The sequence below is a fragment of the Dickeya sp. MK7 genome, from assembly GCF_000406305.1.
Classification (GTDB): domain Bacteria; phylum Pseudomonadota; class Gammaproteobacteria; order Enterobacterales; family Enterobacteriaceae; genus Dickeya; species Dickeya fangzhongdai.
Genome location: NZ_CM001984.1, coordinates 941,721 through 982,419, shown reverse-complemented (window position 1 = coordinate 982,419; position 40,699 = coordinate 941,721). Strand labels below are relative to the sequence as shown.

General features: G+C 53.8%; 36 protein-coding genes and 2 pseudogenes. 14 read left to right on the top strand and 24 right to left on the bottom strand.

Annotated elements, in window-relative coordinates:
- Positions 1 to 126: 126 nt before the first annotated feature.
- From DXXMK7_RS04440 to DXXMK7_RS21630, 3 genes are all read right to left on the bottom strand, one after another.
- Positions 127 to 1,251: a site-specific integrase gene (locus DXXMK7_RS04440; RefSeq protein ID WP_038918036.1), complete on the bottom strand. Its 1,125-nt coding sequence runs from the start codon at positions 1,249 to 1,251 to the stop codon at positions 127 to 129.
- A gap of 117 nt (positions 1,252 to 1,368) precedes the next feature.
- The gene (locus DXXMK7_RS04435) at positions 1,369 to 1,593 is read right to left on the bottom strand and encodes a DUF1778 domain-containing protein (RefSeq protein ID WP_038918035.1); all 225 of its coding nucleotides are present in this window, start codon (positions 1,591 to 1,593) and stop codon (positions 1,369 to 1,371) included.
- A gap of 325 nt (positions 1,594 to 1,918) precedes the next feature.
- A complete protein-coding gene (locus tag DXXMK7_RS21630; protein ID WP_071605161.1) occupies positions 1,919 to 2,161 on the bottom strand; it encodes a helix-turn-helix transcriptional regulator in 243 nt (80 codons plus the stop codon).
- A gap of 89 nt (positions 2,162 to 2,250) precedes the next feature.
- On the opposite strand from DXXMK7_RS21630, the gene DXXMK7_RS21625 reads away from it, so the two are divergent.
- Positions 2,251 to 2,400 carry a transposase gene (locus tag DXXMK7_RS21625; RefSeq protein ID WP_071605160.1) on the top strand — a complete coding sequence of 50 codons (150 nt, stop codon included), beginning with the start codon at positions 2,251 to 2,253 and terminating at the stop codon, positions 2,398 to 2,400.
- On the opposite strand, the gene DXXMK7_RS04430 is transcribed toward DXXMK7_RS21625, so the two are convergent.
- From DXXMK7_RS04430 to DXXMK7_RS04405, 6 genes and pseudogenes are all read right to left on the bottom strand, one after another.
- Positions 2,384 to 3,526: a Fic family protein gene (locus DXXMK7_RS04430; RefSeq protein ID WP_038918034.1), complete on the bottom strand. Its 1,143-nt coding sequence runs from the start codon at positions 3,524 to 3,526 to the stop codon at positions 2,384 to 2,386. The two genes, DXXMK7_RS21625 and DXXMK7_RS04430, sit on opposite strands and share 17 nt — an antisense overlap.
- Positions 3,527 to 3,763: 237 nt before the next feature.
- Positions 3,764 to 4,131, bottom strand: a pseudogene (locus tag DXXMK7_RS04425) (GNAT family N-acetyltransferase); the annotation flags it as partial.
- 238 nt (positions 4,132 to 4,369) lie between these two features.
- The gene (locus tag DXXMK7_RS04420) at positions 4,370 to 5,176 is read right to left on the bottom strand and encodes an oxidoreductase (RefSeq protein ID WP_038918031.1); all 807 of its coding nucleotides are present in this window, start codon (positions 5,174 to 5,176) and stop codon (positions 4,370 to 4,372) included.
- A 45-nt stretch (positions 5,177 to 5,221) separates the two neighbouring features.
- Positions 5,222 to 8,284 carry an efflux RND transporter permease subunit gene (locus tag DXXMK7_RS04415; RefSeq protein ID WP_038918030.1) on the bottom strand — a complete coding sequence of 1,021 codons (3,063 nt, stop codon included), beginning with the start codon at positions 8,282 to 8,284 and terminating at the stop codon, positions 5,222 to 5,224.
- Positions 8,281 to 9,393: an efflux RND transporter periplasmic adaptor subunit gene (locus DXXMK7_RS04410; protein WP_038918029.1), complete on the bottom strand. Its 1,113-nt coding sequence runs from the start codon at positions 9,391 to 9,393 to the stop codon at positions 8,281 to 8,283. The genes DXXMK7_RS04415 and DXXMK7_RS04410 overlap by 4 nt, the downstream gene beginning before the upstream one ends.
- Before the next feature lie 94 nt (positions 9,394 to 9,487).
- On the bottom strand, positions 9,488 to 10,105 hold the full coding sequence (locus tag DXXMK7_RS04405) for a TetR/AcrR family transcriptional regulator (RefSeq protein ID WP_038920824.1): 618 nt from the start codon (positions 10,103 to 10,105) through the stop codon (positions 9,488 to 9,490).
- A 124-nt stretch (positions 10,106 to 10,229) separates the two neighbouring features.
- Here DXXMK7_RS04405 and DXXMK7_RS04400 point away from each other — a divergent pair, with 124 nt between their 5' ends.
- The 7 genes and pseudogenes from DXXMK7_RS04400 to DXXMK7_RS04375 all read left to right on the top strand — a co-directional run bounded on the left by DXXMK7_RS04400 (position 10,230) and on the right by DXXMK7_RS04375 (position 18,305).
- Entirely contained in the window at positions 10,230 to 11,711 is a 1,482-nt protein-coding gene (locus DXXMK7_RS04400; RefSeq protein WP_038918028.1) for an efflux transporter outer membrane subunit, read from the top strand.
- Between the two features lie 32 nt (positions 11,712 to 11,743).
- Positions 11,744 to 13,153: an MATE family efflux transporter gene (locus tag DXXMK7_RS04395; RefSeq protein ID WP_038918027.1), complete on the top strand. Its 1,410-nt coding sequence runs from the start codon at positions 11,744 to 11,746 to the stop codon at positions 13,151 to 13,153.
- 102 nt (positions 13,154 to 13,255) lie between these two features.
- Positions 13,256 to 13,556: pseudogene (locus DXXMK7_RS04390) on the top strand (transposase); the annotation flags it as partial.
- A 217-nt stretch (positions 13,557 to 13,773) separates the two neighbouring features.
- Positions 13,774 to 14,877, top strand: a complete 1,104-nt coding sequence (locus DXXMK7_RS04385; protein ID WP_231348844.1) for a hypothetical protein — start codon at positions 13,774 to 13,776, stop codon at positions 14,875 to 14,877.
- A 658-nt stretch (positions 14,878 to 15,535) separates the two neighbouring features.
- The gene (locus DXXMK7_RS04380) at positions 15,536 to 16,672 is read left to right on the top strand and encodes a linear amide C-N hydrolase (protein ID WP_038918025.1); all 1,137 of its coding nucleotides are present in this window, start codon (positions 15,536 to 15,538) and stop codon (positions 16,670 to 16,672) included.
- 245 nt (positions 16,673 to 16,917) lie between these two features.
- Positions 16,918 to 17,586 (top strand): glycoside hydrolase domain-containing protein, encoded by a 669-nt coding sequence (locus DXXMK7_RS21615; protein WP_071605159.1) that lies wholly within the window; start codon positions 16,918 to 16,920, stop codon positions 17,584 to 17,586.
- Positions 17,587 to 17,660: 74 nt separating this feature from the next.
- Positions 17,661 to 18,305, top strand: coding sequence for a hypothetical protein (locus tag DXXMK7_RS04375; RefSeq protein WP_049842533.1), 645 nt, complete (start codon positions 17,661 to 17,663; stop codon positions 18,303 to 18,305).
- A gap of 174 nt (positions 18,306 to 18,479) precedes the next feature.
- On the opposite strand, the gene DXXMK7_RS22795 is transcribed toward DXXMK7_RS04375, so the two are convergent.
- On the bottom strand, positions 18,480 to 18,629 hold the full coding sequence (locus tag DXXMK7_RS22795; protein ID WP_162942909.1) for a hypothetical protein: 150 nt from the start codon (positions 18,627 to 18,629) through the stop codon (positions 18,480 to 18,482).
- A gap of 9 nt (positions 18,630 to 18,638) precedes the next feature.
- Positions 18,639 to 19,493 carry a hypothetical protein gene (locus DXXMK7_RS04370; protein WP_038918023.1) on the bottom strand — a complete coding sequence of 285 codons (855 nt, stop codon included), beginning with the start codon at positions 19,491 to 19,493 and terminating at the stop codon, positions 18,639 to 18,641.
- 475 nt (positions 19,494 to 19,968) lie between these two features.
- Between DXXMK7_RS04370 and DXXMK7_RS04365 the strand changes: the two genes are divergently transcribed.
- The 6 genes from DXXMK7_RS04365 to DXXMK7_RS04340 all read left to right on the top strand — a co-directional run bounded on the left by DXXMK7_RS04365 (position 19,969) and on the right by DXXMK7_RS04340 (position 24,749).
- Positions 19,969 to 20,358, top strand: coding sequence for a hypothetical protein (locus tag DXXMK7_RS04365; RefSeq protein WP_038918022.1), 390 nt, complete (start codon positions 19,969 to 19,971; stop codon positions 20,356 to 20,358).
- Positions 20,359 to 20,377: 19 nt separating this feature from the next.
- Positions 20,378 to 20,770 (top strand): hypothetical protein, encoded by a 393-nt coding sequence (locus DXXMK7_RS04360; RefSeq protein ID WP_038918021.1) that lies wholly within the window; start codon positions 20,378 to 20,380, stop codon positions 20,768 to 20,770.
- Between the two features lies 1 nt (position 20,771).
- Positions 20,772 to 21,848, top strand: a complete 1,077-nt coding sequence (locus DXXMK7_RS04355; RefSeq protein ID WP_038918020.1) for a hypothetical protein — start codon at positions 20,772 to 20,774, stop codon at positions 21,846 to 21,848.
- 18 nt (positions 21,849 to 21,866) lie between these two features.
- Positions 21,867 to 22,979 (top strand): HBL/NHE enterotoxin family protein, encoded by a 1,113-nt coding sequence (locus DXXMK7_RS04350; RefSeq protein ID WP_038918019.1) that lies wholly within the window; start codon positions 21,867 to 21,869, stop codon positions 22,977 to 22,979.
- Between the two features lie 67 nt (positions 22,980 to 23,046).
- Complete coding sequence (locus DXXMK7_RS04345) at positions 23,047 to 24,099, top strand: hypothetical protein (RefSeq protein ID WP_049842532.1); 1,053 nt, start codon at positions 23,047 to 23,049, stop codon at positions 24,097 to 24,099.
- A gap of 122 nt (positions 24,100 to 24,221) precedes the next feature.
- Positions 24,222 to 24,749, top strand: a complete 528-nt coding sequence (locus DXXMK7_RS04340) for a GTPase (protein ID WP_038918018.1) — start codon at positions 24,222 to 24,224, stop codon at positions 24,747 to 24,749.
- 173 nt (positions 24,750 to 24,922) lie between these two features.
- On the opposite strand, the gene DXXMK7_RS04335 is transcribed toward DXXMK7_RS04340, so the two are convergent.
- From DXXMK7_RS04335 to DXXMK7_RS22790, 13 genes are all read right to left on the bottom strand, one after another.
- Positions 24,923 to 26,209 carry an efflux RND transporter periplasmic adaptor subunit gene (locus DXXMK7_RS04335; RefSeq protein ID WP_038918016.1) on the bottom strand — a complete coding sequence of 429 codons (1,287 nt, stop codon included), beginning with the start codon at positions 26,207 to 26,209 and terminating at the stop codon, positions 24,923 to 24,925.
- Positions 26,202 to 27,668 (bottom strand): TolC family protein, encoded by a 1,467-nt coding sequence (locus DXXMK7_RS04330; RefSeq protein WP_038918015.1) that lies wholly within the window; start codon positions 27,666 to 27,668, stop codon positions 26,202 to 26,204. The genes DXXMK7_RS04335 and DXXMK7_RS04330 overlap by 8 nt, the downstream gene beginning before the upstream one ends.
- Positions 27,661 to 28,947: an ABC transporter permease gene (locus DXXMK7_RS04325; RefSeq protein ID WP_038918014.1), complete on the bottom strand. Its 1,287-nt coding sequence runs from the start codon at positions 28,945 to 28,947 to the stop codon at positions 27,661 to 27,663. The genes DXXMK7_RS04330 and DXXMK7_RS04325 overlap by 8 nt, the downstream gene beginning before the upstream one ends.
- A gap of 202 nt (positions 28,948 to 29,149) precedes the next feature.
- Positions 29,150 to 29,557, bottom strand: coding sequence for a hypothetical protein (locus DXXMK7_RS04320; protein WP_038918013.1), 408 nt, complete (start codon positions 29,555 to 29,557; stop codon positions 29,150 to 29,152).
- A 149-nt stretch (positions 29,558 to 29,706) separates the two neighbouring features.
- Positions 29,707 to 30,432, bottom strand: a complete 726-nt coding sequence (locus tag DXXMK7_RS04315; RefSeq protein ID WP_049842531.1) for an ABC transporter ATP-binding protein — start codon at positions 30,430 to 30,432, stop codon at positions 29,707 to 29,709.
- Between the two features lie 537 nt (positions 30,433 to 30,969).
- The gene (locus tag DXXMK7_RS04310) at positions 30,970 to 31,446 is read right to left on the bottom strand and encodes a GyrI-like domain-containing protein (RefSeq protein ID WP_038918012.1); all 477 of its coding nucleotides are present in this window, start codon (positions 31,444 to 31,446) and stop codon (positions 30,970 to 30,972) included.
- 219 nt (positions 31,447 to 31,665) lie between these two features.
- Positions 31,666 to 32,652 (bottom strand): tripartite tricarboxylate transporter substrate binding protein, encoded by a 987-nt coding sequence (locus DXXMK7_RS04305; protein ID WP_038918011.1) that lies wholly within the window; start codon positions 32,650 to 32,652, stop codon positions 31,666 to 31,668.
- A 50-nt stretch (positions 32,653 to 32,702) separates the two neighbouring features.
- The gene (locus tag DXXMK7_RS04300; RefSeq protein ID WP_072093963.1) at positions 32,703 to 33,689 is read right to left on the bottom strand and encodes a tripartite tricarboxylate transporter substrate binding protein; all 987 of its coding nucleotides are present in this window, start codon (positions 33,687 to 33,689) and stop codon (positions 32,703 to 32,705) included.
- 31 nt (positions 33,690 to 33,720) lie between these two features.
- On the bottom strand, positions 33,721 to 35,802 hold the full coding sequence (locus tag DXXMK7_RS04295) for a biotin/lipoyl-binding protein (RefSeq protein WP_038918009.1): 2,082 nt from the start codon (positions 35,800 to 35,802) through the stop codon (positions 33,721 to 33,723).
- Between the two features lie 2 nt (positions 35,803 to 35,804).
- Positions 35,805 to 37,169: an efflux RND transporter periplasmic adaptor subunit gene (locus tag DXXMK7_RS04290; protein ID WP_049842530.1), complete on the bottom strand. Its 1,365-nt coding sequence runs from the start codon at positions 37,167 to 37,169 to the stop codon at positions 35,805 to 35,807.
- Positions 37,162 to 38,103, bottom strand: a complete 942-nt coding sequence (locus DXXMK7_RS04285; RefSeq protein ID WP_049842529.1) for an efflux RND transporter periplasmic adaptor subunit — start codon at positions 38,101 to 38,103, stop codon at positions 37,162 to 37,164. The genes DXXMK7_RS04290 and DXXMK7_RS04285 overlap by 8 nt, the downstream gene beginning before the upstream one ends.
- Positions 38,100 to 39,626: a TolC family protein gene (locus DXXMK7_RS04280; protein WP_071605158.1), complete on the bottom strand. Its 1,527-nt coding sequence runs from the start codon at positions 39,624 to 39,626 to the stop codon at positions 38,100 to 38,102. The genes DXXMK7_RS04285 and DXXMK7_RS04280 overlap by 4 nt, the downstream gene beginning before the upstream one ends.
- 12 nt (positions 39,627 to 39,638) lie before the next feature.
- A partial coding sequence (locus DXXMK7_RS22790) for a cadherin-like domain-containing protein (protein WP_193745937.1) occupies positions 39,639 to 40,699 on the bottom strand: 1,061 nt, incomplete at its 5' end.

Here is a 40,699-nt window from a genome sequence, read left to right as displayed (position 1 = left end):
CACACCGGATTATCAGTGTGATATGTAAAACACGTCGTCTGGATAGACAGTCTGATTAGTCGAGATCCCGACATAAAAAATGACGATATTTAGCTCAACATCGTCATATAAAAGTTATCTACATTGCTAAAGTGGGCTGATAAGAACCCTATCAACTGAATTGACTGAGATAGCGCCGGGTGGCGGAAGTCTCTTACCGTTTTTCGCTGCTATAGCCTGAAATCGAAGTAATTCCACAGAGGCAATTTTCAGGGCATCATCATGCGTTGAAGCCGTCACAGACAGGTTATCAAGATCGGAGAATTTCAATGTAACCGTTGTATCATCGACATCAATATCCGCTGGGTAAGGAACAAAGATGGATGCTAGTTTTTTAGCCTGTTTCTTATGTGCATCCAGTTTGCTCACGAGGTGTGTTGCACGAAGGTGGGTATAGCGTTTCAACATATTCATTGATTTATGACCTGATATCGCAGCCACTTCCATAACATTTAACGTTCCCAGTTCAAAGAATCGGCTGATTGCCTCATGTCTGAGATCGTGAAAATGTAGATCGTCGATAGCCAGAGCCTTCAAAGCCACACGCCATGCGCTTTTAAAGCCACTCGACGTGTAGCTAAAGATATAGCCATTCTCATGATGTGGCCGTTCACCTAGACCACACAGAATTTGCCGTGCTTTTGATGATAATGGGACGTCTCGCGATGTCCCATTTTTCGTCAAAGGCAAATGGGCAACGCCGAGGCGAAGATCGGTATATTCCCATCTCAACGACAAAATTTCGCCTTGCCGCATTCCCGTTTCCAATGCGATCTGAAAAATAGCCAATAATTCAGGATTTTTATCTTTGAAGTATCTGGTTAGCTGTCGTTCTTCCTGAGTGGTTAACCTTCGGGTACGGCCTGACGATACGGTAGGCTTGCGAACATTTTCAACAGGGTTTATAGAGCATGTGCCCCACTCAACTTTTGCCAGATTATAAAGCGCCGATAACAATGCTAATTCCAGTCGCACAGTATTCGCACTTATCGGCTTTTGCGTTCTGGCGTTAAATTCCGATAATCTATTATCTCTATATTCTGCAATGTCTATGGATGAAATTTCATCCATATTTCTGTTAGCCAAACGCGAACGCTTGATAACATTGATTCGATAGAACTCCTGCAATTGTCCTCGTTTATGTCGCGAAACCGTGGAAAAATACTTATCCAGCGCTTTACTTAACAGTATCTTTTTTATACGTTTTTTCACTACTATTGTCTTCCCTATTGGTCAAAGGGAAAGACAATACAACAAATTAGAGAGCGCATTTAGGTCTCTGCTCGCATGAACCTTCCAATACAGAGTGGGGTGGCTCAGGGGCTGAGATCATTTTTCCTGTTCCCACGGTGCGAGTGTTTGCATGGTTTTGCGTAGCGCGGCGTTTGGCGCAGGAGCTTGATCCAAGCGAGCAAGGAATTCCTGATAAGCATCGGGATCTGCCATGATGATACGTTGATCGATCAACGCTTCCTCAGTAACGGCTTGTTCATCTGGCTCGGTACGTAAATTTAATGCCACACGTTTATCAGAAACGTCTTTCTCTGTCGGCATAATGTTATCCTCCGCGGTTCCCTCTGGAGAGTAATTGTACAGTTTGCATAAGGCTTATATCATTACGATTTACATAGCATAGGGAACCGAACCGAAGGAACGAACCGGGTATTTCTTTATCGAATATGGCCCATCATTCTGATCTATCTATGAAAACACGGGTCAACCTGCGGGTCTTGACAACAGACACGGTTAAAATTTATGCTACATTTCAACTTAATAGAAAGCTGAATGATTCCGAGTCCGGCACCACTTATTCAGAAAAACCAGCCTACAGGCTGGTTTTTTGCTTTTGGGGAACCAGGTTCGATTCTCTACGAAGGGATTATTGCGTCTCCCCTTCCCCATGATTCTGGCTCATATCCTGATAGCGTGACGGCCAGATATCCTCCGGCTGCTTTTCCAATGCACCAGCAATTAATCTCTCACCTTTCGGCCAATGTCTTATCAATGCGTTAGCGAGTGTTGAAGACGCTAATCCAGATGCTCTTGATACCGCCGCCAGCGTTGTGCCTCGCTTTCTTAACCCGGCAATGATGTCTGCCGGATGCCAATCGTGCTTATCCATTTATCTAACTGTAAGTATCCCACTAAACCGGACCATTCACTTTTAGCGATCTTCCGACATACTGATTATGTCCCTCTGAGGAGATCGCTATGCGTAAAGCTCGATTCATTGCACACCCGGTCATCGCTGTTTTGAAGTCCACCGAAGCAGGACGTACCATAAAAGATGTCTGCCGCGAAGCGCGGATATCTAAAAGTAATAATTCTACAATTAATGCCTACTTCACAAATCAGGAATAAACCCTTCTTCCCGCAGCACCTTAATCACCCCACGAATCAGATATGAGTTAGAAAACTTCGCCGTATAGGAACGAGCGCCTTCTTCCACTGGCTGGAGCAGTCCCCGATCGATCAACTTACCGAGCTGATAAGTCACCTGCGCCGGTTTTAGGTCAGGTAAAGCGGTACGGAGATCACCCGCTTTTATCGTCCCTAGCTCGACAGCGCGTTTCAGAACTTTAGATTCCAGCGAGTTTATCAGCCCTCTTTCAGATGAGAAGTCGAGCGCCGGATACAGTATTTTTGTACTCAAAAAAGCATGGTTTGTCAGTTGATCGACTTTCTTCAACTCAGATGAAATACCCGAAAGTACATACAAACACCATTCTTCTAAACCCTGCTCAGTTCCTTTATCCGCTAATGAAAGCATGGCGTAATAACGCTCGCGATCATTACAAAATACCGCTGTCGGATTAAGAACCCGTCCACCTGCCTGCACATTAAAACCATACTTGATCAATAACGCATAGGTCAGCAGTCTGACCGTTCTGCCATTCCCGTTGCCAAATGGGTGTATCCAGCCAAAACGATGGTGCACCAACGCAATCTTCATCAGATCATATTTTGGTTTATCAGCACGGTTAATAAAGGCGGTCAGTTCTGCCATATAGTCAGGAACATGGATATGATCCGGCGGTAAATGGTCAGACTGAGCAATGCTGACGTTATGTTGTCGATAGGCACCAGGAGTTTTATCACCTTCCTGTTGCAACCCGACAACCGCCAGACTATGTAGCTCGCGGATAAAATATTCCGTTATGTCATCACCATTATTTAGATGCTCGTCGATGAATTCCATCGCAGCTTCAATATTGTTGATTTCTTTCAGTTGATCCGTCGAGTTATGTGTTCCTTCAACTTTGCTTTCAACATAGTCGGCAAGCGTGGTGTGGTTTCCTTCAATCCTCGCAGAGCCCAGACTTTCCAGCATGTGGAAAACGGCCTTCAACTGCGCAAACAGGATAGGGTGAACATCCGTTTCCAGCCTCAGATGCCGGAGTAACTCCAGTTCCGTCAGCGCGTCGACTAAAGGGGAGTCAAAACTGGGGTTCAGAAGCGAGAGTTCAAAGTGATTAAATTGAGCCATGATATGTAGTTATCTCAAACCGAGCATGACGACATCTCGAAATGATAGCAAAAATATCAATATAATCCATAAATTATAAATTACATCATTTATGATTATCTCAAAAACCACGGATTCAACATATCAAATCTACGTTTAAAAGATGTTCAATATGGAGAGAAACAGGCCGTTGCCTGTGCAAATATCCCACTAAAACAAACCATTCATTTTTTAAGATTCACGAGCACAACATCAATTTCAAATTGATAAACTCCCCAGCAAATCCCCCAACGTTACCATCAATATGATCGGATCCATCGGTGAAGGCTCAAACCCCACTCGCAGATAAAATTCCCGTGCCTCATCAGACAACGCATGGAGCAGCATCCCGCGAATGCCGATAGTCTCAGCAACCTGAATTACCCGCAGCCCGGCATCGCGCACCAGCGCCCGACCAATGCCCTGACCATACAATGATGTATCTACCGCCAGACGCCCCAGCACCACCACCGGGATCGGATCGGGCATGTTGCGGCGAAAGCGTCCGGGAGCGGCATTCGTTGCTACAGCACGGAGGCCAATGAGTAATACGCCAGTACCTTAGCGTCATCGCAGCAAACGAATGAACCGAAGGAACGAACTGGGCGTTTTTTATCGTATGTATCCCATCATTCTGACCTATCTATGAAAACACGAGTCACGCCATGATTCTTGACAGCAAAGCAGGCGGGACCAAACGGTTTCGGTCCCCCCTCCTCCAATGGCCCGACAACATCTGTTCCTGTCACGACGATGCGTACCGTGTTTCCCGTACTCATGGCGTATCTCTCTAAGGTGCTGATGGTTTGAGGACTAACTGGATTTTCAACTGAGCCCGAAGGTTTTGCGTAAACTGGCGTCGACAGGCCCGGCAGGCATAAAGCGGCGCAATTTGCGTAATAGAGAGGCTTGCCCCGACGGTGTACGGCGCATCTGCCACGGCCCCAGAGCAGCATCAACAATCGTGGTTGCCACCCCCTCAGGATCGGGAGCACTTTTGACGCTGTTGACAATGGCTTGTGATGCCTGCCCCCGCTCGCGATCGTAGCTGTCGATTTTGGCGCTGGCCTGCGGCGCATTGATATCCAGATTGGTTCGGGTGAAGGACGGTTCCACCAGCGTGACGCGGATACCAAACTGGCGTACTTCGTGATCCAAACTTTCCATAAGTCCTTCCACCGCGTGTTTGGAGGCGGAGTACAACCCCATGTACGGCGCCGGGAGGAAACCGAGCACCGAACTGACATTGACGATCCTCCCGCTACCCTGTGCCCGCATATGCGGCAACACCGCCTGTACCGTACGCAAAAGACTGAACACGTTGGTATCGAACAGCGCGGCGGCCTCCGCTATCGATGTCTCTTCCACTGCGCCGACTAAGCTCGTTCCTGCGTTATTGATAAGCACATCAATGCGTTGAGTTCGCTCAACGATAGACTGAATGCCGCGCTGTACGGCTTCATCGTCACGCACATCCATTTCGATAAACTCCACACCGGACAAGGTATTCGCCGTATTGATGTTGCGCACAGTGCCGAAGACGACACAGCCCTGGCTGGCAAATTTCTGTGCTACGGCACGTCCTATGCCTGATGACACCCCGGTAACCACCACAACCTTTTGTTTTGACATAGCAAGTCCTCTCAAATCAGATAATAGGAGTGAATTTATGGATCATTAGTGACGGACCGCCTTGATCCTGAACCAGATGGAATACATGGCCGGCAGGAACACCAGTGTGAGGATCGTTCCGGCCAGGGTGCCGCCAATCAGCGTGTAGGCCAGCGTTCCCCAGAACACCGAATGGGTGAGCGGGATAAACGCCAGAATTGCCGCCAGCGCCGTCAGGATTACCGGTCGAGCCCGCTGCACGGTGGCTTCGACGACTGCACGGAACGGATCCAAACCAGCCTGTTCGTTGTGGTGAATTTGTCCAATCAGTATCAGCGTGTTGCGCATCAGGATCCCCGACAACGCGATAAGACCAACCAGTGCGTTGATGCCGAATGGTTGCTGGAACAGGATCAGCGTCGGCACCACGCCGATCAACCCCAGCGGGCTGGTCAGGAACACCATCACCATCGCCGAGAGTGAGCGCACCTGTAAGACGATGATGAGCAGAGTGATAGCCAGCATGATGGGGAAGATCGGCAACATGGCAGCCGTTGCCTTACCTGACTCTTCAATCGACCCTGCTTCTATGATGTGGTAGCCACTCGGCAGCTTTTCGATGATGGGCTGAAGCCGGCGGGTTATCTCGGTTGATACATCCGGCGGCTGTAAACCGTCGGCGATGTCGCCCCGGACGGTGATGGTCGGCATGCGGTCGCGCCGACGCATAATCGACTCTTCCATACGCACATCAACCGTGCCCACTTGAGATAGCGGGATGCGCTGCCCGTTAGCGCCTGCCAGCGTGAAGTCGCCAATTTGAGCCGGGTCGAGTCGGGTATTTCCAGCCGAGCGCGCCACAACCTGCACGGTGCGGATATCCTCTCGTACCGAGGTGACAGGCACGCCGGTCAGCAAGAATTGCAGTTGCTGCGCCACCGCGCTGGAGGTCAGCCCGACAGCCTGCAATCGATCCTGCTGCAAGGTGAAGTGCAGCGTAGGCGTGCGTGTGCCCCAGTCGACGTTGACGGTGCGCATCATCGGGCTGGCATCCATGACCTGCTGCACCTCAGCGGCGATGTGGCGTAATTGGTCAGGATTCGGCCCCGTAACCCGATAAGCCACCGGGAACGGTGAATAGGGCCCGAATACCAATTGGGTGACGCGTAAGCGGGCTTCAGGGGCCAGGCCATCGGCGATAGCCTGACGCAGCCGGTATTTCAACGCTTCGCGTTCATTCTGGTTGTCGGTGCGCACCACAATTTTGGCAAACGACGGATCAGGTAACTCAGGTCCCATTGAGAAATAGAAGCGTGGCGCTCCCTGGCCGATGTAGGTGGTGACGATCCTGGCCTCCTTTTGTTTGGCCAGCCAGGCTTCCACTTTCGCCGCGCTGGCGCTGGTTTGGGTGATCGCCGTGCCGTAAGGCATCTGTACCTCGACCAACACTTCCGGGCGATCAGAGATCGGGAAGAACTGTTTCTTGACCACAGACATACCGAGTATGGCCAGGGTGAACAGGCCTACGACTGAACCGGCAACCAGCCACTTGCGGGTGATGACGCGTCCCAGCAGTTGACGGAAACGGTTATAGCGCGGCGTATCGTAGAGTGCCTCATGGCCGCCTTCGACCTTCCTGAAATCGGGCAGTAGTTTGACGCCGAGATAAGGCGTGAACACCACCGCGACCACCCATGAGGCAATGAGCGCGATGCCGACGATCCAGAACATGTTGCTGGTGTACTCACCCGCAGTAGATCGGGCGAAACCATTCGGCATGAAGCCGACGGCCGTGACCAGCGTGCCGGAGAGCATGGGTGCCGCGGTATGGCTCCAGGCATAAGCAGAAGCGGCGATGCGACTGTAGCCTTCTTCCATCTTCACCACCATCATTTCAATAGCGATGATGGCGTCATCCACCAACAGTCCCAGCGCCAGAATCAGCGAGCCCAGGGTGATGCGGTCGAAGTTCTTGCCTGTCGCCAGCATCACCACAAACACCACAGCCAGCGTCAACGGCACGGCGGCAGCAACCACAACCCCCACACGCCAGCCCATGCTGAGGAAACTCACCAGCATCACCACCAGCAGTGCGGCGAAGAATTTCATCATGAACTCATCGACCGCAGAGCTGATGTTTACCGCCTGATCGGTCACTTTGGTCAGGCTCATGCCTAAAGGTAAGCCAGCGTTGATCGTTTTGACCTCGCCATCCAGCGCCTTGCCCAGATCGAGCCCGTTCCAGCCGTCGCGCATGATGATGCCGAGCAGCAGGGCCGGTTCGCCTCCGCTGCGCACCATGAAGGTAGCCGGGTCTTCATAGCCACGCTTGACGGTGGCGATATCCGACAGTTTCAGGGTTCGACCTTGCGTCACCACCGGCGTATCACGGATTTTCCGTAATTCATCGAACGCGCCGTCCAGACGAATAAACACCTCCGGACCGTTGGTCTCAATGGAACCAGCAGGGGTCAGGGCGTTCTGGTTATTGAGCGCGGCGAACACGTCCTGCGGGCTGATTCCCAGCGTTGCAAGCCGCTCATGCGAGAACTCAACATAGATGCGTTCCGATTGCTCGCCGATAATATTGACCTTTTTTACGCCGGGAACATGCAGCAGCCGCTGGCGCAGCGTCTCCGCGTCGCGCACCAACAGCCGCTGTGGTTCGCCTTTCGCCTTGAGTGCAAACAGGGCGAACGTCACATCGGAATACTCGTCGTTCACAAACGGCCCGATTACGCCGGGCGGCAGGTTACGCACCTCGTCACCGACCTTTTTACGGGCCTGATAGAACTCTTCCTGCACGTCGGACGGCGGCGTGCGGTCCTGCAATGTCAGCGTGGTGAAGGCAAGACCGGGGCGGGTGTACGTCTCGGTACGGTCATACCAGCGCAGTTCCTGCATGCGCTTCTCGATCTTTTCAGCGACCTGATCCTGCATCTCCTGTGCGGTAGCGCCGGGCCAGGCCGTGATGATCGTCATCACCTTGATCGTAAATGCCGGGTCTTCGGCACGGCCCAGTTTGAAGAAGGAGATCCCCCCCGCCAGCGAGATCAACAGAATCAGGAACAGGGTGATGGCGCGTTCGCGTACAGCGAACGCCGACAGGTTGAAACGGCTTTCGCTCACGGGCGACCTCCAGCAACAGTCGTAGCGGCAACCTCAGCGACCCGCACCGCTTCACCTTCGCGCAGCAGATGTGCGCCGAGCGCAACTATCCGTTCACCCTGCTGTATCTGCCCAGTGAGTCGGATGTCGTCGTCCCCCATGTGCTGGACGGCTACCGGACGCCAGGTTACCGTCGCCGGTTCACCACGAATGACCCATACGCCCGGCCCTTTGCCGGCGTCAAATAAGGAACCTATCGGCACCTGCAAGCTATCTTGTGTGGAGGCCTGTTCTTCTGGTACCTGGATCGTAACCGTTGTTCCCAACGGGGCGTCGGCCAGTTCACCTTGCAGTACATAGCGCGCTTCGAATGTGCGCGTCAGCTTGTCTGCCGTGTTGGAGAGTTGTCGCAGGGTGGCCGGACTGCCGTTGCCTGCTTTGCCGAAACGTGTCGCCAGCCCGGTTGATCCGAGCGAGGGGCGCAACGTTTCCGGTAACTGAATAACCGCTTCACGCTGCCCAGCCTGAGCCAGGCGAACCACAGTCTGCCCGGCATTGACCACCTGGCCCGGCTCGGCCAGCGTGTCCATGACGATGCCATCACCATCGGCGATCAGGACGGCATAGCGGCTGGCATTGCGGGCAACGTCGGCCTGCGCTTGTGCCGCACTGAGCTGGGCTTTGGCCGCATCTGCCGCCGCTTTCACCTGGTCATAGGCTGATGCCGATATCGCCCCGGTTCCGCGCAGGCCGCGATAACGGGCTTCATCTTCGGCAGTTTGCAGCGCTCGCGCACGGGCGGCGGCTACCGCCTCCTGCTGCGCACGCGCGGCGAGATCCAGATCGACAGGGTCAAGACGCATGAGCGGCTGACCACGTTTGACCGCTTGCCCCGTATCCACCAGCCGCTCCAGCACTTTGCCGGAGACACGAAATCCCAGCTCACTCTCTATCCGGGCAGCCACAGTCCCCGTGAAAGATCGTGATTCAATCCCCGCTCCCCGGACGATTGCGGCGCGCACCAGCGGTGCTTCAGTACGTGGATCGGATGGTGCTTTTTCACCGCAAGCGGCCAGGGCGAGCGGCAATGTGCAGATGACTGCAAATGAAAGGAAGCGGCGACGAGCCATAGTAGAGTCCCCTTGGCTGATTAATCAGGAGACTCATCTTTAATCACGTGACCAATTTAGTCAATAGTCACTTAATGGCATCGTAACCGCTGTACTATGGCGATAAGCTGCGGAGTATCAGGCTGGACAATTGCGCCGGCGCCTCATCGGTGTGGTCAAAACTATGCTGCAAAATCAGTGGATTAAGGTAAGGTCGCATGACGAGATAAATCGCTGCTGTCGTTTCATCAAGAGGGGTCTTGCGTTCAAAATCCCCGCTCTTCCGACCTTCCAGCAAGATGTCCTGCAGTAATATCTGGATGCGTTCCTCATAGGCGCGTGCTGCCTGCCAGCGTTCGGTTGCGGCCGAAGCTGCAATTTCATAAAGCTTTCGATCCTTGAAGAACAAACGAAGGCTCGCTTCAACGATGGCCTTAAACATCCGCCGCAACTTCTCCGGCGGCCGCCCGGCTTCCTCAACAGCAGCCCGCACTTCAGCTTCGATCTCTCGCAGGCAGTTGGCGCAAATCATCTCACCAATCACCTGCTTAGATGAGAAGAACTTATAAATATAGGCCTTGGAAAAACCGATGGCTTTGGCGAGGTCAGAAACGGTGGTCTTTTCATAGCCATACCGGCTGAAGTGTTCGGTCGCTGCGCTAACTATTTGATCTCGAACATCATGGTCAGCCGGGCCCCGGTTCGAAACGGGATAAGGGTTTTCTTTACTCATGGTCTGCAATTTACCCCTGACGTAATACATAGGGGGCAGTTTACCCCCCTGACCTACCCGTTGACAACGAGTGACTATTTTGTAATATGGTCACAACTCAGCACTGTGCCTACATGGGAAAAATATGTTACCCAAGCCTCCTTTTATCGTACTTACCGTGGCTGGTCTGTTAGCCGGTTGCGCCGTCGGCCCTGATTACAACCGGCCCGATACGCCAATGCAGGAAAAATACTTTGGTCAGGCGGCAGTCAATCAACGACATGCTGCCACCCGTGCTGAGCTTCTTACATGGTGGGAGGGATTCGGCGATCCGCAATTAACCCGATTTGTCACCCTCGCGCTGGAACAGAATCTCGATCTCGCGCAGGCATCCGCACGGGTGCTGCAGGCTCGTGCCGGTCTTGGTGCGGCGAATGCCGCACTACTGCCTTCCGGCAATATTTCCGGTCAGGCGAGCAAAGCTTACCAGTCTGTCGAAACCCCGTTGGGGAAAGTATTGAATTCGACACCTCATTTTGACCGCTACGGCAATGCTTACGAGGCCAATCTCGGCGCCAGTTGGGAACTGGATGTGTTCGGCGGTTTGCGCCGTGGACGAGAAGCCGCACTCGCTGAGTATCAGGCATCTGAAGCGGGGGCGGTAGCAACGCGTCTGGCGGTAGCCGCACAGACCGCCGACATCTACATCACCATTCGGGGATTGCAGGCTCGTCTGAACGTTGCCCGTCGGCAAGTACAGACGGAACAGGAACTGCTCTCGACCGTTAATCGCTTGTATGACCAGGGGCTGGCGGCGGAACTTCAGGTGAGGCAAACCGAAGGCGTACTGGCGCAGGTGCAGGCATCGGTACCCGTTTTACAAACGGCGCTGGATGCGGCCATGAACGCACTGGATGTGATGCTGGGTTCTGTACCCGGTACGCACCGGGCAGCGCTGGCTGACGCGGGATCCATTCCAGCCGCTCCGCAAATCGCCGCGACCGGATCGCCGGGCGAGCTGCTTCGGCGCCGGCCAGACCTGATCGTGGCTGAACGTCGCTTAGCCGCATCCAACGCGCGTATTGGCGTCGCCGTTGCCGAATATTACCCCAAATTTTCCCTGAGTGGGCTGCTTGGCAGCGCGACGACGGTATCCAGCGGCAACCTGTTTACCGGTGGCGCCAGCCAATCGTCCGGTGTGATAGGCCTGCGCTGGCGGCTATTCGACTTTGGCCGCATCAACGCACAGATCAACCAGGCCAAAGGCCAGGAAGCCGAGATGCTGGCAGCCTATCGGCTGGCGGTACTACGGGCCGCTGAAGATGTGGAAAACGCCTTCTCGGCGCTGGTTAACCATGAAGAGCAGGCCCGTGTGCTTATGCGAGGAGTTGACTCATTGAGCCGGGCGCGGGATGCCGCGTTTACGGCTTATCGGCATGGCACCCTTAGCCTGATAGAGGTGCTGCAAGCCGACGAAAATATGCTGCGGGCTTCCGATGCGCAACTGCAGGCACAAACCGAATCCGCACGCGCGGCGGTAGCGGCTTTCAAAGCGCTCGGCGGCGGCTGGCAACCCGGTGAAACGGGAACGGTCGCGCCCGGTCAGCGCGGCCATAACGGCGTTTAAATTTTATACATAACACTGAGTGTCGGGCCTGAATGATGACTAAGTTATTACCGAACGTAAACCGAAGCCATGAGCCGACCGCAAGACAATTGACCACGGATATGCTGGCCGGACCCATCCTGCCGGTCATGCTTCGTCTGGCGTTGCCGACGGTTGCGGTTATGGTGGTGCAGACGCTGGTAGGCGTGATAGAAACCTACTTCGTGAGTTCGCTTGGAGCTGATGTTCTGGCCGGGGTGGCTGTTGTATTTCCCGTGCTGATGCTGATGCAAATGATGGCGAACGGCGGCATTGGCGGCGGATTATCATCGGCGGTGTCGCGGGCATCCGGCGCGGGTCAATGGCAGGATGCTCAGGCGCTGGTGTGGCATGGCGTTATTATTGCTGGTGTTATGGGAGCCGCCTTTGCCGCCCTTGTCCTCATTGGCGGTAATACCTTGTATCACTTGATGGGCGTTAAAGGGCCAGCGCTTGCGGCGGCGGTTACCTATTCGAGCGTTGTCTTTGCAGGGGCGCCGCTGATCTGGGTGGTTGCGTTGTTGTCAGCCGCGCTACGTGGAGCGGGCGATACTAAGACTCCTGCACGTATCACCCTGTTGGGGGCCGCGATCCTACTGCCTTTGTCACCGGCCTTGATTTTAGGGTGGGGGCCAATACCATCATTTGGCGTCGCCGGGGCTGGTATGGCGATTCTGGTCTATTACCTCTTCGCCACCCTATTGCTGGTAAAGCACATGCGGTCAGCTAAAAGCGTTATCAGGCTATCAACGGCGCCGCTGCGCTCACGGTTGTTCAAGGATATTCTTGGCGTTGGTCTGCTATCCGCTATCGGTACCGTGCAAATCAATTTGACCGTTGCCGTAGTGACCGCCGCGGTAGGTCGGTTTGGACCTGATGCTATTGCCGGGTATGGCATCGCCTCAAGGCTGGATTATCTACAAATCCCTCTGCTGTTTGGTCTTGGTACGGCCATCATGACCATGGTCGGCGTCAATCTTGGAGCGAAGCAAGTGCGACGCGCGCAACGCATTGCCTGGGTTGGCGCAGCCGTCGCGTTTACGTTTACGGAGCTAATCGGACTTGGCGTGGCGGCCTATCCACACCTCTGGCTCACTCTTTTTAGCGCAGATCAGCCCATCGTGACGGCGGGAACCCGCTACCTACAGAACGTAGCGCCGTTCTATGGCGCTATAGGCATCGGCATGGCACTCTATTTCGCCGGTCAAGGTGCGAAACGCGTGCTCTGGCCCGTATTAGCCGGAACCGCACGCATGGCTATCGCGGCTTTGGTGGGATGGCTGGCTGTTACACAGTTTGATGCTGACTTGTCATCGCTTTTCAAGATCGTCGCGCTGAGTGCTTTTGTTTATGGTGCCATAACTGTAGCAGCCAGCTTAGGCATTGGACGGTCAAACCGTTTGGCCATATCGACTGGGGCTTGATTTGGCAAAGTAACATCAAGCTTATCGGGGTAGCCTAATACATCGCCACGGGTTTACAGACACCTCAAAGTCATTTGAAATGACTTAAAAAAAGAGGTGCCTATGAGCGGTAAACGTTATCCCGAAGAGTTTAAAATCGGAGCGCTGAAACAGGTTGTTGGTCTCGGCCATTCTGTTTATAGCGTGGCAACACGCTTTCATATCACCACCCATAGCCTTTACGCCTGGGTAAAGAAGTACGGCTCGGGCTCTTCCACCAATAACGTTCAGTCAGATGCTCAGGCTGAGATCCGACGGCTCCAGAAGGAACTAAAGCAATTTACTGACGGGGCTAATTAAGCAGTTTTGGCTTGAGTCCGGTTGCGTATATGGCTACCGCACGATCCACCTCGAACTTCAAAAATAAGGTAAATACATCTAATGATTTGGCTATTAGAAATAGTAACCTCATTGAAACAAATTTTACCTTTATTAAAGTAATTCCATCTCATCTAATAGAAAAACAATGATATCATCAATATGTTATTATATGTAATAAACCATCATCCATCTATCCGATTTTTAATAAATTACGCAATAACTTCTTCTTGATAATGATTTTTCGATAGGAGAAAACCATCTTGAAATTACTAATAAAAATATGCATCCTTATATTAATATCGGGCTGCACAAATCTAGTAAATAATAAAGCAAACAAGCCGGTAGCTATCTCGCGCAGTACTGATGCTATAGCGGTGGCATCAAGAATATCTCTTCCCGTGATGTCTAAGGTAGTAGCAGGAAATCGTTTTTACTATGTCCGGCTGCGGATTGGAGACGGCCCGGAAACTAATGTTATCCTTGATACAGGTTCTATCGGGCTTCGGGCTATATCTACGGTAGTACCCCATAGGAATCAGTTTGGCCGAACTATTGTTTACAGCTATGAGAGCGGCAACGAATTACACGGTAGTGTTTCAAATGAGCGCATTACCGCAGGTGAACATCAACTTGGAACCATACCGATTCAAGTTGTCGATCAACTAAGATGTAGTGCGCAGGTGCCGAATTGCACGGTAGCCAAGCTTGCCCCTTCCACCCCATTTGCACAAGGCATTGACGGCCGTAGTAGCCAAGAATTTGGTGGCATCATGGGTATTCGGCTCTATTCACATGATCGATTGATACCCAATCCTTTAAGAGCCGCGGGCTTTAAGGGGTGGATTGTGCAACTTCCGCGCCCTGGAGAAGAGCAAGGAGCACTTATTCTCAACCCATCAATGGCAGAATTAAAAGGGTTTACTCGAATCAAAGTAGATAAAAACGGGTCTGTTCCCGCTTGCCTTGATAGTGGCAACGCTACGCAGATCCTATGCCTTCCAACTGTGCTAGATAGCGGCGATCCGCATGTTTTTATTTTTGAACGCAATGTTAAGAACCATGTGATGTCACCGGGCACTTTAGTAAAACTGAGTCTATTTGATGGCGATAGAGACGATCAAAAAGTGGTCTTAAAATTCACTTCAGCCCAAAATCCAGGAAAAGAATCAAAGGAATTATTGCACTACAATCCGGCATTGATTTCTTTTAAATCGCTTAACAGGATGTATGACACACCATTTATTAATTCTGGGTATTTACCGTTTCTTGATTACTTAATTTATTTTGATGCTAAGGATAGCGTTATAGGCATGCAGGAACGAAAAATCGCTAATCCCTCAGGACAACAAACCGTAGCGAATTGACCCTTACTCGAAATGATGTTAATTCCCCTGAACGGAGGTGGTGCCGATGAAAAGTCGCGATTCACCGAAGAACATTGCCCTGACGCAAGAGTAACTAAGCACGCCGGTAGCCAAGGTCTGTCGATGCTATTTCCTTTTGATGGCCGACACAGAGCGTGTCATCGTCCAGAACCCGTCTCATCTCGGAATTAAGCTGCGAACGGCGTAGCGTCGTAGATCACCTCAGTTTCCAGGGCCTTGTTACTCATTTTGGTCACGATAGTTTCCTTCGTTATGAAAAGAAAACGTAGTCTGGAGCAACGTAGTGACAGATCCTGTCACCACGGTTAGAGGGATGGCCACCGTCATGCGTGACGTTGAAGAAGCCGTTGAATTTATCGATGAAGAACTGAAACCATTTCCACACTGATCATAAGATTAATATTACAAAGAAAACATATGCCTTCGCAGAAGGCGATTAAACAGTAGCAATGATCGCAATTCAAAATCGGCAGATAACTAAAGCAGAACCAGAAATTAAAATATTATTGCGACGAAAATATAGAAACAAAAAATTAATCCACTAAAAATAATCAACAATTGAAAATCTAAAAAATACGAATGCAATGGCGGATGCCATCTATAATTAACTGGCATTGAAAAACTGAAAGGAAAAAACATGAAGAGAAATAATAAGCGAGTTAACTCTGTTGCTTGCATTATATCGCTGGGCGCATTAATACTTAGCTCATCCGTAACGTTTGCCTGCACACGGCTAGTTTATCTGGGTGATAATAATGAAACGATCACCGCTCGCTCGATGGACTGGAAAAAAGATGTGGGAACAAACTTATGGGTATTCCCACGCGAGTTACCTCGTTCTGGCGAAGCGGGACAGCACTCGCTTAAGTGGGTGTCTAAATATGGCAGCGTCATCGCATCGGCTTACGATATCTCGACAACAGATGGCATCAATGAAAAAGGGTTAGCCGCCAATTTGCTGTGGCTGGTAGAATCAAAATATCCCACTACTGCGCCTACCGCTGAAAAACCGGGGCTAAGTATCGCCGCCTGGGCGCAATATGTGCTGGATAACTTCGCCACCGTCGACGAGGCGGTTCAGGCGCTAAAGCAGGATAAATTTACGCTGGTCACCGCCAATGTTCCTGACGAAGAACGGCTGGCAACGCTGCATTTGTCATTATCCGATGCATCCGGCGATAGTGCGATTATTGAATATATCGACGGCAAACAGGTCATTCACCATAGCCGGGAGTATCAGGTAATGACCAATTCGCCGGTTTTCAACCAGCAATTGGCGCTCAATGCCTACTGGAAAGAGATAGGTGGAAGCGTCATGTTGCCGGGCACGAATCGGGCGGCGGATCGTTTTGTGCGCGCCTCATTCTATGTGGATAATATTGCCAAAAATGAAGGGCATGATAAAGCTTTAGCCAGTGCATTCAGTGTGATACGTAATGTTTCCGTTCCCTACGGTTATACTCTGAAGAATGAATCGGACAAACCGAACAAACTGGATAAATTGAATAAGCCGGCTGGACCAAATGAACCTGATCAACCGAATATCGCCTCAACCCGGTGGCGTAGCGTAATTGATCATAAATCCATGCAATATTTCTTTGAATCGGCCTTATCTCCCAATATCTTTTGGGTCGATCTGAAAAAGATTGATTTCTCTCCACGTGATGGCAGCGCCATGAAACTGGATCTGGGGCCGAACCAAAGTACGATCTACTCCGGGCAGGTTTCAGAGCAATTTAAGAAAGCAGAGCCCTTCAAGTTCGCCGGAATATAAGGTATCACACCAGATTATCCCTTCTCTATGGAGGGATAATCATCTGGCGGATGATATATCAATAGCATGTCAGATAGCCAATTGGTATGAACCAGGAATATACCAGAAAGTATTTAGCGTGCTGGTCAGCGATAGCTGCCAACGCCACTAAGATACTTTTCCACCGATAACGCGAATTAACACGAGCAGTTTTACATCCTGAAGCCGCAAGAGAGAATCTCGCACTATTTTGATATGAGGATATTATGCCGACATATTTCGCTGGATTTGATTCTTCTACATTCCCCGGTAATGAACTGATGGGCTGGTTCCAAGAAAATACCAACCTGACATGGTGTGGGTATTATCTTGCCGCAGCGCCGAGCCATGAAGATACGAGCTGGATGGGACAACGGGCAACCCTGCAGTCTGACGGCTGGGGATTAGCGCCAATATACGTTGGGCAGCAAGTCACCGGTCCGGGTTCTCATGAAGTAACGCCGTCGCAGGGTTCAGAAGACGGCCAACACACGGTGCAACTCATGAATAGCGAGGGCTTTCCCGCCAACAGTTGGGTCTATCTGGATCTCGAAAATGGCCCGCCTTACCCAACTGCGCAATCCGGCTATGTACAGGCGTGGGCAAGCGCGGTGCAAACCGGAGGATATCTCGCAGGAATTTACTGCTCTCATGACCTGGCTGCCGCGGTACAGCAACAATTACCTGCCAGCCGTATCTGGGCATTCAGGGTAAACACAACCGAACAGGAACCCTTTCCTGGCACAGATTTTCCGACGGTAGCGCCGGATGGGTGTGGATATCCGGAAGCCACAATGTGGCAACTACGACAAAACTGTGTAGTTACCGCTGGTGATGACGCCTGTTCTCTGACGGTGGACCTCAGCAGCAGTACGGTTAAGGATCCTTCCTGCTAAAACAGGCAATCACTCATAAACCGTCCCTGTCATCAATCAGGTATGACATAAACCAATACAACCGGTAGGTTCAGATGTTTATGCAAAATTCATGTTTCAGCCGCTTTTTATCTGCTTTTTTCCGTCGGCACAGCCTGCTGGTCATGTTGATGGTCGGTCTGGTCTTGCCCGCGTTGGTACAGGCGGCAGAGACGAATACGACATCCCCTCTTCCCCCGGCGGCGATATCGTTGCCGCCGATGTCCAGCCCGGCCAGCGTATCCGGAATAGCCGGCTCCGGACAGTTGCTCCCACCAACACCGGTGAATCCATTGCCTTATATCGCCGTTAGTCCATTACCCAAAACTTTGACGTATTTGATTCTGGCCGGCATCACGCTGATATGGGTGTGCGCGCTTGGCGTGGTGACAAAAACACTGCGCAAAGATCAATGGAGTTTGAAGAATGCGCTTGAGGAGGAAGTCGAGCTGCCCGCCGGCACGCCGCCGCCGGCATCCGGCGTCATGCCATTGATGGTAGCCAGTACCTCGAGGCTGATCGCGTTGATAGGGACTATCATTCTCGGGACGTTTTTTCTGGCGATTGGCTATTATGTGGTCTGGCAGCTCTGTAACGGTCAACCCATCCAGGATGCGCTCGATGCCTGGAGCTATTTTCTGGCTGGTACAACATTGTTCCTGCCCTACGGCTTTAACAAGGCATCGTCATTATTTAAGTAACCGAAACAGCCATATGGATAGCGCACGCAGGCTGGCCCGGTAGCTATCTTGAATAATATTTTTAGGCTGTACCCTTAATGATGCGTTCCGCATTTCACCCTGAAAATAGCACGGTGGACTGAATTAGCGACACGCATAATTAAAGGGTACAGCCTGATAGTGCCGGATTTCACGTCAATGAGGAAAGGTGGCCTTGACTGTCCACAACCCATTAGGCTGTTTTATTTTTTCCACTACGGCCCCTTCACTTTCAAAATCTTTTACTACTTCGTCAACCTGATCAGATGGGATATCGGTGAGTTCATTAACCGGTTTCTGGTTCATAGCCGCTCCTTATTTAATAGGTATTTCTTCAACAGCCTTTTCCCTTGCAACCGAGTAAGTAGCGCCTCTGATAAACAAAGTAATTGAAACGCCCGTCAACCCATTGGCACTCATCCATGAAGTGATCTTTTTCTCATTCAACTTATTGATGTTATTACCATCAGGCTTCCAGAATTTACGAATCAAATCACCGGCATCATCCTGCTCATAAGACGATGAAATTATCGCGGCGATCTCATTATCCGCTTGCGATTTCAGCACGCCAGCCTGTTTATTGACCTCACTAACCGCACCAATAATAGTGCCTGATTGGTAATACGCTTCTATATCCACCAGCCCTCTCATCAACGAATAATCCCTGACGCCTGATTTCATACCTGAATAGATGAGCACCAGTGTTTTTTGCCGGCTTGCCAGCATCTGCGAAATCAAGGCTGGCAGCGTAGAATCATAATATGCATTTTTATCAACAGACGACTTTACACCCGTCACCGTTGCCGATGTGGCTGATAATATCGCTTGCGTGCTCGACACTGTTGATACCGCCGCTGTTGCGCCCAGCGCTAAAACCAGAGAGTCCGCACCAATGCTCAGCTTTTTATTTTCAACCAATAATCCATTGATAAACTGATTAAAATTAATATCTATCGCACGTATTCTGGCCGACAAGACTTCGTTTCTATATCTCTTCTTTTCATCATCATTTAGCTTTGCATTGTATATCCCAATAACATCCTGCTCAAAGTAAGGTTTTAGCATTATCAGGTCATTTTTCACATCATATGACCGTTCCGGCATACCTGATATCGTAGAACATCCAGAGAGAATCAAGCCAGAAAAAACCAAAAAAAGCATGCTTTTCATTCAGCCTCCATCCGTATTAATTAATTCACCCATAAATTATTTCACAACCATTGATAAAATTAAGACTGCATTTAAAACATTAGAAAGAAACATTCGATAAATAATCAACAAATGAAATGAATTATGAGAGACCAGAAATAGTCATTGCCTGCAATTATATTGCAATTGACACCCATGAAAAAACCATTTCAACAAAAATATTGTGGTTATTTCCATACCTCTCTCAATAAAATAATATTACAACCAACCGGAAAAACAACCTTCATAGAATACAATCAGTTACGCTACTAAAGTCTGACACCAACGTAAGTAAATAAAAGAAAACACAGCCAAACTTATTTGACCATCACAGATTCATGATATAGAAATAAAAATAATCAAAATCCACCACCGGAATTATTTGAATAATTCACACGAAAACCAAAAATAAATTAAAAACCGTGTTCCTCATTGAGAAATAAGGGCGACAACAGCAATGAAAATTATCAATGTACTTATTGTGGTAAATACCACCGGCACCCTCACGTCTGGAAATATTACCGGGTACGCCTATCTGGTGGATAGTAACGGTTTTTTGGGGTCCTGGGGAGAAGGCAGCGCAGCCTTGCATACCGTGGCTCAGAATGGCGACCAAATTCAATGGCACGCCGTACCGGTAAGTCCGTGGGGTGATGTGACTATCACCGGTTTTTCCGGGCCGCTGGTGGAACAAGGCATTTGCCAGCCGCAAAAAGAAGCGGCGGACGGCAGCCCCTGGCTTGGCTGGGTGGAATCGCGAGGGCAGTTCTCATTCTTTTCCTATGAAGTGACCGTGTTGGTGGGAGAAAAAACCTTCTCCCTCAATGCCGCCATCGATGTGGTGTAACAAAACGAGGAGAAATGAAATGAACGAAATTGACGTACTTATCGTGGTGGATGCCGAAGGCGCGCTGGCGTCCGGCAATCTGGGTTCCAATGTGTACCTGATCGATACCAACAAATATATCGGTTCCGGTAACGAAGGTCAGGAGGAGTTGAAGACCGCCTGTCAGGACGGCCAAGTCATCAACTGGCATGTCACCGGCGTTTCGCTGTCCAGCGACGTGTCCATCATTTCGTTCACGGGCCAGATGGTGAATGACAAAGTATGCGTCCCTGTCGCAGTGAACAGCGTCAATGGCACGTACTGGCAAGGCCGGGTGGAAGCGCAAGGCACCACCGGCAGTCAGCAATATTCCGTGGTTCTCGGCCTGGACGGCCGTTCCATGACTTTTGACCCTTTCATAGTGATCAGCTGATATGTTAAGTCCATCCGTATACGACGCACAAAACCTGCTCACCGACGCTTTCAATCAGGTGATGCAGCTCGATAGCTACGCCTTCACCTGTAGCAACACTATCATCGGCAAACTGCCTGATGACCCTGACTGGCTCGCTTCGGTGCGCAGCCGGATGTCAATGCTGAGTGATGCCGGCAACCACTGGGCTCAGGACAAGCCCGATCTCTGGGGGAGTATTCTTCTCCAGTTCCCTGACTACGCCTCAACCTTCGCCGGAGTGGTAAGCGCTACCGCGCAAAAAAACAAACCGTCGCAGAGCCAATGGCTGGAGCTCCTGAAGAATGTGCTTCTGCCCCAGTTGAACAACGCGGTGGAAGCCACCGGCACCGCTGCTGATGCGTTAAATAGCCACCAGCAAGCCTTCGCCGATATCCAATCCTTGCTCGATAAAAGCATCAGCGAAGGCTGGCAATCTCTGGGTCAGGAAGAGCAACAGATGCAGGACATTGCCGCCAAACTGCAGCACCTGCAGGATCTGGTGGCGTCCCTGCAAAGCAGTATCACCAGTGAAGATATCAGTACCGGCAAAGAAATCGCCACCACCACCGTCAAACTGCTTTACAAGGTAGCCACCGCAGCAGGAGAAAGCGTCTCCTTTCTGGAAATGGCGTCAATGGCCGTCACCATCGGCAAGTACTTCTATAACGAAATAGCGGACACCGCCGAGATAGCCAGCACCCTGAAAGAAATTGCCGACCTTCAGGATCAAGCCTCCGACGCCGCCCAGGCGGCGGCTGGGACCAAGCTGGTGCTGCAACTGTTAAACAACCTCGAACTGACCTTTTCCAAAATCGGACAAGGGGCTTCCGACTTGAAAAGTTTATGGAGCAATGAGCGCGACAAAGTCACCGAAGCCATCAACGCGCTTGAGGCCGGCGCCGACCCTGGGCAATTGCTCGATCTTTTCACGCTGCCAACCGCCAACACCAACTGGCAGACGCTTGCCGCCTTCGCCAGCGGCATTCCGCAACGGGTAGCCCAGGTTGGTTCACCTGTGATTCTCAACCCGCAACAACCCAACGAGTATTCAGCCTAATCCCTAAAGGAGCGAGATATGAGCAGCAACGTGACTACCCTGCAAAACAAGACCCAGAAAGCCTTTCTCAGCCTTAACCTGATCACTCAGGCCTGCCACGGCGTTCTCAACACCGCGTTCGTTCAACCACCGTCAAAACCCAGTTGGTATGACGGCCTGTCCGCCAAGCTGGATGCGGCTCAGGCTCACGCCAGCGACTGGATCGACAACCTGGCGCCGGATATCACCAGCGGCGTCCCTCTGGCGGTAGTCGATTATGGAACGACCTACACAGCCATCAGCCAGCAAATCCAGCAGATTGTAAAAGCGCATCCCAATGCTAGTGGGGCAGATGACCAAAATGTCCAACAGGTCGCCAAGTTGATCGCAGCATTGCGCGATCAACTCGCCGACATGTTAAGCAGCATGGATACCACCTCGCAAAAACTCAAAACGTGGGGTGACAAAATGCAAAAGTCCCACGATGCGCTGACTTCCGGGGCTAGCGATATTCAATCGGCAGAAACCGACCTCACCAGTGATGTCGCTAAAATGAACCAAGCTATCAAGACATTACATGACATCATCACCGCAGAAAACATCGCACTGGCTGCCAGTATTGGCGCGACTTTCCTCGGCATTATCCTCGGTATACTCGGCATCATCTTACTGCCGGAGACATTGGGTGCCAGTGCCATATGGAGTGTCGGCGGAGTAATGTGCGGTATTGGTGGCCTTCTGGCCATAGGAGGAGCCGTTGGCTGGGGGGAAATGCAGAAAAAAATAAACAATAACTTTGATGAAATCGCGCAAGACCAAAAAGAATTGGATGCCGATAAGCAACAGATCGTAGCCTTGCAGGGTCTGGCTGCTGCCAGCCAGCAGGCCGTCACCTATATCAATACCGCCACTTCCGCCCTGTCCGAGTTTCGCACCAGTTGGGCCATGTTCGATGGCGAATTACAGAGCGTCGCCAACAAGCTGTCACAAGCGGAAGATTCCCTTTCGACCATTGTTCAGGGAGCCATCTCAAGTGGGGCCGACACGGAGTGGAATATGGTTATCAACTTCGCCCAGCAGTTGGCGGACCTGCCGGTTTCCGTCCAGAAGGGCACCATGACGATGAATGGCCCCATACAGCAAGCCTCCTAACATCCGCCCTTATACTCCCTCGCCCTTTTCAAAAGGGCGAGATCACACCATCCCGCAAGGAGATCCCATGACGTTTAGCGCGCAAGCCTGCAATGCCCAAATCGACCACTCACAATGCGCTATGGCGCTATTGCACTCCTCCTGTCAGGCATTGATTGAAGCGGAAATCCAATCGGTCAATGCGTCCTGGTATTCGCAGCTCGACCAGGATCTGGGTAATGCCCAGCAATTGGTCGTGTCCTGGCGTCGCAGCGGCACCCTGTATTTCCAGAGCGACATCCTGAACGCCATCGCTACCTGTGGTAACGCCATCACCGCCGCGCAGGGGCCTCTCACCCGGCTATTCCAGCAACTGGAAACGCAATTTTCTCCCGCGCTGCGGGAACAGACCGTGAACCAGTTACAGGCGCTGTCCCCACCGCTACAGGCCATGTTGGGCCAGATGGACAGCTACATCTCGACATTAAAGGGGTTTGAAGATCAGATGGTGAGCGCCGAACAAACCATGCAGCAGACAATCGCGCAGGTTCAGGCACAAGAGACCAGCATTAGCCTCACGATTGACGCTATCAATACGCAGATCAGCAACCTTCGCACTCAAATCGGGAAAGACCGACAAACAATCGCTAATGCACAGGCGGCAGAGCACCAGAACATTCTCGAAACGATATTTGGCATTCTTCTGGCGCCGATTACTGGAGGGCTCTCCCTCATTCTGGCCGGCATTGGCGTCGCCTCTCTCGTTGAAGCCAAAAGCCAGATAGCCGATATGCAGAGCCAAATCAGCCAGTACCAGCAAAAAATCATCCAGCAGCAAGACGGCCTGAGCAACGACCAGCGCACGGTGGCCTGCCTCAAGGGGCTAACGCTAAGCAGCGGCTACGTCATCAGCGACATTGATACCATTAACCAAACGCTGGATAACCTGCGCACTACCTGGAATCTCTATCAGGGTGAAATGGACGCCATCATTCAGCACCTGAACCAGGCTACGGATAGCAGCGTCGCCGTCCTCGCTAACGCCTGGTTCCAGAGCGCTTGCGCAGAGTGGCGACTGATTCAGTCCCATGTCACGACAATCAGCAATGCGCAGACAACGACACAGTTTGTGACCGTGTGATTGAAATATAAAAAAATAATAATTTTCCTTATACCATAGGGGGAATGAGACATTCGCTGTGGCGGCGGCGCCCGGCCGTGCGCTCACCTGGATACCAGACCCGGCGCTGTAGGGAGAAGACGATGAAGCTTTCAGATTTAGGAGACAGAATTTGCATTATGGGGCCGTCGAACAGCGGCAAATCTACCCTTGCTAATGCGATTTCGCAGAAACGTAATCTGGAAGTGATCCATCTGGACCAACTTTTTCATGTCCCCCATTCAAACTGGCAAGAACGCCCTCTGAATGAGTTTATGTTATTGCATGAGCTGGCAATAAATAAGGAAAGCTGGGTCATCGATGGCAATTACAAAAGATGCCTGCCGCAGCGTTTGTCCCGCGCCACGGGACTGATTCTGCTGGATGTCTCTACGCTGTCGAGCTTGCTGCGTTATGTAAACCGGACGCTATTTCAATATAAGCGCTATGGTGGTCTGGAAGGGGGGCAAGACCGGCTTAACTGGAAAATGTTCCATCATATTGCTGCCGTCACGCCTAAAAACCGAAAACACTATGCTGAACTCTTTGACACGTTGACCATACCAAAAATCAAACTGACCTCGATTAACGACATTAATAAACAGTTTGATGAATGGGAGCTCACGAGATAGCCATCTCAATCATCAGCCATATTGGCCCGTCATAACAGTCCACCATAAATAATCCGCCATAAATAATCCGCCATAATCCCCCGTCATTGATAAGCGTCGTTTTCAATACGTGGATATCGCGACCGGCCCGGCCTGTAAGCTGCTTTCATCCGGACGTGATGCATCAATCGGCTTCATTCAGCAGCGCCGCTGCTGTTCGTGATTTCGACGTACCCTGGTCCGTCAGGCAGACCCTTCACTTCCACGCCTTGCGGCACCGCCACGCCCGGCACCACCGCACGTTGCTGCGGCACGCTGTCGGCATCCTGACGGAAGAGAACATAGCTGTTGCCGGCCTCGTCCGTGTGCAATGCCTCGACGGGAACGGCGATGCCGTGCTCATTACGATACGTGACCACCGACAGCCGGGCGCTCATCCCCAGCCGCAGACGCTGGCGCTGTTCCGCCGGCGGAGTAGCAAGAGTAACCAGCACATCGTAGCGGGCGCTGGCGGCGGCCATGTCGCCAGCGCGCCCTTCAATACCGATGGTCTGGATATGGCCGTTCAGCGTCAGCCCGGCAAAACCGTCGCCGCTGATCTCCACCGCCATCCCTTCGTGCAACTGATGCAGGTCGGCCTCTTCGAGACTGGCTACGACCTGTAGGCGATCAGGATTGATCAGCCCGAACAGCGGCATCCCCTGATTGGCCCGCATCCCCGGCTGCAATGGCTGGCGTTTATCGGTTTCCGGCGCGGCGGGGCGCACCAGTACGCCCGCAAACGGCGCACGCACCACCTGCTGCGCCTGCATCGCCATCAGCGTTTGATGGCGCGACTGAGCGTTAGCCAGTTCCATCTCGGCGATCTGACGGTTTTCGCCACGCCCCCGGTCCAGCGCCGCCTGCAATTCCTCCTGCGCGGCGGACAGATCGAGCCGTTGCGCCTGAGCCTGTTGAGCCAGCGCATCGACTTCCATTCTGGCGACGATGCCGCGCTCAAACAGGGTGCGGGTATCTTTCAGGTTGGCCTCGGTGTTCGTCAGGCTGATACGCGCGTTATTCAGGGTACGTCGCGCCCGCGCCACATCCTGACCTTGTTCCCAGTGCTGCATGTCCTGCACTGTGCGCTGCGCTTTTAGCAAGTCGGCCAGCGCCTGACGCAGTTGGATATCCAGCAGGCCGGTATCCAGCGTCAGCAACGGCTGGCCTGCTTCCACCCGTTGCCCTTCATTGACCAGCACGTCTTTGATCATGCCGTCAAACGGCGCGGAGAGCGTCAACGTGGCGGCGGCCTGAATCCGCCCGGTCAACCCCAGACGGTTTTCCAGCACCTGCGGTTCAACGCGTATCCATTGCGTCTGCGGCATGGCGCTGGTCGCTGGCGGCCAGAACGTCCAGATCGTCGCCGCTACGCCCAGCGCGAGGGCGACCATCAGCGCCAGGCGCAGCGGGCGTTGCCGGTATCGTGAAAGATTAATCATTGAGTGAGATATCCCAGCTTTGCAACGTCGTACCCAGCGTTTGATCCAGATCGGCCTGGGTGTTGAGATAGGTAATCAGGGCGCTGAGCCGGGCGTTTTCGGCGTTACGCAGATCGGTTTCAAAACTCAGCACCTGAAAGTTGCTGGAGCGCCCGGCGGTGAGTTTTTCCCGTTCGATATCCAGCTTGCGACGCGAAAGATCCCGCGCGCGCTGGGCTATCTCAAACTGGCGCCAGCGGGTGCCGATATCGCGCACGGCGTTGGTGACGTCGCGCTCCAGTTGCTGGCGGCTTTCGGCGAGCTGAATGCGTTGATTCTGCACGTTAACCCGCGCCTGCACCTCCGCCTGCTGCTGACTCATATCGCCGATGGGAATGTCCACCTGCACGCCGACATAGTTCTCCCAGTTGCGCGACCCGCCCACCGCGCTGTTGCGATCGCGCAGCTGGCTGGTTCCCCCTACCAGCGACACATCCCACAGGCGGTCATTGCGCGCCACCGCCAGACTAATGTCGGCCTGTTTATCGACGATCAGTTGCGTAAGATAGGCGGGTTGCAGCGCCTCGGCCTGAGACAACGCGGCGGCGGGGCTGACGTCGACGCGGCTGGCCTGCAACCGCTCGGTCGCGCGGACAGGCGTGCGCAAATCCAGCGCCAGCAGTTGCAGCAGCGCCAGGCGGCTAACGTCAAGCTGATTGATCGCTTCTTCACGGGACAGCTCCTGAGTCGCGACATCCGCTTCCGTCTGGATGATTTCGAATTCGGCCATGCGCCCGGCGGCGATCAGAGAGCGGTTGACCTCCAGCAACTGGCGTGAACGCGCCAGCGCTTCATCGGCGATGTTCAATTGCTCCTGCGCCTGCAGCAATGCCCGATAGGCCATGATGACTTGGGTGATAGTCCGGGCGACGGTGGCCTTCAGCGTCAGCCGGTTGATCTGCTCGGACAGCTTTGCCAGCCGCACCGGCGCGGTGGCGATCTCTTTACCTGCACCGCGCAGCAACGGCTGGATAACCGTGATCGTGGCGCCGTCATTGCGGGTACGACCGGCTTCATCCGCCAGCGTGGAGCGGTGCGTCCAGGCCAGACTCACGCGGGTGCCATAAGGCGTCAGCAGCGTGGTGGTAGGCGCGATTTCGCCCTGACGGTAGCGGTCATCCTGATTGCGCGCCGCCAGATAGCTGCCGCTCAACACCAGCTTGGGAGTAAAGCGGTCTTCGGCCACCAGCAGGTCGAATTTCTGAGCGACGCGATCCAGATAGGCGCTACGAATGGCGCGGTTATCGCGCAAGCCAAGATAGATAGCGTCGCTTAGCGTCAGATCGATAATCTGCGCGTTGGAAGACAAGGTGCTGCTGCCCGCACGGGTCGCCTGAGAAGGCAGCAGGCGGTCGGTCAGCGCGGCGGACGCATCCAGCCCAACCAGCAGCAACAGGACGAGGGCAACCGTTCTAATCATCACGCAGCGCCTTTACCGGCTCCAGCCGGGCCGCCGTCAGGGCGGGATGCAGACCAAAGAACACCCCGACCGCCAGCGAACTGATCATGCCCAAAGGCAGCGACAGCGGGGACAAAGCAAAAGTCCAGCCGGACATGTTCACAAACAACCAGGCGGCAAGCAGGCCGACAATCGCTCCGGCCAGCGCACCGACGATCGCCAACGCCGCCGCCTCCAGCAGAAACAGGCGGCCAATATCTTTTGGGCGGGCGCCCAGCGCCATACGCACACCGATTTCGCGTCGCCGTCCGGCAACGTTCATCACCATAACGTTCATCACGCCCACGCCTCCCATCAGCAGCGACACGCCACCCAATCCGGCGAGCAGCCAGGTAAAGGTGCGCGACTGCCGCGCCATACCTTCCAGCAGTTGCTGCGAGAGTTGCACCGACACCTCGCGTCCCGGCGCCAATGCCATCATGTAATCACGCAGTGCCGCAGCCTCTTGCGGCAACGTTTCACTACGGCGGCTGCGCGCCACCACGCTGCTGATTTCAGGAGAGGAGAGAAGACGGTGCATGCCTTCGATAGGCAGGATGATAGCCTCGTCCACCGGCACCGGAAGCAACGGGTTTTGCCCCTGCTCTTGTAAAATCCCTACTACCTCAAACAGATAACCGCCAAGCTGTATTCGGCTGCCAAGCGTCGCCGGCGTACCGGCTTCGCCCAGTTCGACCGCCGTTTTCGCGCCAAGCACGGCGTAGGTGCTCTGGCGATCGTAACGGGTCAGGAAGCGGCCATGTGCGACCCGCAACGCCAGCACCTGCGCCAGTTCGGCGCCGGCGCCGGCCACGATGGCATTAAATTGACGTCGGTGCAGGCGGGCAGTGGTCGAAGTGAGAATAAGCGGCGCGGCGTACCGGATTCCAGGCAAGGCGCGGGTTAGCGCGTCGATATCCAGCGTGGCGGGCACGCGGCGCTGGCTGGTCTGCGCCGCGTCGGCAAAGCCGGCGACCAGCATATCGCTGCCCATATCGCGAAAGGCGCGGAGGGCATCCGCCGCCGCGTTGTGGCCGATGTTCAGCAGCGCTACCACCGCAGCGCACCCCACCGTGATGCCCAGCAACGCCAGCACCGCCCGTCGCCCTAACTGGCGCAGGCTATCCAACGGTTCGGTCAGCATGTAATGCAGAGAAACGCCGTAGGGAGAACGGGCGACATCAGGTAAGGCCGCGTGCCGTTCTTCCGGCTGTTTCGCGGAATGTATCCCTTTGGCGTAGTCCCCGTCGCGTTTTAACACAAATACCGAGCCTTTATCGCATCAGGAAACGGTCTTTTCCGTCACCACGCGAGAGGCAGCAACCAGACGAGGAAACCGCCCGGCCCATTGTCTCTGCGCCGTCACGGATAAAATTTGAATGTTCACGCTATCCTCCCTGATTCGTGCTGTTAACTGACCCACACCTTTGTGGCAGAAACGGCGTGGGTCATTTCCCTGTCAATTAGTTATTGAGAGGGGATTTATAATTTCCGGTCCAGTTAAGGGCGTTACCGCTGGTATTGCTATTGAAGACAACCAGTTTGTAAGTACCGCCGGTGCTGCCCATCTGATAGGAAACATTGCGGCCTTCACTGACGCTACGCCAGCTTCCACCCACCTGCTGATACAGCTTGAGCGTCAACGACAGAGAAACGGAAGAGGAACCAAAATTCGGCGTTAAAGACGCCATCAGGTATGCCGAGCAGTTGTACGTTTTGGAATAGATCTGCACTTCGGTTTGAGGATTAACCGAGCCCGATACCGGAACGGTCACACGGGTCGGGCCGCAACTTGCCGCGTTCGCCTGAGAGGCGGCGCCCAGAGCCAGCGCACTAACAACTAACAATTTTTTTAATGATTTAAGGTGCATGGAAACCTCCCTTGGTTTCGTTTTACGCTGTCATAAAAAAGACAGCATCCTTTATAAAATAAGGCAATAAGTCAGAAACTTTGCCGCTAGTCAATATCGACTCATCCGACCAAACCTTTACAAATAAATTAGTAACCATATAAAAATATTTAACTATTGATATATTCCTGAACGCGGCCATCGCTCACCTGAATACGACGCTGCATCTGCCGGGCGATGGATTCGTCATGCGTGACCATCACCAGCGTCACCCCTTGTTCCCGGTTCAGCGCCAGCAATAACGACAGAATATCGCCGGCGGTCTGGCTATCGAGATTGCCGGTGGGTTCATCGGCCAGCAACAGTGACGGCTCGCCAGTGAGGGCGCGGGCGATGGCGACGCGCTGTCGCTGGCCGCCGGACAGATCCGCCGGGCGGTAATGGAGGCGCTCGGCCAGCCCAACCCGCTCCAGTTGACGCCTGGCCGCCTGATGGGCATCACGGCGGGAATAACCGCGATAGAGCAGCGGCAGCGCCGCGTTATCCAGCACGCTAAGACGCGGCAGCAGATTAAAGCTCTGAAAAACGAACCCGATAGTCTGGTTGCGTATTCTGGCGCGTTCATCGGCCGAAGCCTGCGCCATGTCACAGCCGTTCAACCACAGTCGCCCCGATGAAGGTTTATCGAGCAGCCCGATAATGTTCAACAGCGTGCTTTTTCCTGAGCCGGAAGCGCCAACGATGGCGCAACTCTGCCCTGCGTCAACCGACAGGGAAACATTATGCAGAACCGGGTGCGACGCTAACGCGGAGGGATAAGCGTGGCTAACCTGTTCCAGCTGTATCAGACCGGGGGCCGATGTTCCCGGTGGCGTGTCGAACCGGCCTTCCTGCATGACTCCATCCTTTGGTGATGCCCGTTATTACCGCCTGCCCGGCGCCGCCGGATACCGGGCAAGGCAACATCGCTTGCTCATTCGGGGCCAGATCATTCGCAATATTCAGACAGCGAATCATACACGAAACATAAAAAATGCATGACTAAACCATCATAATTGCCGGTAAAAAATGACGACACGGCACACGCCTCACTGACCGTCACATCGCTGGAGAATATGCCGCATGATTCCTGAATACGTTGTCTGTTATTCCCGCGACGGGGCGTGATGTCATCGCGGTAAGGCCATCAACCGGTATGCCGAGCAGGCAACAGCGATGGCATCAAGCCACCGGAAGCGCTCGATAGGGTCGTTCAAAGTGGGAGGGTTCCAGCTGCGGCGCGCAAGTGCGTACCACGCCGTCAGCTATTTCCAGACGCATACCGGAACGGGAAAACCTGAGGGTATCGCGGTTTGATCGCCGCCGGCGCTGGAGCCGGAGCATATTACGTCCGGCTTTATGGCATCCTTGCCATCAGCGAAGACGCGCAATCTTCATTGTTGGTCGTCGTCATTCGGGTCGACCGACTGCCAGATTTCAATTTCCCAGTTTCCATTGCTGCCATCGCATAAATACCGTTCAAAGCATACGCCTCTGGCCGGCCTATACCCATTCTGGGCAATCAGGTCATATAGCTCGCCCCAGGCTTTGGCGAATTCACCGTTGCTGACAATGGTATGCAAGACCGCGAACAATCCCTCTGGAATCGTTTCCTCGCGGACACCCAGCGTATTCTCGCCTATCGCTGTTTCAGCCGGCAGCACCAGCGCCACATCCGCCCGCAGCTGATCTTGTTCCGTTTCTGATGGATCGTCCCAGTAAAACGCCAGCGTTTCCGTCCAGGGCAATTGCTGCTCCTGCGCCCACGCAATCAGTTTCTGAAATCCATCGGGCACCGATTGATGATAAGGCCCGATAACGCGCAGGCAATGCACCTTTTTAGGCTGTGCCACGTCAAAACGCAGTGTCATATTTCCCCCTCATTGCTCGATTAACATTACTGTATATAAACACAGCATCATTAATCACACAACAAAAGCAGGGCTATTTGATAAACGTTTTTGACATTACCGAACCGCGCCGAAAGATGATTTTTTCATAAATAGCGCGACGTGCGGTCATTACGGGGACGATAGCCCGGCGCGAACGCGGCTCACACTACGGGGACGATAGCCCGGCGCGAACGCGGCTCACACTTTGCTCACCCGATACGTCTCAATCAGGTCGGCGTAATACGCCTGCTCCTGTTGAATTCGCTGCCGGATTTTATCGGGATTGTCGTACACCGGCTTCAGGTAATATTTTCGCAGCATTTCCAGATAGTCGTAGCTCACGATGGTGCGTTGCATCGCGTCCGCCAGCGGACGATAAACACTGTCCGGCATAGTGGCGGGTGCGAACCAGCCGTACCAGCCATTAATATTCATCGACGGAATCCCCTGCTCGCGGCAGGTCGGCACGTCATCCACCCCCGGCTGACGCAAACGGCTGGTAGAAGCGATCGCCCGCAGCTTGCCATTCTTATACAGATCGAGCGAGTTACCGGAAATCAGAAACGCCGCCGCCAGATGCCCGTTCAGCAAATCATCCACAATCATGGAAGTGCCATAGTAGGATTGCGGTTGCAGCGCCACGTTCTTTTCGCGCCCGAGCACCAGCTGCGCCATGTGGCCGGGAGAGCCGAACTGGGCAAAGCCGATATTGCTGAACTCCGGGTTGTTTTCCACCCAGCGCACATAATCGTCCAGGCTTTTTACCCTGGCGTCCACTATCGGCCCCAGCGTCAGCAGCAAGGTATACTCGCCGGTTATCGCCAGCGGCTTGAAATCGGTCAGAGGATTGTAGGGCAAGTGGTTGTAGATAGACGGGAAAATAATCAGCTGCGGCGATTGCGCCATCAGCAGCACGCTGCCATCGCCGGGCGATTTTTTCGTCGACATCACCGCCCTGATGCTGTTTTCACCGGGTTCGTTATACAGCCGATAACGCCGTGCACGATATTGAGATTCCAGCAATACCGACACTTCGCTCGCCACCTTGCTGCCCAACCCGGTCTGAGCATAACCAAACATCACCACGCCCTCCTGCGGCGCGGCGGCCTGAGGTCCACGCGAATACAGCGCGGGGAATAGCAGCGAAGAGCAGCCCGCCAGGAATGTTCGCCGGGTCATAGCCATATGTTCGTCTCCCAATCGATTTGCGGATGTTCCATCAAGGCAGCCTCACCTCAGATCCGGCTGATGTGATAACTGTCAACCAACTCGCGGTAGTACTCCTGCTCATCGCGAATACGCTCCCGAATCCTGTCGGGCGACGACGACGCTACCGGCTTCAGAGAATAACGTTCCAGTACAGAGGCATAATGTTCATGCTGAATGCGCTGTTGTAACGCCTCGGCCAGCGGCGCGTAGACGCGGTCGGGCATTGAGGCCGGCGCAAACCAGCCGTACCAGCCGCTAATCGCCATTTCCGGCACGCCCTGTTCCTTGCAGGTCGGAATGTTTTCCCAGCCGGGATGACGTTCAGTGCTGGTAATGGCAACCGCGCGCAGGCGACCGCTTCGAAACGCGCTGGAGGCATTCCCCGAAATCACCAGCCCGGCGGAGAGGTAGCCATTCAGTAAATCCTCGATCATCATCGAAGAACCAAAGTAGGCCACCGGCTGGATCGCCACTTCTTTCTGGCGCGACAGAATCGCCTGCGCGATATGGCCGGTCGAGCCGAACTGGGTAAAACCGACATTACGGTATTCCGGGTTCCTCTCTACCCAACGCAGGTAGTCATCCAACGTTTTGACCCGGGGATCCACCAGCTTGCCGACGGTCAGGAACAAGGTGTATTCCCCCATGATCGCCAGCGGCTCGAAATCCGTGAGCGGGTCATACGGCAAACTGCGATAGATCACCGGCAGCAGATTCATCTGCGGCGACTGGGCCTGCAACAGCGTGCGGCCATCGGGGGCAGCGCGTTTAACCGTCGAAACGGCGCGCAGGCTGTTTCCGCTGGGGATATTGACCAGCTTGTAAAGGTTCTGCTGATAAGATTGCGCCAGCGACGCCGCAGTATCGACCGCCAGTGAGCTGCCGATCCCGGTTTTGCCGTACCCGAAGATCAATTCGCCGGATGGCGCGGTTTCCGCGGCTCCCGCTCCCAACCAGGGCGCCACCATACAGGCGGAGGCGCCTGCCAGAAATGCACGTCGAGTCAATGTCATGTCACCCTCCCGCGTTACTGGTTAACTTCGGTTACTGGTTAAGCTCTGAAATAATCAAACGCCACAAACGTTTTCCCGACTGACTGGCCAGGCTCTCCGGCGCCAGCCGTAACACCACTACGCCCTGCGACGCCTGCTGATTGCGCAGGCTGGCGTCGCTAAACAGAAACTGAATGCGGTGCATCGCCACCACCGGCACCGCATCCCCTTTATCATTTTTCAGCGACGCGATCGGCCCGCCATACAGGACGCTCAGGGATTTCGGCGTGATAAATTCGGAGCTGTTCGGATCCAACTGTTCAACCTTGACCGGCAGGGACGGCATCGACAGGTTATTCGGGATAAATTTGCCCGTCAGGTCGGGCGACAGGCGGGAAACAAAGGTTTCATCCACATAGCCGATGATGTCCTGCTTGTCGCCTTCCAGAATCCGACCGATGACCTGATCCGGCGAAAACCACTGCCCCGGCTGCAGATTGGCGATCAAATCCACCACCACGCCATCGACAGGCGAACGCCAGACCAGCTGCGCCAGTTGATTATCCAACCCGGCCAACGTTTCTTCCGCTTCCTGCAACTTCTGCCGCAGCGTCACGGTTTCCAGTTTTTCCGCCTCGGAACTGCTGATGCGGTTGAGCCGGAATTGCATCAGGTCATGCTCCATCATCGCCTGCTCGCGCTGAAAGGTGAGCTCCGGCGAGGAAAAACGCAGCAGCACCTGCCCCTGCCGCACCCGGTCGCCATTACCGATAGCGACCGTCTCCAGCCGCGCTTTATCCGGCGCGTGAATCAGGGTTTGCCCCTGGATATTCACCATGACGGGGATATTGACGGTGCGGGGAAGAGGGCAAAAAAAGGCGATAATCGCCACGAACGGCAGCAATGTCAGCACCAGTTTACGTCTCCAGGTTATTTTCTCCCGGTGTCGAACCATATCTCTCCCCATCAGCAAAAGCGGCTGCAGCACATAGTGATAAAGGATGTAAGCGAATATCAGTATCCCGATGAGCGGAATGAAAAACCGGTAAGCCAGGTAACCGATGCCCAGAATCAGAAACATTTGATACGCCAGCACCATCAGGCCATACAGCGCCATCAGCTTGGGGCGCAGGCCGCCGACCGGCTCCGGCTTGTCCAGCACCGGCCCCAATACCCATCGGTGCCAGTAATAATTGAGCAGCGAGCGCGAGCGCGGCTGCAGGTTTTCCACCCCGGTCAGGTCGTTTAAAAAGTAGTAACCGTCAAAACGGGAAAACGGATTAAGGTTGATAGCCAGCGTCGTCACCCAACTGGTGGTCGCCAGCACAAAGCAGATGGAACGCAGCGTGCCCGGCGGCAGCAACGCCCATCCCGCGGTAGCCAGACCGGCGATCAGCGTTTCGGCCCCCACGCCGCCCAGCGCAATCCACATACGGCGACGCGGCTGGACAACCCGCGCCGCGTCGGTCAGATCGGTGTAAAACATCGGAAAGATAACAAACAGGGAAATGCCCATTTTCCCTACCCGACATCCCTGACGATACGCCACAAAGGCATGCCCCATTTCGTGAAACCACTTCAAAAACAGGATCGCCACGCCAAACCCCAGCACGCCCTGCAGCGAATAGAAATCCCGAAAAGTGGCGAGGTAGCTGTCCCACTGTCTGGCCGTCAGATACAACCCGGCCAGCGTGACTACCAGCCAGAGCGTCAACAGCGCTCGGGTAAGCCAGCGAAGATGATGTCCGGCCACCAGGTTCAGCAGCGGCATCGGATCCCATAGCGGCAGTTGCCGGACGCTGGGTTTGCGCAGCAATAGCGCCTTGGGCTTTTCCTCCACCGATTCCGCGTAGTCCTGCGCCATCAGCAGATGCTGCTGGCGCAGAAACAGCGTCAGCGAACCGAACTGTTCAATATTGAAACGCAGCCCGCGTGAATCCAGCAGCGGTTTCAGTTGACCGATGGTGCGGCAGCCGGGCCGGGAAATCAGCATCACATCACTTTCCGGCAACTGGAAGAAACGATGCTGCCAGGGATCGTAAATGCGCCAGCTCATCTCTCCATCGCTGCCGGGGCTGGATTCCAGTTGCAGTTCCTGACGTAAACGGGGCAGCGCCGTGCTGTCGTCAACCATATTCAGATCCCCAGAAACTGTCTGGCCGACGCAATCGGACGGCGCAACAGCTGAAACCACAGCGGCACGTCTTCCGTGTAGATGCGCGCGGTTCCCCGGGCGCCGATACGCGGGTAGACGTCGTCGCTATCCGCTTCGGCCAGCAGCGTATAACTGCTGACGCCCTCCGGCGTGATCTGCGGGGTATAACTGAACGTGGTCAGCGTGGCGTTATAGGATTTCAACGGCGAACTGTCGAGAAAGATGCGGATCCGGTCGCCGACTTTAAGGTGGATGCTGTCATTGACCGGCAGCGCAATCTGATACTGGATCTTTTGCGGATCCGCCACCTGCATGATCTCCTCGCCCACCCGCACGGTTTTGCCTTCCCAGTCGCGCTTATTGGTATAGATGGCGATGCCGGATTGCGGTGCGACGGCTTTGGTGCGCTGGTAAATGTCCGTCATGTACTGATAGCGCCCCCTCGCCAGCAGGTATTCGGTACTGGCGACCGCCATCTCCTGACGGAATTTTTCATCCTCAAACGCCGAGGCGTTGACCTGGCCGCTGTGCGCTTCCGCGACCGCCAGTTCCTGCCCGGCCAGCACCATTTCGTTGTAGGGTTTCAGATCTTCGAACTGCACCAGCGACGTTCCGGACGCCACCTGACTGTTGGGCGCGACCAGAATCTGACGTACCACGCCATCGATCGGCGCGGTCAGGCGGTAGGGATCGCGGGCGATCACCTCCACCGGCGCCACCACGCTGAGCGGCACCGGAATAAACCCGCCCGCTGCCAGAATAGCCGGCACCAGCCACAGACAGTGACGCAGCAGCCGCGTTCCCTGCGACAGCCGCGGCTCGCGCCGCAACGCCAGCCACGCATGGGTATACGTTTCGGAAAGACGCAGCGCCAGCGACTGCTCGGCTTCATTAAAGTCCTGCTCGCTGCGCAGGTAGAGCACCCCGGCTTCCGGCTGCTCTCGATAGCCGAGCGGCAACCAGAGCCCATGTTGCAGCGGATAGTTTTTCAGTTCGACTGCCGTCGCCTGCTGCAGATTCATGACCCGGCAGTCCTCCAGCGCCTGGCCTTTTTTATTGAGAAACCGCTCCAGCGCCAGCAGCAACGGCGCTTTGCGTTCCACGCCCTTTACGTCCGATACCTGCACCACGCGCAATTTGCCGGAGAACTGATTACGCTGCCAGACAATCGCCTGCTCATAGGGCAACAGCTGCCGCACCGCATTGGCGATATGCGCTTTCATGAGCCGTTCGTCCGCCAGCTTTCTGATCGCGGCTTCAAACTGCAGCAGTTTCAGGGCGGGCAGCGCCAGTTGCCCCAACGGCGCAGCGTTGTTATTGCTTTGTGCGGGGATCGTATTATTCATGACCGTCCCCCTGTGGTTTTAAGACATTCGATTGTTTTAAGACATCCGATTGTTTTAAGACATCCGATTGTTTTAAGACATTCGGCTGTTTTAAGACATCAGACTGTTTTAAGACGGCCGACTGTTTGAAAATGACCGAGCCGCTCATACCGGGCCCAAACACCTGGTGGTTCAATGCGTCGGCATCGAGCTGGCCGATAATTTTTACCGTCTTGCTCACCGCGTCGATTTGCGGCAACACCTGAGTGACATGGCCCTGATAAGCCGACTGGGTTTCATCCACCATAAACTGGAGCGGAATGTCGGTTTTCAACCAGTTCAGCCACGAAGACGGCACAATCACGTTCAGCTCCAGCGCGCTCGGGTCCACAATGGTCATCAACGGCTGGCTAACCGACACCGCTTCATACGGCGAGACTTTCAGTTCCTGCACCACGCCGGCGAAAGGCGCGCGAATTTCGCAATAACTGATTTGAATCGCCAGCCCGCGCGCTTTGGCGACCGCCTGATTGTATTCCGCCTGCGAGGTGAGCAAATCATAACGCCCCACCGACTGGAATTTATCCAGCTCGATATTGGTATCCCAGGCGTTCTTTTTTACCTTCACTTCTTCATTGGCCGCGTCCGCCTCGGCACGAGGACGCGCACAATTAAACCCGACCAGCAGGTCGCCTTTTTTAAACGCCATTCCTTCGCGAAACGGAATTTGCAATACCTGGGCGCCCAGTTCCGAAGAGAGCGTGGCCCGATTTATCGCCCGCAAAATACCATGCGCCTGATAAACACCATTCTCTTCAGCAAAAGCCCGGTTACCCGATAATACCGCGCGGGAGTTCCCTTTCATTACCGTCCCATTATTTTCCGGCCCGGCGCCGTGGGCGGAAAACGACAGGGCGGCAATCACCAAAATAATAACGAGTCGACAGTTTTTCATGGATTTTCCCGCCTTGATACTTCCGGTAAGGTGGTAATTTCTTCCGTCCAATAAAACTGGAGTTTTTTCGCAATACTGGAGACGGAATCCTTTTCAGTAATTTCAGAATCAAAATTATCGATACCCATTGAGGCATACAGATTGGCGTAGGCATTCTGTAAATCGGCGTAGGCGGTGTCGTAACGCACCTCGTCCAGAATGGTTTTCATCTCAACCTGTACCAGATCCATCTGGCTGATGATTTTTCCCTGAAAACCAGCACGGGTCAGTTCTAATATATTGTCCTGAACCTCATGACTCTGACGCACCGTATTTAACTCCTGAGAAAGACGGATAAAACGCGCCCTGGCGACATAGATTTGCGTAAGAATAGCCATTATCAGCGCATCCTCACGCGCCTGAATCACTTTCGCTTCGGCCTGCACCACCTTATGCTGCATCGGATAACTGAAGACATTCATCAGATTCCAGCTGACCGTGCCGGAGAGATTCGTCCATTCATTGTTATAGAGATATTTATTGGTGTCGTAATTCATGCCCAATAACGTTTTAAATGAAGGCAAATTGCGAACCCACTGTTTCGTCAATTCATTATCATTGATCCGTTTTCGATAACTGGATTCACGCAATTCAGAGCGGTATTTCAATCCAATCAATATCATCTGCTCCGCCGAACCGGGTAATTCCGGCACGACGGCGGTCCGGTCCGGCAGAACCAATTTGAACGGTGTTTCGGGTTTCAGGTTAATCAGCGCCGCCAGCTGCTTTTTGGCAAAAAACAATTCACGCTGCATGCGCTGCACATTAGCCTGAATCTCCAGCAGATCATGCTGATAGTTCAGCACCTTTAGCGGCGACACGTTGCGCCGTTTCGCCAGTTGTTCGGACTGGTACAAGGTTTTCTGCGCCAGCGCTTCCAGCTTGATCAGTTTTTCATGGGTACGGTCGGCGCTGACCGCCCGCCAGTAAGCCGTACGCACATCCTCCAGAATACGGCTGATGACCTTACGTCGCCGCTCCTGGGAGATATATTGCTCGTCCACATTCTGTTTGTTCTGAATATAGGACAGGCCGAAATCCAGAATATCCCAACTGGCCGCTAACTGAGCGGTATAGGTACGCCGTTCCGAAGATGTCGAAGATTGCAACGACTGGCTGCCGTCGATCAATGAGCGGCTGCTGGAGCCGGAGTCATTGTTGCGCTGACTGCCGCCCACCGACGCCACCACCGACGGAAACATGCCAAGCCTTCCCAGCTCGCTGAGTTTGCTTTTGTATTCCTCATCCATCAGTTCGATTTTCTGGTCGAGGTTGTATTTCAGCGCTCGCGCCATCGCTTCATACAACGAAATCGGCCCCGAAACCGCCTCATCACGGGACACGATCTCATTGATACGGTCATACGCACCCCAGGTTTGTTTATCGGTATCAATCGGTGGCGACGTCACCGCACACCCGGTAATCGTCACCACTCCCCAGACAGCAAAAGACGCCAAAACAGACTGTTTAATAAAATCAGGCATTGTGACATTCCATTAACTCAACGCACGGATAAGATCCCTCAATGCTTGCTGATCACGCATCGCAATGGTCTGCAATTGCTGCTCTACCGTGACAGCGGGTTCATCCTGCGCAGGTATTATCGTGTTATTGTTCTGTGCGGTTTCAGGCCCCATGGGTATGCCTTCACCGAGTGTTGCCGGATTGGTTACGGGCTGATTCTGTGCATCATTCAAAAACTCAAATGTCGTGGTCGGCTCAAAATCGCGGACAACCTGGTTAATACTCCCTTGCGACAAATCAAGTCCGCTGCTGGTGCCAAGCGACTTCACGCCAGCGATAGCCTGGTCGCCCGGCTGATTCCCGAGCAATGGCGCGCTGCCGCCCAATCCTTTGATCGCATTCACGGCGTCCAGCAATATGGGGTCATACTCTCTGGCTTCCATTTCCGCGCTCAGTCGTCCTGGCGTGAACGTGGGCGGCAAGCCGGCACTATCCGGCGGTGGCACATAGTTCATCTGCCCGGTCCCACCGCCTGCCGTATTGCCGTCCGTTCCCGGCAACGCGCTGACCACCACCGTCAGCGAGCCACGCACCGTACTACCCTGCGGGTCGCTGAGGGTGTAACTGACCACATCCGTCCCGCTGAAGCCGGGGTTGGGTATGTAGGTCATCATGCCGTCGGCGCTAACCAGCACCCTGCCGTTGGTAACCGATATCGAGGTGACCGTCAGCGGGTCGCCGTCCACATCACGGCTGTTATCCAGCACATTTACCGAGACCGGGGTATTCGCCGACGTGGTAAGCGTTGTCTCGCCGATCACTTCCGGCGCATCGTTCACCGCCGTCACCGTGATGGTCAGCGTGCCGGTCACCACCCCACCCACGCCGTCGCTGACGGTATAGGTCACCGTGTCGGTGCCGTTAAAGTTGGCGTTCGGGGTGTAGGTCAGGGTGCCGTCAGTGTTGATGACGACAGATCCATTGCCCGCCGTCGCGGCGGTCACCGTCAGCGGATTGCCGTCGACATCGCTGTCGTTCGCCAGCACATCGACGGTCACCGGGGTGTCTTCCGCGGTGGTGGCACTGTCGTTAC

Excerpts from the sequence above, each read along its gene's own strand:
- DXXMK7_RS04400 (WP_038918028.1), top strand. The coding sequence starts at position 10,230 with ATGTTACCCAAGCCTCCTTTTATCGTACTTACCGTGGCTGGTCTGTTA.
- DXXMK7_RS04280 (WP_071605158.1), bottom strand. The coding sequence starts at position 39,626 with ATGCCTGATTTTATTAAACAGTCTGTTTTGGCGTCTTTTGCTGTCTGG.
- DXXMK7_RS04310 (WP_038918012.1), bottom strand. The coding sequence starts at position 31,446 with ATGACACTGCGTTTTGACGTGGCACAGCCTAAAAAGGTGCATTGCCTG.
- DXXMK7_RS04355 (WP_038918020.1), top strand. The coding sequence starts at position 20,772 with ATGTTAAGTCCATCCGTATACGACGCACAAAACCTGCTCACCGACGCT.
- DXXMK7_RS04335 (WP_038918016.1), bottom strand. The coding sequence starts at position 26,209 with ATGATTAATCTTTCACGATACCGGCAACGCCCGCTGCGCCTGGCGCTG.
- DXXMK7_RS04370 (WP_038918023.1), bottom strand. The coding sequence starts at position 19,493 with ATGAAAAGCATGCTTTTTTTGGTTTTTTCTGGCTTGATTCTCTCTGGA.
- DXXMK7_RS04330 (WP_038918015.1), bottom strand. The coding sequence starts at position 27,668 with ATGATTAGAACGGTTGCCCTCGTCCTGTTGCTGCTGGTTGGGCTGGAT.
- DXXMK7_RS04395 (WP_038918027.1), top strand. The coding sequence starts at position 11,744 with ATGATGACTAAGTTATTACCGAACGTAAACCGAAGCCATGAGCCGACC.
- DXXMK7_RS04305 (WP_038918011.1), bottom strand. The coding sequence starts at position 32,652 with ATGGCTATGACCCGGCGAACATTCCTGGCGGGCTGCTCTTCGCTGCTA.
- DXXMK7_RS04345 (WP_049842532.1), top strand. The coding sequence starts at position 23,047 with ATGACGTTTAGCGCGCAAGCCTGCAATGCCCAAATCGACCACTCACAA.
- DXXMK7_RS04405 (WP_038920824.1), bottom strand. The coding sequence starts at position 10,105 with ATGAGTAAAGAAAACCCTTATCCCGTTTCGAACCGGGGCCCGGCTGAC.
- DXXMK7_RS04360 (WP_038918021.1), top strand. The coding sequence starts at position 20,378 with ATGAACGAAATTGACGTACTTATCGTGGTGGATGCCGAAGGCGCGCTG.
- DXXMK7_RS04410 (WP_038918029.1), bottom strand. The coding sequence starts at position 9,393 with ATGGCTCGTCGCCGCTTCCTTTCATTTGCAGTCATCTGCACATTGCCG.
- DXXMK7_RS21630 (WP_071605161.1), bottom strand. The coding sequence starts at position 2,161 with ATGGATAAGCACGATTGGCATCCGGCAGACATCATTGCCGGGTTAAGA.
- DXXMK7_RS21615 (WP_071605159.1), top strand. The coding sequence starts at position 16,918 with ATGCCGACATATTTCGCTGGATTTGATTCTTCTACATTCCCCGGTAAT.
- DXXMK7_RS04420 (WP_038918031.1), bottom strand. The coding sequence starts at position 5,176 with ATGTCAAAACAAAAGGTTGTGGTGGTTACCGGGGTGTCATCAGGCATA.
- DXXMK7_RS22795 (WP_162942909.1), bottom strand. The coding sequence starts at position 18,629 with ATGAACCAGAAACCGGTTAATGAACTCACCGATATCCCATCTGATCAG.
- DXXMK7_RS04315 (WP_049842531.1), bottom strand. The coding sequence starts at position 30,432 with ATGCAGGAAGGCCGGTTCGACACGCCACCGGGAACATCGGCCCCCGGT.
- DXXMK7_RS04320 (WP_038918013.1), bottom strand. The coding sequence starts at position 29,557 with ATGCACCTTAAATCATTAAAAAAATTGTTAGTTGTTAGTGCGCTGGCT.
- DXXMK7_RS04340 (WP_038918018.1), top strand. The coding sequence starts at position 24,222 with ATGAAGCTTTCAGATTTAGGAGACAGAATTTGCATTATGGGGCCGTCG.
- DXXMK7_RS04290 (WP_049842530.1), bottom strand. The coding sequence starts at position 37,169 with ATGAATAATACGATCCCCGCACAAAGCAATAACAACGCTGCGCCGTTG.
- DXXMK7_RS04300 (WP_072093963.1), bottom strand. The coding sequence starts at position 33,689 with ATGACATTGACTCGACGTGCATTTCTGGCAGGCGCCTCCGCCTGTATG.
- DXXMK7_RS04375 (WP_049842533.1), top strand. The coding sequence starts at position 17,661 with ATGTTTATGCAAAATTCATGTTTCAGCCGCTTTTTATCTGCTTTTTTC.
- DXXMK7_RS04430 (WP_038918034.1), bottom strand. The coding sequence starts at position 3,526 with ATGGCTCAATTTAATCACTTTGAACTCTCGCTTCTGAACCCCAGTTTT.
- DXXMK7_RS04285 (WP_049842529.1), bottom strand. The coding sequence starts at position 38,103 with ATGAAAAACTGTCGACTCGTTATTATTTTGGTGATTGCCGCCCTGTCG.
- DXXMK7_RS04435 (WP_038918035.1), bottom strand. The coding sequence starts at position 1,593 with ATGCCGACAGAGAAAGACGTTTCTGATAAACGTGTGGCATTAAATTTA.
- DXXMK7_RS04365 (WP_038918022.1), top strand. The coding sequence starts at position 19,969 with ATGAAAATTATCAATGTACTTATTGTGGTAAATACCACCGGCACCCTC.
- DXXMK7_RS04380 (WP_038918025.1), top strand. The coding sequence starts at position 15,536 with ATGAAGAGAAATAATAAGCGAGTTAACTCTGTTGCTTGCATTATATCG.
- DXXMK7_RS21625 (WP_071605160.1), top strand. The coding sequence starts at position 2,251 with ATGCGTAAAGCTCGATTCATTGCACACCCGGTCATCGCTGTTTTGAAG.
- DXXMK7_RS04295 (WP_038918009.1), bottom strand. The coding sequence starts at position 35,802 with ATGGTTGACGACAGCACGGCGCTGCCCCGTTTACGTCAGGAACTGCAA.
- DXXMK7_RS04350 (WP_038918019.1), top strand. The coding sequence starts at position 21,867 with ATGAGCAGCAACGTGACTACCCTGCAAAACAAGACCCAGAAAGCCTTT.